Origin of the sequence: Micromonospora sp. NPDC049101 (assembly GCF_040648675.1) — a bacterium.
Classification (GTDB): Bacteria; Actinomycetota; Actinomycetes; order Mycobacteriales; family Micromonosporaceae; genus Micromonospora.
Window position 1 is genome coordinate 1 of sequence record NZ_JBEZED010000003.1, and the last position, 57,671, is coordinate 57,671.

At 70.3% G+C, this 57,671-nt stretch carries 47 protein-coding genes and 1 riboswitch (1 of these 48 running past the window's edge); of the genes, 13 read left to right on the forward strand and 34 right to left on the reverse strand.

Annotated elements, in window-relative coordinates; genetic code table 11:
• A partial coding sequence (locus AB0B57_RS04185; protein WP_357064985.1) for an SDR family NAD(P)-dependent oxidoreductase occupies positions 1 to 218 on the reverse strand: 218 nt, incomplete at its 3' end.
• Positions 219 to 295: 77 nt separating this feature from the next.
• On the opposite strand from AB0B57_RS04185, the gene AB0B57_RS04190 reads away from it, so the two are divergent.
• Positions 296 to 700, forward strand: a complete 405-nt coding sequence (locus AB0B57_RS04190) for a helix-turn-helix domain-containing protein (protein WP_357064987.1) — start codon at positions 296 to 298, stop codon at positions 698 to 700.
• 1,047 nt (positions 701 to 1,747) lie between these two features.
• On the forward strand, positions 1,748 to 1,951 hold the full coding sequence (locus AB0B57_RS04195) for a cold-shock protein (RefSeq protein WP_043326981.1): 204 nt from the start codon (positions 1,748 to 1,750) through the stop codon (positions 1,949 to 1,951).
• Positions 1,952 to 2,136: 185 nt separating this feature from the next.
• On the opposite strand, the gene AB0B57_RS04200 is transcribed toward AB0B57_RS04195, so the two are convergent.
• The 3 genes from AB0B57_RS04200 to AB0B57_RS04210 all read right to left on the reverse strand — a co-directional run bounded on the left by AB0B57_RS04200 (position 2,137) and on the right by AB0B57_RS04210 (position 5,324).
• Positions 2,137 to 2,781 (reverse strand): response regulator transcription factor, encoded by a 645-nt coding sequence (locus AB0B57_RS04200; protein ID WP_357064989.1) that lies wholly within the window; start codon positions 2,779 to 2,781, stop codon positions 2,137 to 2,139.
• On the reverse strand, positions 2,769 to 4,124 hold the full coding sequence (locus AB0B57_RS04205) for a sensor histidine kinase (RefSeq protein WP_357064991.1): 1,356 nt from the start codon (positions 4,122 to 4,124) through the stop codon (positions 2,769 to 2,771). Before AB0B57_RS04205 ends, AB0B57_RS04200 begins: the two co-directional genes overlap by 13 nt.
• A 252-nt stretch (positions 4,125 to 4,376) precedes the next feature.
• On the reverse strand, positions 4,377 to 5,324 hold the full coding sequence (locus AB0B57_RS04210; protein WP_357064992.1) for an alpha/beta hydrolase: 948 nt from the start codon (positions 5,322 to 5,324) through the stop codon (positions 4,377 to 4,379).
• A gap of 369 nt (positions 5,325 to 5,693) precedes the next feature.
• Between AB0B57_RS04210 and AB0B57_RS04215 the strand changes: the two genes are divergently transcribed.
• A complete protein-coding gene (locus tag AB0B57_RS04215; RefSeq protein ID WP_357064993.1) occupies positions 5,694 to 6,893 on the forward strand; it encodes a low temperature requirement protein A in 1,200 nt (399 codons plus the stop codon).
• A 153-nt stretch (positions 6,894 to 7,046) separates the two neighbouring features.
• Here the strand turns inward: AB0B57_RS04215 and AB0B57_RS04220 are convergent, their stop codons facing one another.
• A complete protein-coding gene (locus tag AB0B57_RS04220) occupies positions 7,047 to 7,451 on the reverse strand; it encodes an SDR family NAD(P)-dependent oxidoreductase (protein ID WP_357065566.1) in 405 nt (134 codons plus the stop codon).
• Between AB0B57_RS04220 and AB0B57_RS04225 the strand changes: the two genes are divergently transcribed.
• Positions 7,437 to 7,673, forward strand: a complete 237-nt coding sequence (locus tag AB0B57_RS04225) for a hypothetical protein (protein ID WP_357065569.1) — start codon at positions 7,437 to 7,439, stop codon at positions 7,671 to 7,673. The two genes, AB0B57_RS04220 and AB0B57_RS04225, sit on opposite strands and share 15 nt — an antisense overlap.
• Before the next feature lie 81 nt (positions 7,674 to 7,754).
• On the opposite strand, the gene AB0B57_RS04230 is transcribed toward AB0B57_RS04225, so the two are convergent.
• From AB0B57_RS04230 to bluB, 9 genes are all read right to left on the reverse strand, one after another.
• Positions 7,755 to 9,308 (reverse strand): amino acid adenylation domain-containing protein, encoded by a 1,554-nt coding sequence (locus AB0B57_RS04230; RefSeq protein WP_357064994.1) that lies wholly within the window; start codon positions 9,306 to 9,308, stop codon positions 7,755 to 7,757.
• A complete protein-coding gene (locus tag AB0B57_RS04235) occupies positions 9,301 to 12,168 on the reverse strand; it encodes a beta-ketoacyl synthase N-terminal-like domain-containing protein (RefSeq protein WP_357064996.1) in 2,868 nt (955 codons plus the stop codon). Before AB0B57_RS04235 ends, AB0B57_RS04230 begins: the two co-directional genes overlap by 8 nt.
• Positions 12,165 to 15,551: an amino acid adenylation domain-containing protein gene (locus AB0B57_RS04240; RefSeq protein WP_357064998.1), complete on the reverse strand. Its 3,387-nt coding sequence runs from the start codon at positions 15,549 to 15,551 to the stop codon at positions 12,165 to 12,167. Before AB0B57_RS04240 ends, AB0B57_RS04235 begins: the two co-directional genes overlap by 4 nt.
• On the reverse strand, positions 15,548 to 15,826 hold the full coding sequence (locus AB0B57_RS04245) for a phosphopantetheine-binding protein (RefSeq protein WP_357064999.1): 279 nt from the start codon (positions 15,824 to 15,826) through the stop codon (positions 15,548 to 15,550). Before AB0B57_RS04245 ends, AB0B57_RS04240 begins: the two co-directional genes overlap by 4 nt.
• Positions 15,826 to 18,120, reverse strand: coding sequence for a type I polyketide synthase (locus tag AB0B57_RS04250; protein ID WP_357065001.1), 2,295 nt, complete (start codon positions 18,118 to 18,120; stop codon positions 15,826 to 15,828). Before AB0B57_RS04250 ends, AB0B57_RS04245 begins: the two co-directional genes overlap by 1 nt.
• Positions 18,113 to 21,310, reverse strand: a complete 3,198-nt coding sequence (locus tag AB0B57_RS04255; protein ID WP_357065003.1) for an amino acid adenylation domain-containing protein — start codon at positions 21,308 to 21,310, stop codon at positions 18,113 to 18,115. Before AB0B57_RS04255 ends, AB0B57_RS04250 begins: the two co-directional genes overlap by 8 nt.
• Positions 21,307 to 22,479: an MFS transporter gene (locus AB0B57_RS04260; RefSeq protein WP_357065004.1), complete on the reverse strand. Its 1,173-nt coding sequence runs from the start codon at positions 22,477 to 22,479 to the stop codon at positions 21,307 to 21,309. The genes AB0B57_RS04255 and AB0B57_RS04260 overlap by 4 nt, the downstream gene beginning before the upstream one ends.
• A 98-nt stretch (positions 22,480 to 22,577) precedes the next feature.
• On the reverse strand, positions 22,578 to 23,453 hold the full coding sequence (locus AB0B57_RS04265) for an aminoglycoside phosphotransferase family protein (RefSeq protein ID WP_357065005.1): 876 nt from the start codon (positions 23,451 to 23,453) through the stop codon (positions 22,578 to 22,580).
• Between the two features lie 766 nt (positions 23,454 to 24,219).
• Positions 24,220 to 24,849 (reverse strand): 5,6-dimethylbenzimidazole synthase, encoded by a 630-nt coding sequence (gene bluB, locus AB0B57_RS04270; RefSeq protein WP_357065007.1) that lies wholly within the window; start codon positions 24,847 to 24,849, stop codon positions 24,220 to 24,222.
• A gap of 29 nt (positions 24,850 to 24,878) precedes the next feature.
• A riboswitch (cobalamin riboswitch) is annotated at positions 24,879 to 25,079 on the reverse strand.
• Positions 25,080 to 25,210: 131 nt separating this feature from the next.
• Between bluB and AB0B57_RS04275 the strand changes: the two genes are divergently transcribed.
• Entirely contained in the window at positions 25,211 to 26,248 is a 1,038-nt protein-coding gene (locus tag AB0B57_RS04275) for an SdrD B-like domain-containing protein (protein WP_357065009.1), read from the forward strand.
• A gap of 382 nt (positions 26,249 to 26,630) precedes the next feature.
• Here the strand turns inward: AB0B57_RS04275 and asnB are convergent, their stop codons facing one another.
• From asnB to AB0B57_RS04355, 16 genes are all read right to left on the reverse strand, one after another.
• Positions 26,631 to 28,481, reverse strand: coding sequence for an asparagine synthase (glutamine-hydrolyzing) (asnB, locus tag AB0B57_RS04280; RefSeq protein WP_357065011.1), 1,851 nt, complete (start codon positions 28,479 to 28,481; stop codon positions 26,631 to 26,633).
• A gap of 53 nt (positions 28,482 to 28,534) precedes the next feature.
• Positions 28,535 to 29,350, reverse strand: a complete 816-nt coding sequence (locus AB0B57_RS04285) for a maleylpyruvate isomerase N-terminal domain-containing protein (protein WP_357065012.1) — start codon at positions 29,348 to 29,350, stop codon at positions 28,535 to 28,537.
• 42 nt (positions 29,351 to 29,392) lie between these two features.
• A complete protein-coding gene (locus AB0B57_RS04290; RefSeq protein WP_357065014.1) occupies positions 29,393 to 30,496 on the reverse strand; it encodes an alpha-hydroxy acid oxidase in 1,104 nt (367 codons plus the stop codon).
• The gene (locus tag AB0B57_RS04295) at positions 30,493 to 31,800 is read right to left on the reverse strand and encodes a PLP-dependent aminotransferase family protein (RefSeq protein ID WP_357065015.1); all 1,308 of its coding nucleotides are present in this window, start codon (positions 31,798 to 31,800) and stop codon (positions 30,493 to 30,495) included. Before AB0B57_RS04295 ends, AB0B57_RS04290 begins: the two co-directional genes overlap by 4 nt.
• 72 nt (positions 31,801 to 31,872) lie before the next feature.
• Complete coding sequence (locus tag AB0B57_RS04300; protein WP_357065017.1) at positions 31,873 to 32,937, reverse strand: methyltransferase; 1,065 nt, start codon at positions 32,935 to 32,937, stop codon at positions 31,873 to 31,875.
• 43 nt (positions 32,938 to 32,980) lie between these two features.
• Positions 32,981 to 34,642, reverse strand: a complete 1,662-nt coding sequence (gene menD, locus AB0B57_RS04305; RefSeq protein WP_357065019.1) for a 2-succinyl-5-enolpyruvyl-6-hydroxy-3-cyclohexene-1-carboxylic-acid synthase — start codon at positions 34,640 to 34,642, stop codon at positions 32,981 to 32,983.
• A 20-nt stretch (positions 34,643 to 34,662) separates the two neighbouring features.
• Entirely contained in the window at positions 34,663 to 35,556 is an 894-nt protein-coding gene (locus AB0B57_RS04310) for an alpha/beta hydrolase (protein ID WP_357065021.1), read from the reverse strand.
• Positions 35,557 to 35,565: 9 nt separating this feature from the next.
• Entirely contained in the window at positions 35,566 to 36,477 is a 912-nt protein-coding gene (locus AB0B57_RS04315) for a phytanoyl-CoA dioxygenase family protein (RefSeq protein WP_357065022.1), read from the reverse strand.
• Positions 36,478 to 36,523: 46 nt separating this feature from the next.
• Complete coding sequence (hppD, locus tag AB0B57_RS04320; RefSeq protein WP_357065024.1) at positions 36,524 to 37,591, reverse strand: 4-hydroxyphenylpyruvate dioxygenase; 1,068 nt, start codon at positions 37,589 to 37,591, stop codon at positions 36,524 to 36,526.
• Positions 37,592 to 37,628: 37 nt separating this feature from the next.
• Positions 37,629 to 38,900, reverse strand: coding sequence for a beta-ketoacyl-[acyl-carrier-protein] synthase family protein (locus tag AB0B57_RS04325; protein WP_357065026.1), 1,272 nt, complete (start codon positions 38,898 to 38,900; stop codon positions 37,629 to 37,631).
• On the reverse strand, positions 38,897 to 40,540 hold the full coding sequence (locus AB0B57_RS04330) for a class I adenylate-forming enzyme family protein (RefSeq protein WP_357065028.1): 1,644 nt from the start codon (positions 40,538 to 40,540) through the stop codon (positions 38,897 to 38,899). Before AB0B57_RS04330 ends, AB0B57_RS04325 begins: the two co-directional genes overlap by 4 nt.
• On the reverse strand, positions 40,530 to 41,147 hold the full coding sequence (locus tag AB0B57_RS04335; protein ID WP_357065029.1) for a beta-ketoacyl synthase chain length factor: 618 nt from the start codon (positions 41,145 to 41,147) through the stop codon (positions 40,530 to 40,532). The genes AB0B57_RS04330 and AB0B57_RS04335 overlap by 11 nt, the downstream gene beginning before the upstream one ends.
• The gene (locus tag AB0B57_RS04340; RefSeq protein ID WP_357065031.1) at positions 41,144 to 42,304 is read right to left on the reverse strand and encodes a beta-ketoacyl synthase N-terminal-like domain-containing protein; all 1,161 of its coding nucleotides are present in this window, start codon (positions 42,302 to 42,304) and stop codon (positions 41,144 to 41,146) included. The genes AB0B57_RS04335 and AB0B57_RS04340 overlap by 4 nt, the downstream gene beginning before the upstream one ends.
• Positions 42,301 to 42,546: an acyl carrier protein gene (locus AB0B57_RS04345; protein ID WP_357065033.1), complete on the reverse strand. Its 246-nt coding sequence runs from the start codon at positions 42,544 to 42,546 to the stop codon at positions 42,301 to 42,303. The genes AB0B57_RS04340 and AB0B57_RS04345 overlap by 4 nt, the downstream gene beginning before the upstream one ends.
• Positions 42,543 to 42,794 carry an acyl carrier protein gene (locus AB0B57_RS04350; protein WP_357065035.1) on the reverse strand — a complete coding sequence of 84 codons (252 nt, stop codon included), beginning with the start codon at positions 42,792 to 42,794 and terminating at the stop codon, positions 42,543 to 42,545. Before AB0B57_RS04350 ends, AB0B57_RS04345 begins: the two co-directional genes overlap by 4 nt.
• 96 nt (positions 42,795 to 42,890) lie before the next feature.
• The gene (locus AB0B57_RS04355; protein ID WP_357065037.1) at positions 42,891 to 44,312 is read right to left on the reverse strand and encodes a class I adenylate-forming enzyme family protein; all 1,422 of its coding nucleotides are present in this window, start codon (positions 44,310 to 44,312) and stop codon (positions 42,891 to 42,893) included.
• Positions 44,313 to 44,630: 318 nt separating this feature from the next.
• On the opposite strand from AB0B57_RS04355, the gene AB0B57_RS04360 reads away from it, so the two are divergent.
• From AB0B57_RS04360 to AB0B57_RS04370, 3 genes are read left to right on the forward strand one after another with little or no spacing between them, the layout of a single operon-like run.
• The gene (locus tag AB0B57_RS04360; RefSeq protein ID WP_357065039.1) at positions 44,631 to 45,596 is read left to right on the forward strand and encodes an alpha/beta hydrolase; all 966 of its coding nucleotides are present in this window, start codon (positions 44,631 to 44,633) and stop codon (positions 45,594 to 45,596) included.
• Complete coding sequence (locus AB0B57_RS04365; protein WP_357065041.1) at positions 45,593 to 47,011, forward strand: MFS transporter; 1,419 nt, start codon at positions 45,593 to 45,595, stop codon at positions 47,009 to 47,011. The genes AB0B57_RS04360 and AB0B57_RS04365 overlap by 4 nt, the downstream gene beginning before the upstream one ends.
• Positions 47,012 to 47,054: 43 nt before the next feature.
• Entirely contained in the window at positions 47,055 to 47,909 is an 855-nt protein-coding gene (locus AB0B57_RS04370) for a MaoC/PaaZ C-terminal domain-containing protein (RefSeq protein ID WP_357065043.1), read from the forward strand.
• Here the strand turns inward: AB0B57_RS04370 and AB0B57_RS04375 are convergent.
• The 4 genes from AB0B57_RS04375 to AB0B57_RS04390 all read right to left on the reverse strand — a co-directional run bounded on the left by AB0B57_RS04375 (position 47,901) and on the right by AB0B57_RS04390 (position 51,000).
• Complete coding sequence (locus AB0B57_RS04375) at positions 47,901 to 48,503, reverse strand: 4'-phosphopantetheinyl transferase superfamily protein (RefSeq protein WP_357065045.1); 603 nt, start codon at positions 48,501 to 48,503, stop codon at positions 47,901 to 47,903. The two genes, AB0B57_RS04370 and AB0B57_RS04375, sit on opposite strands and share 9 nt — an antisense overlap.
• A 4-nt stretch (positions 48,504 to 48,507) precedes the next feature.
• Positions 48,508 to 49,380 (reverse strand): prephenate dehydrogenase, encoded by an 873-nt coding sequence (locus AB0B57_RS04380; protein ID WP_357065047.1) that lies wholly within the window; start codon positions 49,378 to 49,380, stop codon positions 48,508 to 48,510.
• Positions 49,381 to 49,596: 216 nt separating this feature from the next.
• Complete coding sequence (locus AB0B57_RS04385) at positions 49,597 to 50,316, reverse strand: VOC family protein (RefSeq protein ID WP_357065049.1); 720 nt, start codon at positions 50,314 to 50,316, stop codon at positions 49,597 to 49,599.
• Positions 50,317 to 50,430: 114 nt separating this feature from the next.
• Complete coding sequence (locus AB0B57_RS04390) at positions 50,431 to 51,000, reverse strand: helix-turn-helix domain-containing protein (RefSeq protein ID WP_357065051.1); 570 nt, start codon at positions 50,998 to 51,000, stop codon at positions 50,431 to 50,433.
• Between the two features lie 93 nt (positions 51,001 to 51,093).
• On the opposite strand from AB0B57_RS04390, the gene AB0B57_RS04395 reads away from it, so the two are divergent.
• From AB0B57_RS04395 to AB0B57_RS04415, 5 genes are all read left to right on the forward strand, one after another.
• Positions 51,094 to 52,008, forward strand: a complete 915-nt coding sequence (locus tag AB0B57_RS04395) for an alpha/beta fold hydrolase (RefSeq protein WP_357065052.1) — start codon at positions 51,094 to 51,096, stop codon at positions 52,006 to 52,008.
• A gap of 62 nt (positions 52,009 to 52,070) precedes the next feature.
• Positions 52,071 to 52,922 carry a type II CAAX endopeptidase family protein gene (locus tag AB0B57_RS04400; RefSeq protein WP_357065054.1) on the forward strand — a complete coding sequence of 284 codons (852 nt, stop codon included), beginning with the start codon at positions 52,071 to 52,073 and terminating at the stop codon, positions 52,920 to 52,922.
• A 453-nt stretch (positions 52,923 to 53,375) separates the two neighbouring features.
• Positions 53,376 to 56,465 (forward strand): S8 family serine peptidase, encoded by a 3,090-nt coding sequence (locus AB0B57_RS04405; protein WP_357065056.1) that lies wholly within the window; start codon positions 53,376 to 53,378, stop codon positions 56,463 to 56,465.
• 201 nt (positions 56,466 to 56,666) lie between these two features.
• Positions 56,667 to 57,206 (forward strand): hypothetical protein, encoded by a 540-nt coding sequence (locus AB0B57_RS04410; RefSeq protein WP_357065057.1) that lies wholly within the window; start codon positions 56,667 to 56,669, stop codon positions 57,204 to 57,206.
• Between the two features lie 77 nt (positions 57,207 to 57,283).
• On the forward strand, positions 57,284 to 57,671 hold the 5' portion of the coding sequence (locus AB0B57_RS04415; RefSeq protein WP_357065058.1) for a nitroreductase family deazaflavin-dependent oxidoreductase. It continues 20 nt past the right edge of the window; the window shows 388 of its 408 coding nt (coding positions 1-388); it begins with the start codon at positions 57,284 to 57,286; its stop codon lies off the right edge, out of view.

Below are 57,671 nucleotides of genomic sequence, written 5' to 3' on the forward strand. Positions count from 1 at the left end.
ACGACGTGGTTCTCGGTAAGGATGTGCTCGATGACCTGCCGCGTCTCGGCCATGCTGGACAGGTCGACGGGAAGGAAGGCGATCGAGCCACCGGCCAGGGCCTCGCCGCGTTCGCGGCTGCGGCCGAGTACCAGGACGCGGTCGCCGCGTTCGGCCCGCCCCAGGGCCAACGCACGTCCCATCCCGTTCGTGCCGCCACTGACTACCACGACGCCCATGTCGTTCCCCATTATCGTTGCTCATTGACGTGCTCATTCTGGGCAGCCGGTCGACGGAGGCGAAAGAAGGCACTTTCATGTCCACAAGTAACACCGGTGTGAGTGCCTCACTACACGACCATCGGCTGCCGACACCCGTTCCGGTCGGCGAGTACGAGCGCTGTCCAGTCACCGACGTGCTGCGGCGGGTGAGTGACAAGTGGACGCTGTTGCTGGTCACCCTGCTCGGCCGGCATCCGTACCGGTTCAACGAGTTGCATCGGGCCGTGGAGGGCATCAGCCCGCGCATGCTCACCCGGACCCTGCGCACGCTGGAGAGCGACGGTCTGGTCGAACGGGAAGTGTTTCCGACGTTGCCGCCGAGCGTCGAGTACCGGCTGACGCCGCTCGGCGTCAGCCTTCTAGAGCCGCTCTCCGCGCTGGCCGACTGGGCAGTCGACCACCACGCCGAGATCGCTGCGGCGCGTCGGGGACCCATCTGAGACACCACGCGGTGCTCATCTGCCGCTGACAAGGCGCGGTGTTCGTGAGCGTGCTGCCCGATCGGCCGATGCGGCTGCGGAGCCAGCACTGGTGTCGACCAAAGCACTCGGCCAGCAGCGATCGATCGGTCGGCGTCGGCGGCCCGGTGCAAGCTCGGTTTGGGGGAGCAGGTTGGGAACAGCGGGGTGCCCGGAACGGCCTTGAACTGCGTCCAACGGCATCGAACGGTGCTCAACTGCACCCACTCCTACCTGCGGCTCTACGTTTCCGGTCGACGACCCTCTATGTCGCCTGCTGGGGGAAATGTGCGCAGGTCTAAGCAGTGTGGAGCCGATGGTTGGCCTGACCTTGCGACTGGGAGCAGATTGGGTGCAGGTTGGCGAAGAGGTCACCGCGCCCGAGGTGCTCACCGACGCCGGACAGAGACCAGGGGCCTTGACCTGCGGTGATGGAGATCGGGCGGTGCGGCGTGACCTCCCAGTGGATGCCGAAGTGGTCAGAGCTCGCTGCTCCCAGCATTGCTCGTGTCCCCCGGTCGCGGGTCGCTGATCGTCACAGTGACGGCCTCCTGTACGTCGATGTCCGGTCACGCGCTCCCGCCGTGGCGGATCAGTTGTCGGTCCCGATAGCTGAGACACCGATCCCACTCGTGGCGCCGTGAGCAGCGCATCCTCTGTGGTGACCTCTTCGCCGGATCTGGTGGGCCACGGGCTCAAGGACTTCGTATGGTGGTGCACGAGTTGGCCAGGGGAAGGTGAGGCGACCTGCAGCCAGCCAATCGTGAACCCGGTCAACGTGCCGTCTGACCGGGGTGGGCAAGCAGATGAGTGGCCAGGCCCCCGCACTGCCATGGGATCGGCAACGGATCATGTGCTACGGTAACCGAGTTGCAGTTTTGATTTCCGTAGACGTTATCCGGCGCCTGATGGGGTATCTGAAACCCATCTAGGCGCTTTTCGTTTTTCGTGTCGTTTCGACGCGGGTGATCAACGCGGCGGCGTAAGGGTCCGCACAGTGCGGTCTCTGACAGCCTGCGAGGAGCAGACATGACTACAGGTACCGTGAAGTGGTTCAACGCCGACAAGGGCTTCGGCTTCATCAGCCCGGACGACGGCGGCGCCGACGTCTTCGCCCACTTCTCCGCGATCTCGGCGAGCGGCTTCCGCAGCCTCGACGAGAACCAGAAGGTGGAGTTCGACGTCACCCAGGGCCAGAAGGGCCCGCAGGCGGAGAACATCCGCCCGCTCTGATCCACATTCTGTGAGCGGCGGCCCGACTGGTTCAGCGGGCCGCCGTTTGGCGTTTAGTTCGCATTGTCGCCCATGCGGGAAGCTGGGTAAGCCACTGCTCCGCCTGTTCAACGCTGTGCCTGCTGCCGATCAGCCATGCTCGGCAGTTCCTCGGTCGCACTCATGGTGGGGCAGAGGCCAAGGACTCAGCCTTCCAGGTAGGCGAGGACCGCCAGGATGCGGCGGTTGTCGTCCTCGGAGGGCTTGAGACCGAGCTTGGTGAAGATGTTGTTGCTGTGGTTGCTGACGGTTTTCTCGGTGACGAACATCCGGGCCGCGATCGCAGCGTTCGAGCGGCCCTCGGCCATCAGGGTGAGGACCTCATGCTCGCGTGGGCTCAGCTCCAGGAGCTTGGGGTCGGTGGAGCGGTGGGTGAGTAGCGCACTCACCACGTCGGGGTCCATAACGGTGCTGCCGGTAGCGACCTGCCGGACACTGGCGACGAATTGGTCGACGGCCGTAACCCGGTCCTTCAACAGGTAGCCCACCGCGCCCGCGCGATCCGACATCAGCTCCCTGGCGTAGATCTGCTCGACATACTGCGACAGCACCATGATGGGCAGCCCTGGGATCTGGCGGCGGGCCTCGATCGCGGAACGCAGCCCCTCGTCGGTGAAGGTGGGCGGCAACCGCACGTCGACGATGGCGACGTCGGGGCGGTGCGTCGTCAGCGACCGGATCAGCGCGGGGCCGTTGTCCACGGCTTCCACGACCTCGAATGAATTGGCCCGCAGGATCCTGATCAGGCCCTCGCGGAGCAGGGCGAGGTCCTCGGCTATCACGATACGCACGGCAGGGACATCCTTACCTCGGTAGGTCCGCCCGGCGGGCTGTCAACGGTCAGCGTGCCGTCTAAGGCCGCCAGGCGACGGACGATGCCACGCAGGCCCGTGCCGGAATCGATCGAAGCACCCCCACGGCCGTCGTCGGACACCAGCATCGTCAGTTTCCCGGCAGCCCCGTCCCGGTGGGGTGCGAACTCCACGGTGATCCGGATCTGTTGGGCCCGGGCGTGCTTGATGGCGTTCGACAGGGCCTCGGCGACGGCGAAGTAGGCCGCGGACTCGATCGGGGCCGGCAGCCGTCCGGGTAGGCGGGTCACCACCGTGGTCGGGATCGGATTGACCAGGGCCAAGGCCCTGAGTGCGCCGTCCAGGCCACGGTCGGCCAGTACCGGCGGATGGATACCTCGTACCAGCTCGCGCAGCTCGGTGAGGGCGCTGGAGGTCGACTCGCGGGCCTCGGCCAGCAACTGCTGGACGGCCTGCGGATCGTTGGGCAGCAACTGTTCGGCCAAGCCCAGGCTCATCCCCAGCGACACCAGCCGGGCCTGCGCGCCGTCGTGCAGGTCGCGTTCGATTCGGCGCAGTTCACCGGCCTGGGCGTCGACGGTCTCAGCTCGCGAGGTCGCCAACTGTTTGACGCGGGCCCGCAGGCGCGCCTGTTCGGTGGGGCCGAGCAGAGCGCGGATCACCCGAGCGTTGAGGTTCGCGAGGCGCACCGCGGTGACGTACCAGAGCAGAAGGAGAACCAGACCGAGCGGTACCAGCCCGAACGACTGCGCGACGCTGTGCAGCCGGAAGCCCTCTCCCAGCGGAGTGCGGAATACCTGGGAGGGCGTCAGCTGATAGATGAGCGGATAGATCAGGTATACGACTCCGAAGACGAAGAACAGCAGCGACAGTCCGCAGCTCAACCAGATGGTGATCGAGTTGACCACCAACCAGATCCAGTCCCGCCACGTCGCCGGGTCGCGCAGGATCGTCCAGAGCCGCACCGGCCACCCGGCGTCCGGCGTCGGCTGATAGGGCCGGGCGGGCACCGGTTCGCCGAGCCGGTCGGCGGCCCACTGGCGATGCAGGTCGGCAAACCAGCGCACCAGTACGGTCGCGAGCAGGGTCAGTGGGATTCCGGCGCCAAGCGCGGCGACCGATATCGAGGTGATCCAGAGTGTGGCCAGCACGGCACCCAGGACCGCGCCCGGCAGCAGCACCAGCGACCAGCCCAGCAGGCTCATCCGCTGGGCCGGCGCGGAGCGCGGAATCGGACCGCTGCGAGCGACGCGGCCCGGCCCGGAGCCCTCCCGCGAGGGCGAGGAGCCGCCGGACAGGGCGGTTCCGCTGTTATCGGTCATCTCGCTCCATCATTGCGCGTCGTGCCGAACCGCCGGGCTGGTGATTCATGTTGGCCGGCGATCCGCACTTCCCCACGCTTGGTGTCCCCCGCGTCGCGTGGGATCCAGCGACCATGGTGTCCGTCCGTGGTCCACGGAGGCTCGCATCGCCGATCGGCGGCTCGATCGATCGACACCCGCACACACGCTACCCGCGGGGCGGCGCCGGTCATCCAGGCTCGCCGGTCCTGTCAGCCGTCGGTCCGATGGCCTTTACCTGACGGTGGCGGTCATCTGTTCGATTTCCTTGAGCACCAGGGCGGGCTTGTCCTGGGGGACGTCGTGCGAGCTTCCCTCGGCGATGACGAGTGTGCGGTCGGGCCCCGCCTTGGTGAACGCCGCTGCCGCGTCGCGCCAGGCCTGAGCGTCCTGCGGAGATCCATCGAAGGGCGTCTTGTCCGACACGATATAGATGACGGGAACGCCGTCGGGCCAGGAGACCTTGTGGTACGCCTGGTGCGTGGGACCGAAGTTGTCGGCCGTGGCGATGAGCTGGCGGTTCGCCTTCGTCGACGGCGCCTTCTTGAGCTCCTCGATCTGCGGCGTGGTTAGCGCGACGAGGCGTTGGGTCTGGGTGTCGGTGAAGAATTGCGGCACGTTGGCATCGATGAGCACCGCCCCGGAGACAACGCCGGGGTTCGCGAGGACGAAGTAGTGGGCCACCTCTCCTGCCTGCGAGTGGCCCGCGAGGACCACGTTCTGGGTGACGCCGAGTTCACGCAGACCGGCCTGCAGGTCGGAGGCGGCGGCCTTGGGGTCCCATGGGCCGTTCACCTCCTCGCTGGCGCCCAGACCGGCCCGGTCGTAGGTGATGATCTGTGATCCGGTGGCCTGCGACAGTTGCGGCACCAGGGCATCCCAGTACGAGGAGTCCTCGCCACCGCCGGCGTCCAGCACGATGGTGGGAGAACTTCCGGGCGTGACGTGGAAGGCAAGCTGATGCCCGTTGTTGACGATCATGTGCAAGCCCGCTGCGGGGGCCGCACTTGCCGGGCCGGCCGCGCTTGTCGAGGTCGAGGGAACCGCGGCTACCGAACTGGCCGCGGGCGCGGCCTTCGGCGCCGCCGAGTCATCACACCCGGCGACTGCCGCTATCACGGCGACGGGAAGGACGAGGGCCAGGGCGGCCCGATGGAACCGGGAGATCTTCTGCGCGGTCATGGAAATGAGCTTTCACGGTTTCCAGATCCTGCTCGATCCTGTTATCTCCCAGTCGGGTTGGGAGTTACCCCTACCCTCGCCAGGGGCAAATCAGAACCCGCCACAGGTGGGTGCTGGTGGACCAGATTCCTGCCTGACCACCGCCAGCCGGCCGCGAACGTCTCGGCCGTGCAGCCCGAGGTTCAGGTCGGATACGCCGTGGAGCAGCGGTGCCGGGTCTTCAGCACCGGAATACCAGCGCCACTCCTACGAATACCTGGCATCTGTGCACGGCATCACGCCGGACTCCAACCGGGCGGCGCGGCGACGTGGTACGACTGCTTCAGCGACAAGCCGACGAGGCGGGCGGGCCGGGTGACGAGGAATAGAGTGGCCAATCTGCTGCGCAGGCGTGAGAGTCCGCAGCGGCCGACCTTCCTGGAACTGTTCTTCGATCTCGTGTTCGTCTTCGCGCTCACCCGGATTGTGCACGAGTTGGTGTTGGACTACACCAGGGGTCACGTCGCGGAAAGGCTGACCACCTCCCTCGCGGAGAACGGTGAGACGCTGCTGCTGCTGTTGGCGGTCTGGTGGATCTGGACCCAGACGGCATGGGTGACCAGCAGATTTGATCCGTTCCAGCCGCCGATCCAGTTCGTTGTCGTTGCGACGATGTACGGGAGCCTGCTCCTGGCAGTGGCGATTTCGGGGGCTCTCGCCGAGACTGGCCTGCTTTTCGCGAGCACCTATGTCGCGATTCAGGTGGGCCGCACCCTCTTCTTCGTAGGCATCGTGCGGGGTCACAATCTACGCCGCATCAATATGCTGGCGCTCATCTGGTTCGGCGCGTCGGCCGTACCGTGGCTCGCCGGAGCCTTCGCACCCGAGGTGACGCGCAATTCGCTGTGGACGCTGGCTCTGGCGATCGACTACCTGGGGGCCAGACTCGGCTGGCCGGTACCAGGGCTGGGTCGCTCGCGGGGGTCCCCGTGGGCCGTCGCGGGCGAGCACTTGGCCGAACGCTACTGGCAGCTTGTCATCGTCGCGCTTGGTGAGACGATCCTGACCTCCGGGTCGAGTCTTCTGCGCGGTCCGATCGTGGCGCAACGAACGATGGCCCTCACGTTGTCGTTCCTCACCACGGTGTTGCTGTGGCGGATCTACTTCTACCGAGCAGGCCAGATCCTGGGTGAGGCCATCGCGGCATCCGCCGACCCCGGCCGGCTCGGTCGGTTGGCCGAGTTCGCACACCTGCTCATGGTGTCCGGCATCCTCGCCAGCTCAGCCGGCTCCGAACTCGTCCTCCTAGATCCATCCGGAGACGCGAAACCCGCCTGGGTCGGGGCCATCCTCGGCGGGCCCGCGCTCTACCTTGCCGGGCGCTCGGTATTCGAGTACGTGGCCTTCGCCCGAGTGTCCTGGCCGCGGCCGATCGGGATCCTCGTCCTCGCGGCCTTGGCGCCGATCATGGTCGGCCTGCCGCCGCTCGAGATCGCTGCCGCAGCAGTCGCGGTCCTGCTTGGCGTTGCCGTCTCTGACACGACCCGAGCCCACGGACGTCCACTGGAGGAGGCTTCGCCGCCGCGCTGACGCGTATCCGGCACCCACCAAACGGAGTAGTTTCGCCGCTGAAATTTCAGATTGTCCTGCCGTGGGCGGCACCGCTGGACGCGAGGCGGCCATGACCGAAGTAGGACGGGAAAGCGGCCTGCCGGACCGCGGTCCGGCAGGCCGGGGCGGTGGTCAGGACCAAGCGGACTCGGAAACCTCACGCCACTGCGCGTCGGAGTCGGCCAGGGCCTTCGCGGCAGCTTCGCTGTACGGGACGGCGTCCTTGCCGAGCAGGATGCGTACCGGTGCGTCGTCGTGCGCGGAGAGGTCGGCGATGATCTCGGCGATTCGGGCCGGGTCGGCGGAGTTGGCCGCCGCGCTCTCGGGATCGGCGTCGCGGATCATGTTGACCATCGCGCCGACGGTCTGCCGGTAGGGCTCGCTGATCGGCGGGATGGTCATCGAGGAGCCGGCCCAGTCGGTGCGCATGCCACCGGGTTCCAGGACAGTGACCTTGACGCCGAACGGCGCGACCTCCTGGGCGAGGACGGTGGAGAAGCCGCCGACCGCCCACTTGGCGCTCTGGTAGGCAGCCAGGCCGGGGGCGCCGGAGCCGAGCTACTGTGCGCCCAGATCCTCATGGCTGTCGGCGCGGTCTGGACCCATTCCCGCCCCTCCGCTGGCATGCTCGCCGCCTACGAAGCCGACCCCGAACTCGCCGGACACCGCATGGCTTTCACCCCCACCCTCCGAAAGATGATCGACACGCTGGTCGCCGGGGCGCTTGCGCTCGCGTCAACCAATGACTTCGAAAACTGACGCGGTTGCCCTGACTATTTGCTTCGTCCCTGGTCCACTCGTCACGATGTTGCCCCTCCGTTCCACGTCTCGCTGCCACGGTCAGTGGCCGACGGCGCCTGAGTGCCTCCGTGGCGGCGCTGGAAGGGCAGCCCGGTCGACCTTGCCGTGCGGACTGGTCGGGATCTCCGCGAGCGCCACGATCCGCGACGGCACCATGTGCTCGGGGAGCCGCTCGGCGAGGTACGCGCGCAGGGCCGGCTCGTCGACGTCCGGCGGGGCACCGGCCTCGAGAACCACGTACGCCACCAGAGACCGGGCCTCCCGCAGCACGACGACGGTGTGGCGGACCACGGGATGTCGGCGCAGCGTCGACTCGATCTCGCCCAGCTCCACGCGCTGCCCCCGGATCTTCACCTGGGTGTCGAGCCGCCCGAGATAGTCCAGGTGGCCATCGGGTGACCAGCGCACCAGGTCACCGGTGCGGTAGACCCGCTCCCGGTGGCCCGCCACCCGGGTCTCGACGAACCGCTCGGCGGTGAGGTCGGGCCGGCCAGCGTACCCCCGGGCCAGGCAGCCTCCGCCGAGCAGTAGTTCGCCGTCGACACCGGGGGGAACGAGCGCGCCCTGCTCGTCCACCACATAGACGGTGACGTTGCGCAGGGGGCGGCCGATCGGGACCGTGTCGCCTGGCTCGGGACGCCGGCACTCCCAGGCGGTCACGTCGATCGTCGCCTCCGCCGGGCCGTACATGTTGTAGACGGCGGCGCGGGGGAGCGTCGCGGTCAGGATGTTCACCAGCTTCGGCGGCAGTGCCTCGCCACCGACGAGAATCACCCGCAGTGACTCGCACCGCCGGACGTCCGGCTCGGTCACGAACAACGCGAGCATGGACGGCACGAAGTGCACCATGGTCACGCCGTAGCCCACGATCAGATCCACCAGGGCCTGCGGGTCGCGATGCGCCTGCGGCGGCGCGACAACCAGGCTGCCGCCCGCCATGAAGGCCAGGAGCAGTTCCCAGATCGACACGTCGAAGGTGTAGGGCGTCTTCTGCAACAGCACGTCCTCGGGGCCGACCCGGTGCTCGTCGAGCATCCCGGCCAACCGATTGACGAGGCTGGCATGGGTCAGCTCCACGCCCTTGGGCGCACCCGTCGACCCCGAGGTGAAGATGACGCAGGACAGCCCGTCGACCACCTCAGGTCCGGCCCGGTACCGCCGCCACTCGACCGGGGCAGCCGCGCGGACCCGGGCGGCGCCGACCGGCTCGGCGGTCAGTGTGCGGACCAGCGTCGGATGCCCCTCCGGCAGGGGTGACTCGTCGACGTCGACCAGGAGCAGGGCGGCCCGGGCCGACTCCAGCATCGTGCGAAGCCGGTGCGGGGGGTGCCGCGGGTCGACGGGCAGGTAGGCCGCCCCCGACAACAGGACCCCCAGCACCGCGATCACCAACTGTGCGCTGCGCTCGGCGCGCAGCGCCACCACGGCCCCGGGCCCGATGCCGTCGGCCGAGAGCCCGCCGGCGACCAGCGCCGCCGCGTCCAGCAGTTCCCGATAGGTCAGCACCCCGTCGCCATGACGTACGGCGACCGCGTCGGGCGTCCGCTCCGCCTGGCGGCAGATGACCTCGTGCACCGGCGCCTGATCACTCATCGCGGGTGACCTGAGCCGCGATCGCTGCCGGGGTCGGCGCATCAGCCAGCTCGGCGATCTCCAACGAGACCCCGAACCTGCGCCGCACCTGGGCGATCATCCGGATGAACAGCAGCGACTCCCCGCCGAGCCGGAAGAAGTCGGAGCCGGCCTCGACGGTGGCCACCCCGAGCAGGGACCGCCAGATGTCGATGACCTGCTGGAGTACGGTGTCGTCTCCTCCGACGGTGGCCTCCGGGTCCGGCTCCACCTTCGGCGTCGGCTCCGCCTCTGCCGGAGTCGCCAACCAGTGTCGTGTCCCGGCGAAGGGATAGCTGGGCAGGGGCACCCGGACAGCGCCGGAGCCGGTGCGAACCGCCGGCCAGTCCACCTCCACCCCGGCCGCCCACAGTCCGCCCACCCCGCTGAGCAGGTCACCTCGTCGGGGTTGCAGCGCCACCATGGGGGCCTGTCGGGCCTGCGGGATCTGCTTGGCGCTGCCGATCAGGCCCGTGCCGGGCCCCACCTCCACGAGGACCACGCGCGACCGGCTCATCGCGGACTCCACCGCGGCCTGGAACCGGACCGGGCTGCGCAGCTGGTCCGCCCAGTAACCGGCTGGACGGCGTCCGCCCCTGCGCAGCGACTGGCCGCTGACACTGCTGATCACGTCGAGCGACGCCGGGCGGTGCGCGATGGTCGCGGCCACCGAGCCGAGCCGGGCGGCGGCCTCGGCCATCATCCACGAGTGGAAGGCGCGCTGCGCCGGCAGCACCCGATGCGGGAGACCGACGGCGTCCAGCCGCTCCCGCAGCAGGCCCACCGACTCGGTCGACCCGGACACCACGATCACCTCGGGGGCGTTCACCGAGGCGATCTCCAGGCCCGCGAGGTCGGCCAGGTGGCCGCGCACCACGGACTCCGCGGCGAGCACCACGACCATGCCACCCTCGGGGGCCTGCTGCATCAGTGCCCCACGTTCCACCACCAGTCGCAGCGTGTCGGGGAGGCTGAGTTCGTCGGCGAGGCAGGCCGCGGCGAACTCCCCGACCGAGTGGCCGATCAGGGCCGTGGGCCGGACCCCCCAGGACAGCAGCAGCCGGCCGAGGGCGTACTCGTGCAGCACCAGGGCCGGCTGGGTGAGGTCGGTCCGGTGGACGAGGCCCTGCGGATCGGCGCCGATCAGCAGCTCCCGCAGGTCAACACCGATCAGGTCCCGCAACAGGTCGCAGCCCTGGTCGATGTCGGCCGCGAACGACGGGTACCGCCGGTAGGGCCACTCGGCCATTCCCGGTGCCTCCGCACCCTGCCCGGGGAACAGGAACACCACGTTGGGCTGGCGCAGCGCCACGCGGCCGGGCGCGGACGCGAGGGCTCTCGCCGCACTCGCCGTGTCGTTCGTTGTCACGGCGAGGCGGTGCGTGAAGTGCCGGCGGTGCTCCTGCACGGTCAGCGCGACGTCGGGCAGCGACAGGTCCGGCCGGTCGCGCAGGTGCGCGGCGAGGCGGTCGGCGGCGGCCCGCAACGCCTCTTCGGTACGCGCGGAGACCACCACGACGTCCCGCCCGGTCGCCGGGACCACCCTCTCCGGCGGCGGGGCCTCGGACAGGACCACGTGGGCGTTGGTGCCACCGAGCCCGAACGAGCTGACCGAGGCCCGGCGCGGCTGCCCGGACGGCACATTCCAGTCCCGGGCGACACTGTCCACGGTGAACGCCGTCGAGGAGTCGAGCAGTTCTGGCCGCGGCTGCTTCAGGCCGGCCAGCGGTGGGATCTGTCGGGTGCGCAACGCGGACACCGCCTTGATCAGACCGGCGATGCCGGCCGCGGCCGACAGGTGCCCGATGTTGGCCTTGACGGAGCCGAGCGAGCACGGGGCCCCGCCGCCGACGAACACCTCGCGAAGCGCGGCCAGCTCGATGGCGTCACCCACCTCGGTCGCCGTCCCGTGCGCCTCCAGGTAGCCGACCGTCGCGGGGTCGACGCCGGCCGACGCGTACGCGCGGGCGAGCACGTCGATCTGGCCGGCGACGCCCGGTGCGGTGTAACCGACCTTCTGCGAGCCGTCGTTGTTGACCGCTGAACCCGAGATCAGCGCAAGGATCAGGTCCCCGTCGCGGCGGGCGTCGTCGGCGCGCTTGAGCGCGACCATCCCGACCCCGCTGCCCGGCACCGTCCCGTTGGCGCTGGTGTCGAACGGCCGACAGGTCCCGTCCGACGACATGATGCCCTTGGGCTCGTAGAGGTAGCCGGCCACCTGGGGAAACGCGACGTAGGCCCCTCCCGCCAGCGCCACGTCCGAGTCTCCGGCCCGCAGGCTCTGACAGGCCAGGTGTACGGCGACCAGCGAGGTCGAGCACGCCGTCTGGACCGTGATCGCCGGGCCGCCCAGCCCGAGCCGGTAGGCGATCCTCGTCGCGAGGTGGTCCTTCTCGTTGCCCAGCACCACGGCGAGCAGGCCGTGCTCACGGAGGATGTCCGGGGTGGCCAGCACCTGCTGCTGGAGGTAGTAGTTGAAACCGGCTCCGGCGAACACGCCGACCCGGCCGAGCGGTTTGTTCGTGATCAAGCCACCGGACTCGAGGGTCTCCCACGCGGTCTGGAGCAGCAGCCGCTGCTGTGGGTCCATGATGTCCGCCTCCCGGGGTGGAATCCCGAAGAAGGCTGAGTCGAAGAGGTCGGCCTCCGCGAGCACACCGCGGACGGGAACATAGGCCGGGTCGTCCAACTGACCGGCCGGCACGCCGGCCGCGATCAGCTCACCGCGGGACAACTGGCTGACGGTGACCCGCCCGGCGACGAGATTCGACCAGTACTCGTCGAGGTCCGCCGCCCCGGGGAACCGGCCGGCCATCCCGACAACCGCGATCTCCGTGCTCATCTCGACATCACCGCCACCGTCGTCGTCCGTAGGTGCGTGGCCAGGGCCTGCACCGTGGGAAACCGGTACAGGTCGGTCAGTGAGATCGGCTGTCCGCCCAGGTGCTCCTGCAACCGTCTCCGGACCAGGGCGACGGCCAGCGAGTCACCCCCGACGTCGAAGAACCCCTCGTCGGGAGCGAAATCGTCAGTCCCGAGCACCTCGACCCAGGTCTCGGAGATCAACCTCTCCAGGTCGACCGGGGCCGGCTCGGCGGCGGGCGGCTCACTCCGGCCGGCTGGCGGCGCGGCGAGTGAGCCCAACGTGCGCAGGTCGACCTTGCCGTTGCGGTCCAGGGGAAACTCGTTCACGGTGAACCACCGCTGTGGGCGTTCGTACGCCGCGAGCCCTGGCTCCACCGCCGCCCGAACCTCCGCCAGCACATCGTCCTCGGCCTTGACCGCGGCACACAGCCGACCCCCGGTCAGGAACACCACCGCGTCCAGTACCCCGGCCCGCTCCTTGATCCGGCGTTCGAGGTCGACCAGCTCGACGCGATGCCCGGCGATCTTCACCTGCCGGTCGGCGCGACCGAGGAACCGCAGTCGACCGTCCGCACCCCAGCGGACCAGGTCACCGGTGCGGTACTCCCGCTCACCGGCGCGCTCGGTGAACGACAGGGCGGTCCGCTCCGGATCGCCCACGTACCCGTCGGCCAGTCCCCAACCGGCGCTACGCAGCTCACCGATGGCCCCCGGTGGAACGGGTCGATCATCGTCGTCCACGATCCACACGTCGGTACCCCGTACCGGGGTGCCGATCGGGATCGGGTCCGGAACGTCGTACGCGCCGTCCATGTGGAAGGTGGCGGTGAAGGTCGTGTTCTCGGTGGGGCCGTACCCGTTGGTGACGCGCAACCCGTGGCAGCGCTGGAGGACACGCCGTACGTGCGCCGGCGACACGACGCTGCCACCGGTGAAGACCTGACGGAGCCCGCTGAACGCCTCCGGTCGGTGGTCGGCGACGAGGTGGAACAGGCCCGCGGTCAACCAGGCGTGGGTCGTACCCGAGGAACGCAGGAACTCGGCCAGACCGTTCGGGGTCGGCTCACCCGGCGGATGCACGACGACTGTCGTCCCGTTCGCCAGCGGCACCAGCAGTTCCAGTGTCGACGCGTCGAAGGCCAAGGGGGCGAGGCGCAGCATTCGCAGCCCGACCCGATCGGCGAACAGGTCCTCGTCGTCGGCCAACCGCAGCACCGCCCGGTGCGGCACGACGACGCCCTTGGGGACACCGGTGGTGCCCGACGTGAAGGAGATGTACGCGGCCGCGGCGGGATCGGCGCTGCGCCGCGCCGGCTCGACGCCGAGGTCGTGACGCTCGCGGTCCAACTCGACGAGCGGGCACCGCCGGACACCCGCGAAGGTGAGGTCGCCCACGTCCCCTCCGATGCGCGCGGCCGGCGCCACCGCCTCGGCGATCCGGGTCCGCCAACTCGCGGGGGAGGCGGGGTCCACGGCGACGTAGGTCGCCGGCACGCTCAGGATCGCCAGGACCGCGACCGCCTCCGCCGCCGAGCGGGGGATTTCGAGGATGACCCGGTCGCCCACCCCGACACCGCAACCTCGCAACAACTCGGCCTGGGCCAGGGCGTGAGCCTGCAACTCGCGGTAGGTCAACGTCGTCCCGGCCGCGGCGTCGACCACCGCGACCGCGTCCGGTTGGTGGTCGACCTGGCGCTCGAACCGGCTCCAGAGGTCGTCGGCGGTGTCGAACTCCGCGCCGTGCCCGAGGTCACGCAGCCGCCGCCGCTGGCCGCCGGAAAGTCCGGCGACCTGGCCGAGATCGGTTTCCGGATGACCCGCCAACTCCTCCAGCACGGCCTGGAACGAGTCGGCCAGCTCGCCGATGTCCGCGGCGGTCTGCGCCGAGGTCGCGTACTCGATGGCCAGCCTCGGCCGTGCCGACCACGACTGTACGAACAGCAGCGCATCGAAGACCGACCCGTGGCAGTGCCCCTCCTGGACCTGCCACGACCCGCTCGCCGAGGCGAACTGGTCGGGCACCAGTTCGTGGTGTGCGGCGAAACCGACCTGCGCCACTGGGTTACGGCTCCCGTCCACCGTCTCGGCGAGAGCCGTCACCACCCGCGCGAACGGGAGATCCGCGTCCGCGACCGCGTCGGCGAGCGCACCGGCGGTGGTGCGGACGTACTCGCCGGCTCGGAGGTCGTCCTCGATCCGGCAGCGCACCGGGATGATCCGGGTGCACAACCCGATGACGTCCTCCATCCCGGTCTCGAACCGGCCCGAGGCCGCCACGCCGAGCACGACGTCGGCCGACCCGAGCCGGCGGGCGACGGTGAGCGCCCAGGCCGACAGCAGCACCGAGGTCACAGTGGTCCGGCTGTGCCGCGCGAGCAGGTCCACCCCCTCGGCCAGGTGGGTCGGCAGCCCGAACACCACGCGTGCGCCGCGCCCGTCGGCCTCGTCGGCCCGGCGCAGGTCGGTCGGCAACGTCGCCACCAGTGGGGCACCGTCGAGTCGGTCCGCCACGCGGGCCAGCGCCGCGTCGAGCACACCCGAGGAGTCCCGCGCGGCGAGCCGGTGCCCGATCCACTCCGGTGACGGGCCCTCGGCGGCGAGACCGCCAGGCCCGTCCTCGCAGAGCCGCGCGAACTCCCGCCACAGCACGCCGATACTCCAGCCGTCCACCAGCGCGTGGTGCACCAGCACCGTGACCAGGCTCTCCTCGCCGACGCAGGTGCGGACGAACACCACGGGTGGCTGCTCGAAGGGGCGCAGCAACTCCGCGGCGCGGTGGCCGTACAACTCGTGGATGGCCGGTACCGCGTCCACGCCGGCGGGCAGGGACTGGTGCAGCAACCGCGGTGGGTGCGACGGGGGAAGCACCATTCGGCGTACCGTCTGCTGGTCCTCGCTGAACATGGTGCGCAGCGATTCGTGCCGGGCGGTGAGCGCCTGCAACGCGGCCCTCGTCTGGCCAAGACCCAGTGCGGCCGGCGGCCGCACCGTGAACATCAGGTGGTACGACTGGTCGCGGCCGGCGAGATGCGCCGCGAGCATCGCCTTCTGGCCGGGCAACAGCTCGCGGAGCAGCGGGCCCGCGGTGACGTCGACGGGCTCCAGTGCGGTGGGTACGAATTCCGGCGCGTCGGACAGGGCGTCCGCCAGGGGTGCCGCCGCGAGCAGCCGCGCGACGTCGACGTCCAGGGCCAGCTCCCGCTGACCGTACGCGGACAGCGCGATCGCCTGGAGGGACGTGCCTCCCAGCGCGGTGAACGAGTCCTGTGCCGAGCGCGCCCCGACCTCCTCGGCCGCGATACCGAGCACCTCGGCGATCAGCGGCATCCAGTCGACGAGCCGGTTGACGGGTCCGGTCACCGCTGCACACCCGCGGCAGCCTCGTCCGCCCGCTCCGGCGGGACCCGGTCCGCGAGGGCCAGCAGGTCACCGTAGCGGGGGTTGTCCAGCACGTGCTTGAGCTCGACGGCGAGGTTGAGATCCTGGCGGATCAGCGTGCTCAGCCGCAGGGCGCTGAGCGAGTGGCCGCCGAGATCGAAGAAGTCGTCGTCCTCGTGGACGGTCTCCACGCCGAGCACCTCCATCCAGAGCTGCTCGAACTCGGCGACCCGTGACTCGCCCTGGTGATTGGTCATCACAGATGCCTCTCTTTCGCTGTGGCGGGAATGTCGAGGTAGTGGCGGGTGGGGGCGAACGGGTAGCCCGGCACGGGGACCCGGCTGCGGCCGAGATCCAGCTCCTCGGCCCAGGGGCCGCCGATGCCCATCTCCCAGAGCAGACCGACGGTGCCGAGCATCTTGTCGAGTCCGTTGGACATCGGTGGTGGCTCGACATCCGGATGCGCAAGCACCTGGGTGCCGATCTCGAGCCAGGCGGCGGGATCCGGGCCGGTCGTCGGTGGCGCGAACTCTCGGTCGTGCGGCTCGTCGAACCTCGCCACCCAGTAGTCGATGTCGGTGGCCTGCTCGGCGGTGATCGGCGTCCCGTCTCGGGTGTAGAGGGGAGTCCCGGGAGCGGCCAGCGTGGCACCGGTCCGGGGCCGCCGTACCGCGAGGTCGATCCCGTCGCCGAAGGACAGCACGCCCGCCGCGCAGGCCGACGCGACGGCGCCGACACCCTGGCCAACCATCGCCGCCGCGCGGACCCCTCGGCGCTGCAGGGTGTCGACCCAGGCCAGCGCCAGGGCGAACCGGCCGGCTCGCTCCCGGGTCTCGAGATCGGGCTCGCTGTCGCGGGAACGCAGCTCGGCGTAGCCGCGGTCGACGATCGTGCGGAAGTGCGGATCGACGTTGTAGGTGTGCGGGCTCCCCGGCAGCCGCCCTCCACCGCTGAAGAAGAACGCGACCCCGCGCTCGGCGGCCTGCGAGCTCGCCCGGCGTACGGGCCGCAGTGGCTTCAGGTCCTCGTCCGGCGTCCGGATGATGAACCCTCGCCACGGGAACTCGACCCGGCCGGTCCGTAGGGTGAAGGCGACGTCGGCGAGGTCCTCCGGCTTCGTCCCGGCGATGAAGTCGTTCACGCGGGTCAGGCTCTCGGTGGCCGCCTGTTCGGTCTTGGCCGAGACGAGGATCAGCTCGCTCACCGGTCGGCGTCGTCGGTCGGTGCGCACCTTCGGTGGAGCTTCCTCCAGGACGACGTGTGTGTTCGTGCCGCCGATCCCGAACGAGCTCACCCCGGCGCGACGCACCCCGTCGATGGTTGGCCACTCGGTCGCGGTCGTCGGCACGTAGAGCACCGACTTCTCCAGCTCCAGGGCGGGGTTCGCCTCGGTGAACCGCGCGACGGGCGGAATGGTCCGGTGCTTCAGGGCCAGCACGGTCTTGATCACACCGACCACGCCGGCCGCTGTGTCGAGGTGACCCATGATTGACTTCAGGGCGCCCAACGCGCACGGCGGGTTGTCGCCCCGGTCGGTGCCGAACACCGCCCGCAGGGCGGAGACCTCGATCGGATCCCCCAGGATGGTGCCGGTGCCGTGTGCCTCGATCAGCCCGATGGTGTCCGGGTCGACCCCGGCGACCGCGAGCGCGGACCTGATGGCCGTCGCCTGCCCCTCCGGGCCCGGCGCGGTGAAACCGGCTTTGCGGGCTCCGTCGTTGACGGCCGCGGTCCCGGCGATCACCGCGTGGATGGTGTCGTTGTCCCGCACCGCGTCCTCGAGACGTTTCAGCACGAGGATGCCCGCCCCGTCGGCGTCCACCGTCCCCTGCGCCGCGTTGTCGAAGGTCCGGCACCGGCCGTCCGGCGAGAAGATGCCGCCCGGCTCGTAGAGGTGCCCGCGCCTGGTCGGCGGCGCGACCGTGGCCGCCCCGGCCAGTGCGATGTCGGCCTCGTAGGTCAACAGGCTCTGCACCGCGAGGTGCACCGCGACGAGCGAGGTGGAGCACGCCGTCTGCACCGTGAATGCCGTGCCCTGGAGGTTCAACTTGTACGCGATGCGGGTGGCGGCGAAGTCCTTGTCACTGGAGATGAGGATCTGCAGACCTCCGGCGGACTTGACCGCGCGGGCGTTCGGCCACAGGACGTCGAGCAGGTACACGTTCAACCCCGTACCGACGTGCACGGCTATCCGGTTGCCGTCCGGCGCGATCGGGGCGTACCCGGCGTGCTCCAGCGCGCCCCACGCGCATTCGAGCAGCACCCGCTGTTGCGGGTCCATGAGGACCGAGTCCTGCGGCGAGTAGCTGAACAGGCGCCCGTCGAAGCGGTCGTAGTCGTCCAGGACCGAGCGGGCCGGGACGAAGTCCGGGTGGTCGATCACCTCCTCCGGAACGCCCCAGCTGAGCAACTGGTCACGCTCGAAGAAGGTCATCGCCTCGATGCCGTTCTCGATGTTGTGCCAGAAGCGGTCCAGGTCCCGCCCCGCGCCCGGAAGCCTGATCCCCATTCCGATGATGGCGATCCGGTCCTGCCCCTGTTCGTCAGGCATGTTCTCCCCCTCTGCTGATTCGCCGACGTCGGGTGAACTCGTCCCGCGCCCGCCTGCGTTGCGCGACCCGGTCGTCGGTGAGCGGGGCCTCCGCTCGGCGGAAGTACGCGGCACAGTCCGCCACCGTGCCGAAGCGGAAGAGATCGGTCACGGAGATCTCCAGCCCGATCTCGGCCATGCGTTGCTGGACGGTGATCAGGGCGAAGCTGTGCCCGCCCACGTCGAAGAAGTTGTCGGTCGGTTCGATGTCGGGCCGGCCCAACACGTCGGCCCAGATGCGGCGGATCCGCGCCGAGAGTGAGTCCCGGACAGCGGTGTCGACCGGCCGTGGAGCGGGCGCGGTCAACCTGCTCTCGGCGACCAGCCGGCGGGTGTCGACCTTCCCGTTGGCGTTCAGCGGGATCTCCGGAACAACATGGATGCGGGACGGCACCATGTAGCCGGGCAGCTCGTCCCGGACCGCGGCCCGCAGTTCCCGCTCGGTCCCCACTCCGGGGCCGCAGCGCAGGAACACGACCAGCTCGTCGGCCTCCGCCACGGCAACACACGCCAGGACAGCGGTCTGTCGAAGGAACGCCGCCTCGATCTCCGCGAGCTCGACCCGGTAGCCGCGAACCTTCACCTGCGCGTCCTCCCGGCCCAGGTAGATCAACTTTCCGTCCGGGCCCCATCTGACGATGTCGCCCGTCCGGTAGAGGACGCCGGGGGCGTACGGGTCCGGACCGAAACGTGCCGAGGTCAGCTCGGGTGCGCCGACGTACCCCGCCGCGACCAGCTCGCCGCCGACGTAGAGCTCGCCCGGCACGTTCACGCCGGTGGGTTGCCGCTGCTCGTCGAGCACGTAACAGCGGGCGGAGGGCAGCGGCACCCCGATGTCGCCCTCCCGTACGCCGTGCAGCTCGGCGGCCGGCACCGCAACGATCGTGACGTGGATGGTCCCCTCGGTGATCCCGTACATGTTGACGAACACCGCGGGCAGCCGCTTCGGGTCGACCAGCGCGGCCACCCGGGACCAGCTCAGCGCCTCCCCGGCCAGCACCACGTACCGCACGGAGGACCGCTCACGGTCGAGCGAGTCGAAGAGTGGCGGCAGCACCCGGTACAGGGCACCGGGAGTCAGGCTCAGGACCGTCACCTCCTCGGCGTGGACCAGCCGTGCGAGGCGCTGCGGGTCGACCAGGTCGGCCTGGTCGGCGATGATGAGCCGGCCGCCCGAGCTGAGGGCCCCCCACATCTCCCACACCGAGACGTCGAAGGAGAAGGAGTGGGCGCCCAGCCACCGGTCGGTCTCGTCGACGTCCAGGCCGGCGGGGCTCGGATCGCACAGGGCGTTGAGGCCCCGGTGCCGGACCATCACGCCTTTCGGCACCCCGGTCGAGCCGGAGGTGTAGATGAGGTAGGCGAGGTCGTCCGGGTCGGGGAACGTCGTGGGCACCGTGGCGTCGCCATTGGCCGTGTGCGCGTCGAGCAGGGCGATGCCGTGCGGTGCGGCCAACTGCCGTGCCAGGTCGATGGTGTCGGGCTCCACGAGCATCGTGCTCGGCCGTGCGCTGTCCACGATCAGGTCCAGGCGGTGCCTCGGATATTCGGGGTCGAGCGGCACGTAGACCCCGCCGAGCTTCCACACCCCGAGGATCGAGGCCAGCACGGCCGGGGAGCGCCCCAACAACAGCCCGACCCGGCTGCCGCCAGCCACACCGAGATCGGCCAGCCCGGCGGCGATCCGACTCGACCACTGGTCGAGCTGTCGGTAGGTGAGCTGGCGTCCTCGATGGCGGACCGCCACCGCGTCCGGCGACCGGGTGGCGTGCGCGACGAACGACCGTAGGACGGACGGATGGTCGACCGGCTCCTCCGGGATCGGAGGATTCCACCCCGTGGTGAGCAGGGTGCGCTCCTCGTGGTCGACCATGCTCGGCTCGCCGTCCGCCTCGGCCACGACGGATTCGAGCAGCGCGTGGTAGTGCTCCAGCATGCCCTCGACCGTCGTCTTCTCGAAGAGTTCGGTGCTGAACTCCGCCCGCAGGAACGGCGATCGCGTCGAGACGTCGAGGGTCATCGCGACGTCGAACTTCGCGGCGTCGATCTCGATGTCCACCTCGTGCACCTTCAACCCGCCGAAGTCCGGAACGGTGAAGGTGAAGTTCTGGACCGTGAGCATGGTTTGGAACAGCGGGGCGTGACTGAGCTGCCGCTGCTCGCCCAGGGCCTGCACGATCTGCTCGAACGGCACGTCCTGATGACCGAGCGCGGTCAGCGCGGTCCGCCATGTCCTGCTGACCAGATCGGTGAACGTCGGCTGCCCGGAGAGGTCGACGCGAACCGGCAGCGTGTTGACCAGGCAGCCGACCAGGCTCTCCTCGGCCTCGTCCAGCCGGTTGGCCGCCGGGACCCCGATCACCACCTCGGGTTGCCGCGCGTGCCGCGACAACACCCAGGCGTACCCGGCGAGCGCGACCGCGAACAGGGTCACCCCCCGGGCCTTCGCCCACTCGGTGAGCCGGTGAATCAGTTCGGGGTCCACCGGCCGGCGCAGCACCGAGCCCTGGAAGCTCAACACGGTCGGCCGAGGGTGATCGGTGTGCAGGGACAACTGCGGCGCGCCGGTCAGCAACTGACGCCAGTGGTCGAGTCGCCTCGTGTTCTTCGACCACATGACCCGCTGCGCCTCGGCGTAGTCCACATAGGACGGACCGGGCGCGCCGCTGGCCCCCGTGTTGTACGTGTCGGCGAGATCGTTCAGCAGCAGGCCGACCGCCCAGCCGTCACAGGCGATGTGATGCATCAGCACCACCAGCGCGTGCTGATCGGCGTCCCAGGACGTGATCCAGGCCCGCAGCACCGGGCCGGAGCCCAGGTTGAACGGCCGGCGCGCCTCGTCGGCCACCAGCTCCCGCAGTTGGCGGTCCTGGAGGCTCTGCTCGACCGGCGCGCTGTCGCGGATCGTGATCTCCGGCTCGGCCGCGTCCGAAACCTGTTGCGTCAACTCGCCGTCGACCACCGCGAAGGAGGTGCGCAGGGCGTCGTGCTTGCCGACCACCCGACGCAACGCCTGAGCCAGCGCCTCCCGATCGAGAGAGCCCTCCATCCGCAGGGCGAACGCCACGACGTACGCGGGGTTGCCCGGCTGGAGTTCGTTGAGGAAGTAGAAGCGCTCCTGGGTGAAGGAGGCCCTGCCGGTTCGAGTCATGCCGCCCCCCGTACTTCCGCGACGTCTTCGGGTTGGGTGGGTGCCCTGAGGGCCTCGGCGCTGCGCCGAGCGGCCGGGACGATCAGCCAGGCCGCGGCGAGCATCACCGCGGCGATCACCGCCCAGCCCCAGAACCCCAGCGAGATGACCAGGCCGGACAGGAACACCGGCCCGACGACGTTCTGCGATGCCACATGCAGGTCGAAGGCACCGAGGTACTCGCCCTCCGCATGCTTGGGAGCCAGCCCGAAGGCCATTCCCCACGCCGAGGCCGCCTGCAGCACCTCGGCTATCGACACGACCAACACCGTCACGACGATCGCCACCACGGCCAGGGCCGCGTTGTCCACGAAGGCGGTGACGGACACCGCCGCGCAGCCGGCCGCGATCCACAGCCCCGCACGCCGGCCCGTCAGCGCAGCGCCGGACACCGTCTCCGCGCCCCTGCTCGCGCGGACCTGGAACAGGATCACGAACGCCGTGTTGATCACCAACATCAGCGGGACGAGGAAGGGTGGGACCGAGGTCCGATTGAGCGTCCACAGGGGCAGCACCACCATGAGGACCGTGATGTGCGAGGCGAGGACCGCCGACAACCCCACCACGGCGAGGAACCGCAGGTCCCGCACCGCGCCGAAGGGGCGTGGCCGGGTGGCCGCCTTCCGGGGAGCGCCGACCGGCAACCGGGTCACCAGTGCCGCGGCGAGACCCAGCAGCACGGCCGCTCCCACCGGGATCAGCACCAGCAGGCGCTCGCTGAGTGCGGCGACCGCGGCGATCCCGATGCCCACACTGAAACCGATGTTGAAGACCGTCCGCATCATGGCGTTCAGGCGGACCCGCTCCCCGTCGGGGATGAGCGTCGCCACCATCGCATTCTCGGTCGGGCCTATCCCGTAGTCGAGGAACGCGATGAGCATCACCAGTACGTAGAACTCGACCGCGCTCTCCACGACGGAATACAAGCCGAAACCGACGGCGACCGCCGCGAACAGCGCGAACAACAACGTCCGCTTCCGCATCCGGTCCGCGATGATTCCGAACAACACCGAGGAGACCAGTCCGGCGAAACCCGCCGCGGACAGGCCAATCCCCACCTCAGCGGCCGACAGCCCGACGTGCAGGGTGAAGTAGACGACGCTGCCGCTGAGGAACACCCCTTTTCCCATTGCCCCGGCGAGTCGGATCGCCAGTAGCCTCCGGCGCAGGGAGTCAGCAGGGATCAACCGCGTGAGAAAGCCCGACACGCTGGATCCGGACCTGGCCATCAATACTCACCTCGCCCGAATGCAAGCAGTTCCGCGATGCGTTCCGGGGTATTGGAGCGCGACGCCCCGAGTGGAGCGAGCGCCCGACACCAGGCGTCCAGCCGGTCGGGATCGAGATCGGCAGCCCGCGCCAACTCGTCACGCCGAAACACCATTGCGGACCGATCCCAACCCTCAAGCACATAATCGGCGGCGTCAAAGCAGCGTTCGCCGACACAGGCAATCGGACTACGAGCCACCAGACCCCTGGTGTCGGACGCGAGAACATTGCCGAGGTGCAGATCGCCGTGCAACAGCACCCGTTCCGCTGGTGCGGAAAAGAGCTCCGCCGTGATCCGGCGCGATTCCGTCACGTCCAGGCCGCCCCGCTCGGTCCAGCCGTACATCAGCTCAAGCCAGTCGGCGGCCTTCCGGGGCGCGCTCTCCGGATCGCCGGCCGAGTGCAGCTCGTTGAGGAACAACGCGTAGTCGGTGGGGGACGGTGCCTCCGGAAGCTGTTCCACCGGAATGCCCGGTTTGATGGCCTCCAACAGCACCGCTCCCTTGGCAGCGGCGAGGACTGCCGGAACCCGTCCGCTCGGGGCGAACTGCCGCAGCATCGCCACCTCCTCGGCGAGGGCGTACGAGTCCGGCGCGAGCTTCAACACCGCGTCGCCCAAGGGGCCGGTGCAGGCCAGCACCACCGAGGAGACGCCCGAGGAGAAGTCGGCGCCGATTTCGGAACCGAGCTCGGCGCCGATTTCGAGGTCCCACTCGCGGGCCAGGGTCGCCAACTGCTCCGGCAGCGAACTCAACCAGCGATGGTTCACCTTTCCCGAGCGCGCGTAGTCGGCGATCGACTGGAACCGCGCAGTTATCTCTTCCAGATCCAGCAAGGGTGGTCACCTTCCGTGAGTCGCTTTCCGTTGTCGCGCCATTCAGGTGCACCTCGGTACCGTCAGTCCGACGGAGAATGCCGAGGATTGTGGACATGCGAAACTCTCGCCCCAGGGCTCACGAGAGTGAGTCAGCGCAGGGTGTACCGTCCGTGCCGGCAATTAGACCGCAAGCCGGCATGGCGGCGCGATAAAGACACGAAGAGTTGTTGCTGGACCGGTTCCTCCTGCGACCGTCTCTTGATTAAGTGAGGTGGAGACGGGTGGGAGCGGCTTCGTCACAAATGGTTACCAATTCGGCGATCTCCCGAACTCCCCCCGCATTGCAACAGCCTCTCATGATGATCTATAGATGTCTAGCCTCGTTGTATTGATCTGATTACCCGCTGCTATGTACTTCGTCGTCATTGCGGCATTTTCGCGGCGATCGTGCTGATCGCAGTGGGTAAGGGGTGCCGTAGGGATCGATGGCGGCGAAGGTCCGGATAAGACGGCAGTCGACCCTGATTTCATCTCCGTCAGTGCAAAGTGAGGCATTCGGATCCGCCGGCACTGCGGCGGCCGGTTCTTCCGTCAGACCCACAGTTGAAGCGCGCCGCCGTCGCCGTGCTGGCCCTGGCCGTAGCAGTGCTGGCATTTCCTGACCCGCCGCCCCGCGGACGGGCTCACCGACCAGGCCGTCGACCGTTGCTCGCTCCGGAGGCTTCCTGGGCACGAACGGCTGTTCGGCCAGCGGGGGCCCTGGATCGGCGTCGGCAGAACTCGGTCACTCCATCGTCCAACGATTGTGGTGGATCACCGACGACACCGGGGTTCGCTGGCGCCAGCCGTGCCGCTCCAGGTCCGGCGTCTGCTCCAGATGGGTGACCGGGCCGAGGCAGAGCCACGCCACCGGGCGCACGGTGGCCGGGATGCCGAGCAGGTCGCGCAGGAACGGCTCCCGGTAGAACGAGACCCAACCAACCCCGAGTTGCTCTGCGGTCGCGGCCAGCCACAGGTTCTGGATTGCCAGACAGACCGAGTAGAGGCCGGCGTCGGCGATCGCGTGACGGCCGAGCACCGCCGGTCCACCCCGCTGCGGGTCGTATGTGACCACGACCGACAACGTCGCCTCGCGTACGCCATCGATCTTGATCCGGGTGAAGCGTTCCTTCGCCGCACCGTCGAGAGTGGCCGCGAAGGTGTCCCGTTCCCGCTGTACGTGCTGGTGGAACTCCTGCCGCAGCTCGGGATCGCGGACCAGGATGAAGTCCCAGGGCTGGGAGAGGCCGACGCTCGGTGCGGCGTGCGCCGCCGTGAGGATCCGGTTCAACGTCTCGTCCGGGATCGGCGCCCCGGTGAACTGGGCACGTACGTCCCGGCGGCGGTGGATGGTCTCGTAGAGTCCGGTGTTCATGGCAGGCTCCCGCTGCGCTCGTGCCCCTGACGGGGTCGATGACGCGAGGCCGGTCTTCGGACTCCCGGATCTACGCTGGTCACCCGCCTTCCCAACCCCGCAGGGTCAGTGGCTGCGTCTGGTACGCGTGGGTGGCAGCTCCCCGGTCACCGCGGCGGGCCCGTGCCGGACTCACACCGGCTTCCCGATTCTCCCCACTGGCGCGGGGCACCTCGCAACGTTTGTGCCACCGTGCACCATAGCGGCCCCGACGAGCCCGGGGCCTGTCTCGCCAAAGGTGTTCCGGCGGTCCTGGGACAGCGGAGCGACTCGCCCAGCCGTTAGCATCGCGCTGATTCCCGCCCCCATTACGGAGACCTCCATGCGCAAACTTGCCGCCGCCGCCCTCGTGGGCGTGCTCGTGGCCGTTCTTCCGGCAGCGGCCGCCCTGGCCGCCGAGCCCAAGCCGGATATCGCGGTGACCTCCGCCGCCGACAAGGCCAACTACGCCGAGGGCGAGACCTTCACCATCACGGTCACGGTGAAGAACAAGAGCTCTGTCGACGCCAGGCACGTGCACTACACCGGCGGCGACAGCGAGGGCGTCGACGGTGTCGCCTACGGTGAGCTGTCGACCGGCTTCGACCTCGCCGCCGGCGCCACCAAGACCGTTCAGATCACCGGCAAGACCAACCACGTGGCGTGGCAGTCCGGCTACGGGTTCGTTGCCTTCTCGCTTGCCGCCGACAACGGCGAGGCCAACGACGCCGACAACATCACCAGCGTGCGGCTGCTGGTGGCGGGCGTCTTCGACGATCTCGGCGGCTACGTCTTCCAGGGTGAGTCCTATGACGCCGAGTGGACGCCCCGGACGCCTGGCGTCCCGGGTGTCAAGGTCGTCGCCACCAGTGCCGACGGCAAGACGACGTACGCCGAGGCCAGCACGGACGCCAAGGGCCTGTTCCGTTTCGCCCGCCTCCCCGCCGGCGACGTCCTGCTGACCTTCACCGCCCCGGCGGGCTGGAAGATCCTGGCCGGCGAGAACGGCGCGGACGACCACACTCTGGCGCAGGTCAGGGCCGACGACAGCGACGAGCCGCGCGTCTTCGTGGCGGCGAAGAAGGTCGCCGTGAGCTCGCCGAGCGCGACGCCGACGCCGACTTCGACGCCGACGCCGACGCCGACGCCCACTTCGACGGCGACGCCGACCTCGACGATGACGCCGACCTCGACGCCGACTTCGACGACGACGCCGACTTCGATGACGCCGTCACCGTCGGCGTCGTCGAGCACCGGCCCGGGCCTGCCGGTCACCGGCGACAACACCATGCTGTTCGTCGGCGCTGCTGCGGTCGCCGTCGCGGTCGGCATCGCGCTGGTGCTTGTCGCACGACGCCGCCGAGTACGCCTGCAGGCCTGATCGACCGAGATCGCCCCAGCGGCCGAACACGGCCGCTGTAGCGTCCCCCGCTACGTCGAGCAAGGCGAAGGACGCCGAGGCTCCAGCACCTCGCTGGAGCCTCGGCACCGCGACTCCGGCCGTACTCACGGCGCGATCCGCGCGACTGCCGCTGAACTGTTGGACCCTGGTTGAGCTCATGGTGTGTCGCGATCACGCCGCAGGGCCTCGCCCACGAGCTTTCCCCCAGCACCGATATATCCGTCTGGGTCAAGCCAGTTCTTCCCCGTCGGTCAGTTTGAGGGCCGGTCTCCGGCAACCGGGTCGCAGGCGCGTCCAGCTGCGGATCACCACCACCCGCATGATCATCTCCATTCGGGCTAGCAGAGTGGGGGAGCGCCGGTCAGTTCAGCTCCAGACGTACCGGATAGCGACTCAACCACTCGTTGAGCCCCAGCAGCATCTCCACACTGCGCCGGGCCGCCGCCAGGGCGCCGCCCTCGAGCTTGGCACCGGCGAGTGCGCGGGCGCGGTTGTCGTCGAGCAGTGCCCGCACCGGCGCGCCGGGGTCGGTCAGCACAGCCCTGGTCCGGTCGGCCAGCATGCGCTCGTAGGCCGGGTCCTGAGTGCTCGGGTAGGGGCTCTTGCGCCGGGCCACCACCGAGGCGGGCAGCACGTCGGCGGTGGCGGCGCGGAGCAGGCTCTTCTCCCGCCCGTCGAAGGACTTGAGGCTCCACGGGACGTTGTAGACGTACTCGACGAGCCGGTGGTCGCAGAACGGCACCCGCACCTCGAGGCCGTGGGCCATGCTCATCCGGTCCTTGCGGTCGAGAAGTACCTGCAGGAAGCGGGTGAGGTTGAGGTAGAACATCTCGCGCATCCGGTACTCCTCCGGCGACTCGCCGGGCAGGTGGTCGACCTCGGTCAGCGCCTGCCGGTACGCCGCGTCCTGGTAGCCCGGCAGGTCGAGCTTCAGATCGGGCGCGAACAGGCTCGGCGGTTGGGGGTCACCCGGGGCGCCACGGATCGCGGCCATCCAGGGGAACGTGTCCGCACGGATCACGGCCGGATCGTGGAACCAGGCGTAACCGCCGAAGACCTCGTCCGCGGACTCGCCGGACAACGCCACTGTCGACCGCTCCCGGACGGCGCGGAAGAGCAGGTAGAGCGAGGTGTACATGTCGCCGAGCGCGGGGGGCACGTCGGCCGCGGTGAGCACTCCGGCGCGGTAGAGAGGGTCCATGAGGGCGGGCGAGTCCAGCACGATGTCGGTGTGGTCGGAGCCGACGTGCTGCGCGACCTCGTGCACGAACGGCGCGTCGGGCGTCAGATGCATCCCGGTTTGCTGGAAGTGCTCGGTCTGCCCGGCGAAGTCGACCGCGAACGAGCGCACCGGCCCGGCACCCTGCGCCGCGAGGGCGCGGGCGGCCAGTGCGGTGATCACCGACGAGTCGAGGCCACCGGAGAGCAGTACGCCCAGCGGCACGTCGGCGATGAGCTGCCGCTGAACGATGTCGTCGAGCAGCTCGCGCACGGTCCGTACGGTGGTGTCCCGATCGTCGGTGTGCTCCCGGGGGGTGAGGGACCAGTAGCGGCGGGCGCGCAGCCCGGACCGGTCCACCCGGACGATCTCGCCGGGGCGCACTTCGCGCAGGTCCCGGTAGATGCCGTGTCCGGGCGTCTTGGTGAAGGCGAGCAACTCGCGCAGCCCGTCGGTGTCGACGACGGCCGGCACCTGCGGGTGGGCGAGCACACCCTTGGGCTCGGAGGCGAAGACCACGCCGTCCGGCATCGGCCGGTAATAGAGCGGCTTGATGCCCATGCGGTCACGGACCAGCAGCAGCGCCTGCTCGCGCGGGTCCCAGAGGCCGAAGGCGTACATGCCGTTGAGGTGCCCGGCGAAATTTTCGCCCCACTCCAGGTAGGCGTGCAGGACCACTTCGGTGTCGCTCTCGGTGCGGAACTCGTGGCCCAGCCCGCGCAACTGGGTGCGCAACTCGCGATAGTTGTAGACCTCACCGCTGTAGGTGATCACGGCGATGGCGGCGCCGTCGTGCTCGACGGTCATCGGCTGCGCCCCGGTCGACAGGTCGATGACGGCGAGCCGGCGGTGCCCGAGGCCGACATGCTCGTCGAGCCACACGCCCTCGGCGTCCGGCCCGCGCAGGCTCATCGTCGCCGTCATCGCCCGCAGCACCGCGCCCTCGCGGCGCAGGTCACGGGCAAAGTCCACCCATCCGACAATTCCACACACAGTATGCCTCCCGTTGATTGATCAATCGTGGTGATGGTTACCGGTGCGAGCGCTCATGGCCTGGTGACCACAGTGCCGAAGGTGGTGGCGAGCCAGGGCTTGCGACCGCCGGCCAGCAGCTTGCCGCGGGCGATCTGGCCCCACTGGCCGGTGCGACCGAAGCCGACCTTGAGGAACGCGACGGGGTCTGCGGAGACCCAGCAGTCCGGCCTGGTCTGCGCGGCCGACCTGCCGCTCACCGCGGTCCCGTGGTCGATCTCCACCAGATAGCGCGGGCCGCCACGCAACCTGATCTCGATGCTCGCGCGGACGTTCGCGGCGCGTTTCCGGTTCAGGTATCGCGGCATCATCGTCAGTACGCCGTCGAGCACCAGCAACGCCTCCGACCGGTCGATGCGCCACGGCTGTCCGCTCGCCCGCGCGATGTCCAGCCCGTGCACGACCAGTTCGCCGAGCAGCGCCGAACTCATCGTCGACCAGCCCAGCGCGAGGCCGTTGCTGACGATCAGCGGTTGCGCCGGCGGCTGCACGGCCAGGAATCCCGTCACCGCCGGCAGCAGCCGATCCGCCAGCGAGGCGAGGTCACGATCGGGATCGGTACGCAACTGCGCCGCGTTCGCCTCGGCGTTGCGCCGCGACGGGTGGTCGCCCGCGGCGGGGTTGTTCCGCCCCTGCGCGTACGCGGTGTAGTCGACGAACTCGTTCACCAGGTGCGCCGCGGTCTCGCCGGCGGTCCAGCTCAGCCCGGGAACCATGGCGTCCGGAGACTTGGCGGCCCGGATCACCGCTGCCGCGCGAACGGCGGCACTGCGGATCGCGTCGGACAGTGCCGCTCGTCCGACCTCGGGCAGAGCGTTGATCTCCGGCATGAGTCATCCCATCGTTTCGTCGAGCGGACACCGATCGTCTGATCATCTGAGGGCCGCGCTCAGTTCCCGGACCGCGGCGACGTCCGCGCAACCCGCGAGCCGCATCGCGGCGTGCAGCTCGGCCGCCAGCAGCCCCAGCAGCCCGGTCACGCCCGCCTGGCCACCGGCCGCCAGTGCCCAGATCACCGGCCGGCCGATCAGCACACCGTCCGCGCCGAGCGCCAGCGCCCGCAGGATGTCGGTTCCGCCACGGATACCGCTGTCCAGGTAGACCTGACAGCCCGCCGGAACCGCCTCGACGGCGGCCGGAAGCATGGTGACGCTGGCCGGCGCCCCGTCCAGTTGCCGGCCACCGTGGTTGGAGATCACCACCCCGGTGGCGCCCGCCTCGGCCGCCCGGCGGGCGTCGTCCGGGTCGAGGATTCCCTTGACCACGATCGGCAGCGAGGTCCGCGACCGCAGCAGATCGAGGTGTTCCCAGCCCAGACCCGGGTGGAACTCGGCGGCCGTGTGGGTGGCCAGCGCGGAGCCGGCGCCGTTGCCCCGGTGGGCCACGCTCTGCGCGCCGGACCGGACGTTCGCCGACCGCACACCAGCGGGCAGCGTGAACAGGTTGCGCACGTCACGCAGCCGGCGCCCCATGATCGGTACGTCGACGGTGACCACCAGCACCCGGCAGCCGGCCGCCTCGGCCCGCTCCACCAGCCCGAACGTCTCCCGGTCGTCCTTGAGCCAGTAGAGCTGGAACCAGTGCTCACCGCCGGCCCCGGCCACCTCCTCGACGCTCACGCTGCTCAGCGTGCTGCTGATGAAGGGCACCCCGGCTGACGCGGCGGCCCGGGCGGTCGCCACCTCACCGTCGGGGTGGTAGAGCTGCTGGTAGGCCATCGGTGCCACAGCCAGCGGCACGGCGGCAGGCGTCCCGGCGAGCGTGGTGGACGGATCGGCCCGCTGCGCGCCGCGCAGCACCCGGGGCAGCACGGTGACGCGGTCCAGGGCCTGCCGATTGGCCGCCAGGGTGGTCTCCGACCCGCTGCCGCCCGCCACGAAGTCGCGTACCGCGTCCGGGAGCATCGCCTCGGCAAGCGCCCGGTAGTCGTCGACGGTGTCCAGGCGCAGCGGCTCCGGCGCGGCCGGGTGGGTCATCGGTCGGCCTCCCGGCGTGCGCGCCCGGCCTCGGCGACGACGAAGTCGGCCAGCCGGCGTACGCCCTCGACGACCTCTTCCTCGGACAGATAGCTGATCGAGAGCCGCAGCGTGTCCGCACCCCCGCCGTCGAGGTAGAAGTACCGCAACGGCGTCCAGACGACGCCGAACTCGTCGGCCGAGCGGGCCAGCGCGGCCTCGTCGGCCGCGAACGGCACCCGCATGGTCAGGAAGAAGCCGCCGGCCGGGCTGTTCCAGCTGACACCCAGCGCGGCCCGCCGCTCAGCCGGCAGCCGCCGGTCCAACTCGCGCAGGGTGGCGTCCATCGCGGCGGCGTAGTGGTCGGCCGCCTTGGCGTTGCGTTCGGACAACCGGCCGTCCGCCGCCAGCAGCGCACCGGCCACCACGGCCTGACTCAACGGCGACGTGTTGACCGTCGTCATGCTCTTGAGCTTGACGAGCTGGTCGGCGAGCAGGCCGCCCGCACCGCTGTCGACCGGCTGGTCGGCGATCACGTAGCCGACCCGGGCGCCGGGGAACACCGTCTTGGCGTAGGAACCCAGGTGCACCACCACCCCGGCGCGGTCCATGGCCTTCAGCGTGGGAACCCGGTCGCCGGGGCTGACCATCCGGTACGGGCTGTCTTCGAGAATCAGCACCCCGTGTCGCTCGGCCACGGCCAGCAGCTCGGCCCGCTCCCGCTCGCCGACCGTACGCCCGGAGGGGTTGGAGTGGTCGGGCACCAGGTAGAACGCCGTCGGCCGGCGTCCGGCGGCCTGTTCCCGGCGGATCGCCTCCGCGACCACCGCGGCGGAGAAGCCGCTCGCCGGCTCCTCGACCTCGACGACCGGGATGTCCAGCAGGCTCGCCGCCCCGGTGATTCCCATGTAGCAGGGGCTGGAGACCAGCAGCACGTCCCGCGGCCCGGCGAACAACGCCCGCAGCACCAGGAGCATCCCCTCCTGTGCGCCCACCGTGATCACGATCGACCGGGCCGGGACGTCGATCCCCTCGTCGGTGCGCAGTGCGGCGGCGACGATGTCGCGGATCTGCCCGGCGGTGTTGCCGTACTGGCACATCGTGGTGCGGATCTGCTCGGGCGAACAGCCGTCCTGCTCCAGGTGAGCCAGGTAGCGACGCAGGTAGGTGAAGATGTCCTCGGTGTCGAAGAAGTCCTCGTACGGCCTGCCGGGGGCGAAGGAGATCGCTTCGGGATAGCGCATGGTGATCTCGTTCAGGAACGTCATCGTGTCGAGCACCGGGTCGGCGAGACTCCGGTGCAAGTCGGCCTTCCGTAGGGACATGCGGTCTCCTCTCGACCGTGCCGGCGTCGGCGCGCCGGCACCGCGCGTTCAGGACGGCGACTGCTGCGGGTCTCACACCGCGACGGCCTCGATCGCGCTCTCGGCCCGCGGATCGTGCCGGGACGCCGGGTGTACGGCCACCACATCGAAGCCGCCGCGGCCGATCAGCTCCCGGTACTCGCCGTCGGTCCGGTTGCGCCCCTCCACCATGGCCAGCATGAGCAGATCGAAGATCTTGGCCTGGCTCGGTCCGGGGCCGTCCGGGACCACCTTCTCCAGCACCACCAGGCGCGCTCCGGGTCGCATCGCCGCGCGTACGGTCCGCAGGATGGCGAGGGCCTTGTCGTCGCTCCAGTTGTGCAGGCAGCGCGCCAGCAGGTAGAGATCGCCATCGCCGGGCACCCGGTCGAAGAAGCTGCCTTCCACAAGTGTCACCCGGTCCGCGACACCGGCCTCGGCGAAGCGGGTGCTCGCCTGCCGGATCGCCTCCGGCAGCTCGAGCAGGATGCCGCGGGTCTCCGGCCGGCCGGTGAGGAGGGCGGCGAGCAGCGCGCCGTCGCCGCCACCGACATCGACCATGGTGCGGGCCCCGCCGACGTCACACCGCGACAGGGCGGCGGGTACCGTCCGATGGCTGCCCAGGGCGGCGTGGAACGTACGCGCGACCTCGGGATGAGTGGCGAGGTAGGAGTACATGGGCTGCCCGTACGCCTGGTCGAAGGCCGGGGTGCCGGTCCGGACCGCGTGCGGCAGCTCGGCGAAGGAGCGGAACACCTCCTCGCCCAGCATGATGGCGCTGGCCCGGGCCGATTCGGGCACGTCGCTCCGTAGCAGCGAGCCAGCGCCGGTGAGCTCGAACGTTTCGCGTCCCCGCTGGGTGAAGAGGCCGACGGAAGCCAGTGCCCGCAGCAGGCGCAGTAGCGCGTCCGGATCGGCGCCGCACCGCGCGGCCAGGTTCGGCGCGGTCTCCGGACCGTCCGCCAGCAGGTCGGCGATGCCGAGCTTCGCGACCGTGTAGCAGGCCTGGCCCAGCCACGCCCCGGAGAGCAGGCGCTGTACCAGCGCGGCGTCACTCAGTCGTACCCGTGGCGGGGCCGCGGCCACGGTGTGGTCCGGTTGAGCGTGGAAAGTCGACATCATTTCCCCCAGCGGGCAGACGTGGAGTGAGTGGGAGCTCCGCTCACAGGGCCGCTCCGACGGCGGACGTGACGGCCACCGTGAGGCGCCGGTGCAGCGAGGCGTTGTCCCGGCGATCGGTGACCACCTCGATCAGGCGGGGACCGGGCTGGTCGAGCACCGCGAGCAGATCGGCCGTGTCGGCGGCCCGCGTGTACGGCCAGCCAGACGCGGCCGCCACCTGTTCGAAGGAGACGCCGTGCGGCGTACCGAAGAGCACCTCGAAGTCGTCGATCGGCCGCCGCATCGGGAGCAGCGAGAAGATGCCGCCGCCGTTGTTGTTGACCACGACGATGGTGAGGTCCGGCCGCGGTGAGCCGAGGCCGGTGACCAGTCCGTTCTGGTCGTGCAGCAGCGACAGGTCGCCGAGCAGCGCGTAGGCCCGGCCGCCGCCCTGCGCCTGGTGCGCCAGCGCGGCACCGATCGCACTGGACACCGCTCCGTCGATGCCGCTGAGTCCCCGGTTGGCGAGGATCCGGACGGCCTGACGCGGTCGCATGGTCTGTTCCAGATCGCGAATCGGCATGCTGGAGCCGGCGAAGAGCAGCGACCCGTCCGGGATCGCCGCCACCAGGTCGCGGGCGATGCGCGGCTCGCTGAGATCGGTACGGTCCAGCATCACGTCGAGCGCGGCACCGGCGGCCTTGTCGGCGTCCTGCCACCGGCGCAACCAATCCGGATCCTGGTCGCGCAGCCTCGGCGTACCGAGCCGGGACAGCACCTCGGTGGCGCCGCGGGTGGGGTCGGCCCAGTCAGCGGACGGATCGACGACGAGATGGTCGCGGGCCTGACCGAGGTAGTCGAGAACCGCGAGGTGGACGCCGGGCCGCCCCATGGTGATCACCACCTCCGGTTCGGCCCCCTCCCGGAACTTCCGATGGCTGAGCAGGTCGCCGTACGTCCGGATGGCGTTGGCACCGTAGCGCGCACCGCTCTGCGGCTCGGCGAGCAACGGCCACCCGGCCTGCTCGGCGAAGGTGACAGCGGCGTGCGGATCGCTCGCGCCGTCGCCGACGACGATCACCCCGCGGGCGGGCACGTCCAGCGTGCGCGGTGGCTCCGGAGCATGCCGGACCCGGGTCCAGGGTTCCCCCGGTGGGCGCGCCGACGCCAGGAGGGCCGCCTCGTCCGGCAGCGGGGCCGGTGCGTCGTACGGCTCGTGCAGGCCGATGTTGAGATGCACCGGCCCGGAGACGCAGTTGCCGAGGGCCCGGGACACCGCGGATCGCCAGTACCGCACCGTGGCCGTGGTGGGTGGCTCGGTGTGCAGTTCGGTGTAGTGGGGCGTCGCCGTCCCGTACAGCCGCACCTGGTCGGTCGCCTGGTTGGCTCCCGTGCCGCGCAGCGCGGGCAGCCGATCGGTGGTGATGACGACCAGCGGCACGCGACTGTGCCGGGCCTCCAGCACGGCGGGATGCAGGTTGGCTGCCGCCGTCCCCGACGTGCACACCACGGCGGCGGGGCGGCCGCTCGCCCGGGCGAGCCCCAGCGCGAGGAAGGCCGCGGACCGTTCGTCGATGCGTACGTGCAGCCGCACGCCCGGGCACTGGTGGACGGCGTGCGCGAGCACTCCGGAGTGCAGGCCGGGCGAGGCGACCACGTCGGTGACCCCGCACCGCGCCAGTTCGTCGGCGACGGTGCTGGCCAGGGGATCCGAGAAGTGCACGATGTCCTTTCCGGAGACGATCAGTCGTCGGCTTCGGGAGCCAGAGCCAGCGACGCGGCGCTCGGCGCCTCGTCCACGAACTCGACCACCGCCTGCACCACCTCACGGGCGATGAGAATGCGCTGGTGGCCCAGCCGGTCGGTGACGAGCAGCCGGGCCGGGCCGGCGTAGTCGGCGATGAGCCGGTTCGCGTGATCCATGCCGACCGTGGTGTCGGAACCGTCGTGGATCACGAGCATCGGGACGGCGGCCTCGGCGCGCGCGCCGGGCGACTGCTGCCCGCCGCCCTGCCCGGCCGAGAAGACCTCCTGCTGGACGCGCCGGTGCAGGCGGCGCACGACCCGTTCGTTCACCCCCAGCCGCCGGTGGAACTCGTCGACCAGGAACCCGAGGTCCGCGACACCGCTGATGGCCACGAGTCTCCGGGTCCGCACGCCGTTGCGTACGGCGAGCAGGGCGCACGGCACGCCGTACGAATGGGCGACGATCGCCTCGAAGGTGCCGAAGCACCGCTGCACCTCGTCGATGACGCGGCCGTACTCCGCCACGGTGGTGGCCTCGCCGCCCGAGTGGCCGTGGCCGGGGGCGTCGAAACTCACTGGGCTGTACCCGTGGGCGAGCAGCCGGGGAACGAAGGAAGCGAACCGTGACGCCCGCGAGCGCCACCCGTGCAGCAGCAGCACCGGCTTCCCGCCGTCACCCCAGCGGTACGTGACGACCCGCTTCCCCCTGACCACCACGACGTCCCGGATGGCCGACGCGTGCACCTCCTTTTCGGTGACCCGCAGGTTCGCCCGCTTCCAGGTCTTGCAGAAGGTGACGTACGCGCCGTGGCCGGCGAGCGCCGGCGCTATCCAGGACGCGATGTTGAGGCCCGTCCGGACGGACGAGGCGGTCAGTAGTCTCCTGGCCATCGTGGACGGCTATCCGCGCCAGATCGTCGGGCAGTACTCCGGATCGGAGTAGTCGGGAGTGCCGTCCGTCTGGCGACGTACCAGCACGTCGTGGTTGTAGCTGACCTGGGACCCGTCCGACAGCTTGAACTTCCGGTACGCGTTGTCCCCGTCCTGCAGGTGCAGGGAGATAGCCCGGCGCGGACGGTCGCTGACGTTGGCCCCGCTGCCGTGGTAGGTGCGGCAGTGGTGGAAGCTGACATGCCCCTTCGGGATGATCATCGGGACCTTGCGGACCTCGGTGCCGTTCGCCTCGGCGTTCTCCCGCAGCATCTCCTCGAGCTGCGTCCGGTCGCGGTCGGCGAAGTGCCGGGACGTCTCGTCGTTCCCACCGATCTCCTGCCACCGGTGGCTGCCGTCCACCATGGTGATGGTGCCCATCTCCTCGTCACAGTCGTGGAAGGGGAGGAACGCGGTGAGCATGCGCTCGGACGTGGACGTCGCCCAGTAGTGCCTGTCGAAGTGCCACGGAACGATGTTCGTCTCCTCCGCGGGCCGGGCCGGCTTGTAGATCAGGGTGGACTGGAAGATGCGAATCGCGTCGGCCTGTGCCAGTCGCGCCGCGATGGCACCGATGAGCGGCTTGCGCAGGATCTCGCCGATGGCGGCCGACTCGTAGTGGATGTAGTCGTTGTGGCGCTGGACGGCGCCGGCGGATGGTTCCCAGTAGGCCAGCCTCGCCGGGCGTACCGGCAGGACCCGGTCGCGGTGACCGGCGTAGAACTGTTCGCTGGCCGTCACCAGGAGGTCGACCTCGGCGTCGCTGAAGATCCGAGGGGAGAGGAACCAGCCGTGCTCGAGGTAGAACTGCACGTCGGAGTCGGACGGCAGCAGTTCGCGCTCCTCGTCGGTCAGCGCGAACGAGTCAACTTGCGAGGTCATCGGGATCCCTTTCTGCGAAAGCGCCGGGTCGTGTCGTCGCCGGGGGTCACGCGCTCACCTCGGTGTCCTGGGCGACGGCCTCGTACAGCGCCTTGATGTTGTTGCTGCCGAACGAGCGGGCGCCGTGCCGGTCGACGAGCTCGGTGAAGTAGGTGCCACGGACGTGCACGGGCTTGGTGAAGATCTGGAACAGCTCGCCCCAGTGGTCCCGGTCGACCAGGACGTTGGTGGCCCGCAGCCGCTCGACGGGGACGTCGGTCCGGCCGAGGCGCTCCTCGATGGAGTGGTAGTAGCTGGCCGGCGTGCTCAGGAACTGGACGCCGCGGACGTCCAGGTCGCTCACCGCGGCCACGATGTCGCCGGTCAGCAACGCCAGATGCTGCACGCCCGCGCCCTGGTGCTGCTCCAGGAACCGGTCGATCTGGCCCGCCCGGTAGCCGGGCGCCGGCTCGATCAGGGTGAACGTCACGGTCCCCGCGTCGTTCTGTACGACTTTGGAGTCCATGGCCTGGGCGCCGACCTCGATGAACTCCTCGAAGATCTGGCGGAAGCCGAACACGTCACGGTAGTACTGGACGGTCCGCCCGAGGTCTCCGGTGGGAAGGCACACCGCCGCGTGGTCGACCAGGGAGAAATGCTGCTCACGGGGCTCCGGCTCGGACGTGAGGATGTCCATGACCCCCGGAAGGAAGGCGTGTTCCGAGCCGTGCCGCTCGACGAGGCGGTGCTGGACGTCGCCGAAGCCGCCGACGGTCGCGGTCACCACCCGTGCCTCGTCGTCGACGGCCGTGGACAACGGCTCGACGGCTCTCGCCCCGCGGGCGACGGCCTCCTCGAATGCTTCGCCGGCATCCGGCGTCGCGAAGGCGATGTTCGCCACGCCGTCGCCGTGCTTGGCGACGTAGCGAGCCGCCGGGTGGGCGGGCGTCAGGCCCGAGGTGAGCAGGAACCGCGCGTCGCCCTGCCGCAGCAGCAGCGATCGCTGGTCCGCGAGGCCGGTCTCCGGCCCGGCCTGGCCGCACAGTTGGAATCCGAAGGCGGTGCACCAGTAGAAGGCCGATTGCTGGGCATCACCGACATAGAACTCGATGTGGTCGATGTCGTTGATCTGCATTGCTGGCTCCTCTTCAGGATGTCGGGTTTGGCGCGGGTCAGCCGCCGATCACCGCAGTACGGTGACGGCGCGTGCTGGCCTCACCCATGAGCAGGCTCACGTTGTGGCCGCCGAAGGCGAAGGAGTTCGATATCGCGTTGCGCACCCGGCCGGTGCGCGGCTGCTTCCGTACGTGGTCCGCCTCGCACTCGGGGTCGACCTCGTCCAGGTTGTACGTCGGCGGCAGCACCCCCCGGGACACCGCCAGCGCCGTGATCGCGGCCTCCACCGCACCTGATCCGCCGAGCAGGTGACCGGTCACCGACTTGGTGCTGCTGAGCGCCGGCGGTACCGCGCCGAAGACCGTGCGCAGCGCCTTCACCTCGGCCACGTCACCCAGCTTGGTGCTGGTTCCGTGCGCGTTGACGTAGTCGACCTCGCCGGGTGGGAGGTCGGCGCGACGCAGGGCCGCCGCCATCGCCTTGGCCGCGTAGGTGCCGTCCGGAAGGGGCGTCGTCGGCCGGTGCGCGTCGGTCGTGACACCCCAGCCCAGCAGGTCGGCGTACCCGGCCCCGCCCCGGGCATCCACGTCGCTGGCTCGCTCGACCACCAGGATGCCCGCACCCTCGGCGAGCACGAAACCATTGCGGCGTACGTCGAAGGGACGGCTCGCGGCGGTGGGATCCGTCCACCGCGTCGCCAGCGCGCGGGCGTGCCGGAAGCTCAGCGAGCCGGTCGGGTTCAGTGGCGCCTCGGACGCTCCGCAGATCACCATGTCGGCGTCTCCGTGTGCGATCAGGCGGAACGCCTCCACTATCGCGTGGGCGCCGGCCGAGCACGCCGTCGACATGGCGGAGCTGAAGCCGTGCGCTCCGTACCGGATGGCGATGCGGGCCGCCGCCATGTTCCCCAGGAAGCCCGGCAGCATGTACGGGCTCACCGCGGTACGGCCGCGGGCGGCGTACGCGTGGCTCTGCTCCTCGAAGATGTCCAGGCCGCCCGCACCGCTGCTGACGACCACGGCCACCCGGTCGGGATCCACGTCGGTGCCGACGGTCAGCCCGGCGTCGGCCATCGCGTCCGCGGCGGCGGCGAGAGCCATCAGCACGAACCGGTCGACGAGCCGGCCCTCGGCGGGGGGTAGCACCTCGGACGCGTTGATCTCCGGCGCGAAGCCGGCGTAGTCGATGGCCGGGGCGAGCCGATGGTCGGCGGGCACCTGCCGGATGCCGGACTTGCCGGCGCAGACGGCATCCCACACCGTGTCGACGGCACGCCCCACCGGGGTGAACAGACCGATGCCGGTGATGACGGGACGGGCGCTCGTCACCGCACCACCGCCGCGGCCGCGCCGAGCAGTTCCCCGCTCACGAGCCGGTCGCGCAGCAACGCCTTGCGCACCTTGCCGGTGGCCCCGAACGGCAGCACGCCGTCGTCGGCCGTCAGTACGCCGGCCACGGTCGCCGCCACCGCGGGTTCGAGCGCCGCGGTCACCTTGGCCACCAGGTCGGGATCCGGCGCGCCGCCGTCACGCAGCGTCAGCAGAATCACCGTTCGGACCTCGCCGGGCTCGCCCACGGCCACCACCGTGCACTCGAGCACCTCCGGGCAGGAGGCCAGGATGCGCTCCTCGGCGAGGGCGGTGTACACCCAGTTCCCGTCGCCGATGTCGGCCGCGTCGACAAGCCGGTCGACGTGGAAGAAGTAGCCCTCCTCGTTCCGGAAGACCAGGTCACCGGTGAGGAAGTAGCCGTTGCGACGGGTCCGGTAGGTCAGCTCCGAGTCGTTCCAGTAGCCGAGCGAGAGGGTGGGCGCCTTGATGCCGAGCTGACCGACCTGCCCGACCGGTAGCTCGCGGGCGTCGTCGTCGTACACCACGGCGTCCGTGTAGACGTGCGGCCGGCCGATGCAACGCCGGTACTTGTCGGTGTCCGGGGTGTGCGTGATGAAGAACTGCGAATGACCCATCTCCGAGGAGCCGAGCCCGTCGATGAAGACCGAACCAGGCTTCTGGGTCACGCCCTCGCTCGTCATCACGTAGCGTCGGCCGGCGCCGACGAGGTGACGGATGTGCGGCTCGTGCGCGCAGTCCCCGGTGTTCCACCAGGCCTGCACCGAGCTGAGGTCCCGGGTGGCGAGGTCGACGCCGGCCAGATCCGACCACGTCGTCGAGAAGCCGAGCACGCTGATCGGGCGCCACTTCTCGATCACGTCGAGGACGTACGCGCCGTTCTGCCGGGAACACAACGCCAGCTCCACGTGATTGCACAGCGCCACGCTGAGCGCGATCACCATGGCCGCGTGCCCGGGCGGCAGGATCACCAGCATCCGGTCCAGCGCCGCCGCCTTCGGCAGGGTCAGGCGGTGCCGGACGGCCGCGAAGAGGCTGTGGTGCGAGTGGGCCACCGCCTTGGGCAGACCGGTGGTCCCGGACGAGTGGGTGATGACGACCGGATCGTCGGGGTGGTGCTGGAACGGCGGTGGCGCCAGCCGCGGGTCACCGGCGCCGAGCGTCGCGACATCGACCATCGACTGGTTGGCGATCCCCTCGTCGCGCAGTGCTTGCCGGTGCCCCGCGTCGGTGATGACCACGGGGGAGGCCAGCCGCTTCCGGATGTACTCGGCGGCGAGACCACTGCCGAGGTTGCCGTTGATCAGGGCCGGAACGGCGCCGATCCGGGCCAGCGCGAGGAAGGTCAGCGCCTGGTCGGCCGCGGCGCGGACGTAGACCGCCACCGGATCCCGCGGCCGGATGCCCAGCCGGTGCAGCTCGGCGGCTCGGGCGGTGACCCGATGCTCCAGCTCGTTCAGCGACATCGGCTGCCAGGACGGGTGGTCGTCCACCGGGGTGTCGAAGGTCAGCGCCGGGTCGTCCAGCCCTTCACCACGCGCGATCAGCGTGGTCAGCAGGTTTCCGGTGCCCAGCGCCGGATCCGCGGCGAGCTCGGCCCGCATTCTCTTAACGTCCATGTCTCGGCTCCCTGGAAGATGTCGTGGGGGCGTTCGTCAGCACGGCCGGACGCCTCGCGAGCAGCACGCCGGCACCCTGGTCGGACTCGTGTTCCGGGCCGGCCTGGTCCACGAGGAGTAACAGGACCCGGTCCGCCTCGCCATCGTCGAGCAGCAGCTCCGCCGTCCTGACCGCATCGGCCACCGGGTCCGCGGCCGGGCTGGTGCAGACGACCGGCCCGTCCAGCCCCCAGTGGGCCGCGACCCAGCCGGCCACCGAGTTCGGCACCGACTGGAAGAAGAGCAGCGGAGACACCCGCCCGCCGGTGTCGACGGCCCGCGCGACGGCGGCGGCCGTCGCGACGTCGCCCCGGGGACTCACCAACATCACCGCCGTCCGCGGGGTCTCCGCCGGCGGCAGTGGCTTCTCGGTGTGGTGCCCCGCGAGGCAGCGCCGGGCGAGCTCCGCCACCAGCCCGATGAAGGAGGATCCGATGAAGCCGGGCGGCGGGGTGGGCGACCCGTGATCCCGTTCGGCCGGCCAGTGCCCGGAGCCGAGCACCGCCAGCGTGGTCATGGCCGGGATGTCGCGAGCCGCGTGCGCCGCGGTCCAGGTCTGCCGGCTCATGCCGCCTCGACCAGGAGCGCGGTGTTCGCGCCACCGAACGCGAAGTTGACTGTCAACGCCGAGGTGACCTCGCGGGAGCGGGGCTGGTCCACCAGACCGCCCGGGCACCCGTCCGCCGGCGTCAGCAGGCCGGCGTTGACGGGCAGCCGGCCCTGCCGGATCGTCTCGGTCGTCACGACCAGTTCGACCAGGGCACTGGCTTCCAGCGTGTGGCCGTGGACGGACTTGGAGGAGCTGACCGGCACCACGTCCGCGTGGACACCCAGCGCCCGGCGCAGGCCGACGCTCTCGGCACGGTCGCTGGCCGGCGTACCGGTGCCGTGGGCGTTGACGTAGCCGAGGTCCGCCGGGGTCCGGCCGGCCCGCTGCAGCGCCGTGGTGATGGCCCGGGCCTGTCCGGCGCCGTCGGGGCGGGGCTGGGTCACGTGGTACGCGTCGCCGGACCTGCCCCAGCCGGTGAGCCGGGCCAGCACCTGCGCGCCGCGCCGGGCGGCGGCCGCCTCCGACTCGAGCAGGACGGCCACCGCCGCGTCGCCGAGGAGCATCCCGCCGCGCCCGGCGTCGAACGGCCGCTGCCGGCCGTCCAGCGCGAGGGCCCGGCCCGCGTCGAAGAGCGCGAAGCGGTTCGGGTCGACGAGGTACCCCGCCGCGACAAGCACCCGCTCGGCGCGTCCCGTGCCGATCATGACGGCGGCGTCGATCACCGCCGTACTCGCCGCGACGCAGGCGGTGGTGTACGCGCGTGTCGCCTCGGCCAGCCCGCAGCGGCGCGCCAGCTCGGCGGCGGTCGCCCCGGCGCCACGCGCCGCCCGGGCCGTCCCCGGCGGCCAGGCGACCGCCGGATCGGTGCTCATCGCCAGCAACAACGGGACCTCCGCGCGTGCGTCGGCCGCCAGCCCGGCGGCCTCGCACGCGTTCTGCGTCACGGTGGCCAGTTCGTCGAAGAGGGAGCCGGCGTCCTTCCGCTCGGCGGCGTGCCCGGCGCGGCGGCCGTCCGTGGCGAACCGGCTCACCGACGAGAACGCCGGCTCCCCGGCGAAGGCAGCCGACGCCAGCGGTGGGACGCCCCGGCCGCAGGCGGTCATGACGTCCAGACCGGTGATCGACACCGGACGGCACCGGGGCGGCGCGACCGCTTCCGCCTTCCCTGAGGTCATCTCGATGATCCGTCCAGCGACTGTCGGAGGAGACGGGCAGCGTCGTCCACAGTGGACATTTGGAGCAACGTTTCGTCGGGCAGATCGAGCTCGACCCCGTACCGTTGCTCGACCTGATGGATCAGCCAGGCCAACTCGAGCGAGTCGATGGCGTCGGCGTCCTCCTCGTCGGCCGTGCGCTGGTGATATTCGGCGAGGATCTCAATGACGCCTTGCCGGTCCAGAGACGCGGCAGCGGTCATTTCTGCCCCATGCGCGCGGTGATCTCATCCGCTAGGTCACCCACGGTCATCATGGCCAGTCGCTCGGCCTCGTCCTCGTCGAACCGCACGCCGTAGGCGTCCTCCACCTGAATGGAGATCTCGGCGACCGCCAGGGATTCCAATTCCAGACCGTTGGCACCCAACGCCGTTTCCCGGGTCACCGATGAGATGTCATAGTTCATGTTCTTGAGCGCGTCGACAAGAAACGCGAATACGTCGGCAGACATACGGATTCCCTTCGATTGGCATGGCGCGACCGCTTGATTCGGCGTGCCATTCTGGTGAACTTTCGGCTACCTCGGAACGTGCGCTGCCCAAGCTCGTCAGCGGACCGCGGCGTCCCGTGCCACGCTGCGTAATGCGGCTGGATCCCGGACAATTTTGCCGGTGGCGGTGCGGGGAAGATCGCCCAGAACACGCAGCGAACGTGGCCGCTTGTAAGCGGCCAGACGCTCGCCGAGGTCCGCCTGGATCTCCTCGGCCGTCCGGCCGCCGGCGACTGTCACGTAGGCCATGATGATCTTGTCGTACAGCACGATCGCGCTGGTGACCCCGGGCAGGCCGGCCAGCACGGCCTCCACCTCGGCCAGATCGACCTTCAGGCCACCGATGGAGACCTGCGAGTCCAGTCGGCCGTTGATGGTGAGCAGGCCGGTCGCCGCGTCGAACGTGCCAGCGTCCCGAGTGCGCAGCCAGCCGTCCACCCACCGGGACGGGTCGACCGGGCCGACGTACGGCGACGTCTCGGTGCGCACCAGCACCTGCCCCGCCACGACACTCACCTCCATGCCGGGCGCCGGCGAAACGGCGGGGGTGTGCCGTCCGGACAGATCGGTGGCGATCACCCCGACCTCTGTCATCCCGTACATGTTGCCGAGAAGCGTTGCCGGGTAGCGCTCCCGGAACGCGTCCCGGAGGCCGCCGCGGACCAGCTCACCAGCGGTGATCATCCGGTGGAACCGGGGCGTCGCGCCGGGGTTCTGGACGCTGGCCAGCATCTCGGCGTGGAACGGGACGCCGATCACCGTGGTCGGCAGGTCCTCGGCGGTGATCGCGGCCAGCACGGCATCGGCCTTGACCCGCGCCGGGATCACCAGACGGACCCGGGCGGCGAGCGCGTACAGCAGCCCACCGACCAGGCCCAGGACATGGACGATGGAACCGAGCAGCACGACCCGCTCCCCGGGGCGGGGGAAGTCGTCGAGCCGCGCGTATCGCCGCACCTCGGCGACGAGGCTCGCCGCCGTCCGCCCGATGATCTTCGATGGCCCGGTCGAGCCGGAGCTGAGCTGGTAGAGCACGTGCGGCGTGGCAGCCGGCAGCCCGCCGGGCTGCGCGACGACGTCGGACTCCACCTCGTAGAAACCGCGGAACACCCCGGCCACCGGCGTCGTCGGCCGCACGAGGAACTGTGGGGTGAGCCGGGACAGCGCCTGGGAGATCTCGGCAGCGGCCAGGCGGTGATCGAGGAGCGTGACCTGGGCACCGGCTCGCCAGGCAGCCAGCATCGTCGTGATACCGGTTAGCGAAGGTGGCAGGCAGAGCGCCACCGTCCCGCCGGCGCGAAGCCCGGCGGCGTGCAGGTGGGTCTGGCGTTCCGTCACCAGGTTGCGCAGGGTTGCCCGGGTGATCGGCTGGTCGAGGACCAGGCAGCACTCGTCGTCGGGTCCGGCCAGGAGGACGTTGTCCACCCATGGGCCGTCCGGCGGGACCGGCCCGTCGGCTAAGAGTGAAACGCTATTCATATATTCCCCGTAATGTGATGACCTGCATAGATGCAACGGGCTTCGCCGCCTCGCACTCGATCGCAGCAGCATCGAGCGGCGCACCCACATTCGGCCGCACAAGATCACATAGGTCAATCTGAATCGACTGTAGCAGCGGCCGTCTGCGGGAGTCAACGGTGGACACCCACTTGTCAAGTTCTGGACGGGCGATCCATCAATTAGGAGAGTCGCGTTATAAGCGGGCCTTCGGGAAGCGGGGCACCCGTGTAGCATCCGGGACCACCCCCAGCGAAATGCAAATCGCCCATCCGAATGTTCCGATATCGGGAGTGTTTGATGCCAATGGACCCGCAGGTGGAGGCGCTGCGGCGACAACGCCTTACCGATCGGCGCCCACCGCTCTACGAGATGAGCCTGCAGGAGGCGCGGATCGCCGACCTGGCCGACATCCGCGCCGGCGCCGGCACGCCGGAGCCGGTGGCGGGCGTCCTCGACCGCGAGATCCCCGGCCCCGGCGGCCCGCTTCCGATCCGGATCTACCGACCGTCCGGAGCAGGCCCCTTCCCCGTGCTCGCGTACTTCTACGGCGGCGGCTGGACCCTGGGAAACCTGGACACCTCGGACGCGATCTGCCGTTCGCTCACCAACGGTGTGGGCTGTGTCACTGTGTCCGTCGGCTACCGACTGGCCCCGGAGCACCGATACCCGGCCGCGGTCCACGACTGCCACGCGGCAGTCCGGTGGATCGCCGCCCACGCCGCCGAACTGGAGGCCGACCCGGGCAAGATCGCGGTCGGCGGCGACAGCGCGGGCGGCAACCTGGCCGCCGCGGTCACCCTCCTCGCGCGCGACGACGGCGGTCCGTCCATCGCCGCCCAGTTGCTGGTCTATCCAAACACCGACTACCGGTCGGACACACCGTCGATGCGGCAGAACGACGACGACGCGTTCTTCAACCGGCGATCCGTGGACTGGTACTGGTCCCACTACCTCGCCGATCCGGCCGGCGGCGACGACCCGCTCGTCTCGCCGCTGCGCGCCCAGGACCTGTCCGGCCTGCCGGCCGCCCTGGTCATCACCGCCGAGTACGACCCCCTCCGGGACCAGGGCGAGCAGTACGCGGACCGGCTGCGCGACAGTGGCGTCCCGGTCGAGCTGACCCGTTACCCCGGCATGGTGCACGGCTTCTTCGCCATGGGCGGTGTCGTCGACGCCGGCGCCCGGGCAGTGCGGCAGGCGGTCGACTGGCTGGCCGGTCGGCTCCACGGCACACCCGGGCATCGGGGTGCGGAGCCGTCATGAGCCGGCCGGAAGCCGCCTCGGCGCTCGCCGCCGGCCCGTCCGCATCGGGAGACACCGGCGCCGCCCCCCGCGTCGGCCTGGTGTTGCTGCTGTCGTCCGCGGCGACCTTCCTCGCCGTGCTCGACACGACCGTGGTCAACATCGCCTTCCCTGACCTGCACCGCAGCTTCACCCATGCCTCGGTGGCACTGCTGACCTGGGTGGTGACCGCCTACGCCGTGCCGTTCGCCGCCCTGCTCGCCCCGGCCGGGCGGGTCGCCGACGTGGTCGGGCGGCGGTTGCTGTTCCTGGGCTCGGTGGGCTTGTTCGCCGTCGCGTCGGCGCTCTGCGCCACCGTCGCCAACCTCCCGACGCTCATCGGGGCCCGGGCCCTGCAGGGTGCGGCCGCGGCGGGGATGATGCCGGCCGCGCTGAGCCTGGTGCTCGCGCTCGTGCCGCCCGCACAGCGGATGACCTCCATCGGTCTGGTGGGGGCTGCCGGCAGCGTGGCCGCGGCGGTGGGCCCCACCCTCGGCGGTCTCCTGGTCGACGCCTGGGGGTGGCGGAGCATCTTCCTCATCAACCTGCCGCTCGGCCTGTTGATCCTCCTGGGCGCGTTGCTCGGTCTGCCCCGCGACGTGCGGTCCGGCGAGTCGTTGCCCGATCCGATCGGCGTGCTCGGCATCACCTGCGGAGCCGGGTGTGTGGTGCTCGGCGTGACCCAGGGAAGCGACTGGGGATGGCGAAGCGCCAGCGTCCTGGGGCTCATCGGGATCGCCCTGCCGCTCACCGTCGTCAGCCTGGCCCGGGCGAGACGTCACCCCGCGCCGGCGCTCGACGTCGCCCTCTGGCGCAGTCGCACGTTCACGGCGACCAACGTGACGGCCTTCTTCTTCGGCGCCGCCATGTACGCGTACCTGCTGGGTGCGATCCTGTATCTCACGGTGGTCTGGCAGTACTCGGAGATCAAGGCCGGTCTGGCGGTGACTCCGGGAGCCTTCACCGCTGCGGTTGCGGCGCTGGCCGTCGGCCGGCTGGTGCCCAGCGGCCGGCAGTGGATCGCCCCCGTTCTCGGCGCGCTGGTCTTCGCCGCCTCGGTGGCCGGCATGTACCTGCTGCTCGGCGACTCACCGGCCTTCCTGGCGGTGTGGTTGCCCGCCGGCCTCATCGGCGGCGTCGGCATCGGCGCCACACTGACGGGGTTGTCGGTCGTCGCCTCGGTCTCGCTGCCACCGCACCGCTTCGCTGCCGGTTCCGGTCTGCTGATGGCCGCCCGGCAGGTCGGCGGCGCCGTCGGCATCGCCGGGCTGGGGGCCATCCTCGCCGCGGGACACGGGATGACGGCGGGCGGCTTTCTGAACGTCTTCCTCGCCTGCGCCATCTGTGCGGCGGTGGCCGCGCTCTCGGCGCTGTTCCTGCGGCCGCGCCGACCGTGAGGACACCGGTCGTGCCGGCGGTGAGAACGACCGGGAGGTCGCGATGACGATCGAAACGGACCTGGCCCTGTCCGGTGACGCGCGCGACGCCACGCTCAGCTGGAGTGCTCGCGACGTGCAGCTCTACCACCTGGCCATCGGCGCCGGCGAGCAGGCCGCCGACGAGAGCGAGCTGCGCTATGTGCTCGAGGACCGCTTGCAGGTGTTGCCGAGCTTCGGCACCGCGGTGGTCGGCAGCCCGTTCGAGGCGGGCAGGTTGTCCCTGCCGGGCATCGACGTCGATCAGGGGGCGGTGCTGCACGGCGCGCAGCGGCTGGTGGTGCATCGGCCGCTGCCCCGGTCCGGCTCGGCACGCCGGCGCACCCGGGTGACCGGCGTCTGGGACGCGGGACGGACGACGGTTCTCGCACTGCGCTCGGACGTCGACGACGATGCCGGCCCCCTGTGGAGCAGCGAGTCAGAGCTGATCGTGCGTGGCGAGCGGGCACCCGGCGCCGTCCGCCGCCCGTTCCGCCGGGTGCCCCCGCCGGGCCGAGAGCCGGACCTGGTGGTGGAGTGCCCGACCAGAACGAGCCAGGCTCTGCTCTACCGGTTGTGCGGCGATCTGAATCCTCTGCACGCCGACCCGGCGACCGCGGCGGCCGCCGGATTCAGCCGACCGGTCCTGCATGGACTGTGCTCCTACGGCATCGCTCTCAAAGCGGCTGCCGACACGCTGCTCGACGGGGAGGTGACGCGGATAGTCGGTTACACGGCGCGGTTCGCCGGCGTGTTCTATCCGGGCGAGACCCTCCGGGTACGCCTGTGGGCGGAGCCAGCCGGCATCCGCCTCACCGCCACCGCCGCGCAACGCGAGGACGCACCGGTGCTGGCCGACGCCGAGGTGACCCTACGCTGAGGATTCGTACGCCGCCTCGTGCCGGACGGTGACCTCGGCCGGCGCCTGGTCGCCGCCGTGGCAGGCGACCGCAAGGACGAGACCGTCGCCGATGCCCGGCGTAGCCACCACGGTCCCGGGGAAGTCCGGCACGGGGCGAAGAGCCGTGTCGCCCTCCGGCAGTTGTACGGGCCGGCGCAGCAGCGATCCACCGCCGAGCCCTCGCCCGTGCGCCTTGCCGATCGCCTCCTTGACGGTCCAGAGCCGCAAGAAGGCGGCCACCCGGCGGTCCTCCGGCTGAGCCGTCAACCATTCGGCCTCGACGGGCGGCAGCCAGCGGCGGGCCAGGGCGACGACGGGCAGCGGGCGGATCGGCTCGACGTCGACACCGACCGCCGCCCGGGTGCTGAGGGCGACGGCCACCGCGCCGCGGGTGTGACTGACGCTCACGTGCAGGTCGATGCCGGTCAGGTACGGCCGCCCACCCGGCTCGTGGGCGACCTCGATGGTGCGGATCGGGCGGCCGGTGCGGTCCGACACCGTACGCAGCAGCAGCGCCCGTGCTGCCTCGCGCGGCGCCCGGTCCGTCCGCTGGATCACCACGGTCACGGACATCTGGTCAGGCGACCTGCCCGGCCACCAGGCGCCGGTGCCCGTCGTTGCCTCGGCGCAACAACGCTGCCAAGGCCGCCACGCGGTCGGCCGGTGCCTCGACGGGATTGGCCGCGTGCGCCCGCAGCTCGGTCGCCGCCGATTGCAGATCCTCGATGACGGCCTCGATCCGCTCCGCCACCCGGTCGGCGTTCTGGCAGAGGATGTCCACCCAGAGCGGGACGTCACCGGCCGCGACCCGGGTTACGTCGCGCACGCCGGCGCCGGTCAACCGCAGCGCCGCCGGGTCGGCCGCGGTGAGCTGTGCCGCGAGGGCACTGGAAACCAGGTGGGGCAGGTGTGACACCAGGGCGGTGGCCCGGTCGTGCTCCTCGGCGCCGATCTCGTACGGCACCGCCCCGGTGAGCTCGGCGGCCCGGCGCACCACCGCGATGGCCCGTGGACGGACCGCGGCGGTGGGGCAGATGGCCCAGGTGCGACCGTCGAACAGATCCGCGCGCGCCGCTGCGGGCCCGGTCTTCTCCCCACCGGCCATCGGGTGGCCCGGAACATACGTCGCCAGGTCACAGCCGCGTGCCGCGGCCGCGGCGTACACCGATGACTTGACGCTCGCGACATCGGTGTAGAACTCGGCGATCCGGTCTCGCTGGGATTCGTGGAGCGTCGCCGCGACGGCCGCCGGCGGCACGGCCAGGACGGCGAGGTCCACCGGCGCGCCCGGGTCGGACGCCAGACCGGCGCCGAGCCGGACGGCCTGCTCCAGGGCGGCCGGATCGCGGTCCCGCAGCCACACCCCGATCCCGGCTCTGCGCAGGGCCAGCGCCACGGAGGTCCCCATCAGTCCGGTGCCGATGACGACGACTTGACGGATTTCTCCCATCCGATTCTCCTCCGCGGTACGGCCGGGCTGATGTTCCGGATCGTGGGCTGACGGAATGAGCACCCTGGGCTCGGTGGCAGGTCCATCGTCGGACGCCTATCGATACGGACCCTACGCGGGCCGCGCGCCCGGCGGGGGGCACCGTCCGGTCCGCCGCCCTGACGACTCTGGCCGCGACAGGCGGCTGGAACGTCCTGGACTCCGCCGACCGGCGAGTCATCGCAGTGCTGCTGCGAGGTCGGCAGCGTTGTCGAACGCGGGTGCCGCCCTGTCGGATTCGTCTTCCGTGAGCGTGACGGACTGGGCGCGGGCCAGCATCTCGGACGCGGTCTCTGGATCGTGCAGCACCATCGCGAGTTCGGCGCGGTAGACCAGGACCTCTACCTGCTCGACCGGGTCGTCGTCGGCTTGCGGCCGGGCCAATGCGCTGTCGAGGATCCGAACGGCCTGTCCGACGCTTCCCCTGGAATCGGCCTGCACGACAGCGTTCGCCAGGGCCTTGGCCAGTCGCCCGGCAGGCGTGGCGGCCGGCATGGGTGCGTTGGCAGCGTCCCGAAAGACGCGTATCCAGTTGCCGCCCGGGTCGATGACGCTGAATCCGCCCACCCCGTCGGCGTTCTTCCGTGCCCGGGGCCGGGTCATCCGCGGCGTTCCGGAGACCAGTACCTTGCCGTACGCGGCCCGCATGCCGGCTGCGAAGGCCCGATGTAGTCCCTCGATGTCCGCGGTGAGTACGAGGCAGGAGCCATAGGACTCCTCCGGGTCGAATCCGGCGATCTCGAAGAACTGCAGATGCAGGTCTTCCCGCTGCACCCCCACACACGCGTTGGGCTTGCGTTGCTTGTACGTGGTGCGGAAACCGAGAACTCCGTAGAAGGTTTCGATGTCGTCGATGGATGCGCACGGCAGCAGGGGAACGGTCCGCTCGTTGGTCACGCCTCCTTCCTAGGCGTCGCAGGGTGCCCGTCGCACATGGAAATAGCCGATCATCGTCTTAGACCATCCGATCGGCTGATGACCCAGGGCGCAGCGCTGCGCTCTCCTGCTGCGTTACTCGGTCGGGGGCCGAGTGGCTGTGGCCGATCCAGATGGCGTCGATGGCGTGTCCGGTACGACGACGAGGCTGACGACGCGGCGGGTCCGGCCGTCGCGGGTGTTGCCGGTCCGACTGACGACGGCGTGTTCGATCTCGGCGACCATCGTGGCGAACTCTTCGTCGGTGAGCCAGACGGCGGCCTGCCGGTAGACCACGCCGTCGCGGTGGGGGTCGGCGTGTTCGTGGGCGAGGTAGCGGTCGAAGTCGCCAAGCAGTGACGCCGCGAACGTGGTGTAGGCGCGTCGGTGGTCGTCGCGGGTCATCGCGGCCCGGGCGGCGGGGCTGATCGTGCCCTGCTCCTGGCGTACCCGGTAGCTGCGCTCCACCGTGCCGCGTACTCGCCGCTCGTCAACCACCTCCAGCACGCCCGCCTCGGCCAACACGGCGATGTGCCGGTACATCGTCGCTGGGGCGATGTCGGGCAGGCGGTCGCGCAGCTGTGTGGTGGTCAGTGGGTCGGTGTCGAACAGCGTTTGCAGGATGCGCATCCGGACGGGGTGCAGGAGAAGGTCAGCGGTTGCCATGGACCTATCTTCCCACATGCGATAATGTTCCCAGAGTTGATAATGTTAGCGAGCACTGAGAATGATCGGAGGTGGCGCATGCGGATTGTCGACATGACGGCTGTCGCAGACGACGGACTTCCCCTGGTCGGCACGCTGACCCTGCCCGTCGGCCCGGGACCGCACCCGGCGGTTCTGCTCCTGCACGGCTCCGGGCGACTGGATCGCGATTCCAACACCGCGCGCCTCCGGATGGAGCTTGGACCACCACTGGCCAAGAGCCTGGCGAACGCCGGGATCGCCACGTTGCGTTACGACCGGCGCGGTGTCGGCGCCACCGGCGGCGACTGGCACGCGACCGGATTCGCCGCCGGTCGGCACGACGCCGCCGCCGCGCTCCGTGCCCTCGCAGTGCGACCCGACATCCGGGCGGACGCCGTTGGCGTGCTCGGGCACAGCGAGGGTGCCATTCACGCCATGTCTCTCGGGGCACGGCCGGAGGTGGCGGCGGTGGTGTTGCTGGCCGGGTTCGCCCGCCCGGGGGAGGACGCCCTGCGCTGGCAGGCCGCAATGATCGCCCGCGACCTCCCCGCTGTCGTACGACCGCTGCTACCGATCCTGCGATCCCTGGCCAACCGGCAACTCACCCGAATCAAGACCACCAGCACGGACGTGGTGCGCATCCTCGGGAGGCCAACCAACGCCCGGTGGCTGCGGGAGCTGCTCGACCACGACCCGCGCTCCGACCTGGCGAACATCAAGGCTCCCGTCCTGGCCATCACTGGCGACAAGGACATCCAGGTCGACCCGGCGGACCTGGACGAGATCCGCCGGCTGGTGCCCGGCGACGTCACGGTCCACCGGATCCCCGACCTCACCCATGTGCTGCGTCGCGACCTCGGCCGTCCGTCGGTGCGCTCCTACCGGCGGCTGCTCCGCCAGCCGGTCGACCCCGACCTGCTCGCGCAGGTGGCCGGCTGGCTCGCCCACCGACTACCCGAGACGCCCGACACGGTTCGTGCCGGTTAACCGATGGCTCACCCCCACACAGAGCCCTCAGCCCCTGTTCCTAACCCCCGAAGGGAAACGGCGTGACCCCCGCAACCTCTGCTCGCCAAAACGACGGCCTCACCACCTTCTGGATCGTCACGTTCGCGTGGACCTTCGCCTTCTGGCTCTTCGCGAGCACACTCGATGGACCGGCGATGACGTCCCCCACCCTCGTTCCGTACCTTCTCGGTGGATTCGGCCCGGCGATCGGCGCGATCGCTGTCCGGATACGGCGCCATCGCCGTCGTCAACCGATCCCCGCCCATACGGTGCGACTTCGGCTGCGGCCACGGCTGTTCTGGGCGCTGCCCATGCTGGCCCTGGCATCGGGGACCGTGCTGGCAGCCGCACTGCTCGCGGAGTTCCTGGGCGGCCCCGCGATGAGCCTGACCGAAGGGCGCGAGTTGATCGCGACGGCGGGCGGAACCGTACCGTTCCTGATCAGCATGCTCATCGGCGGTCCGTTGGCCGAGGAGCCCGGTTGGCGTGGCACCGCCTACCCACGCCTGCGCGCGTCGATGAGCCGCCTGAGCGCCGGTCTGCTGCTGGGCGCCGCCTGGGCGGTGTGGCACCTGCCGCTGTTCTTCATCAACGGGACACTTCAGTCCGAATTCGGCCTAGTCAGCTGGAGCGGCCTGTTGTTCACGCTCAGCGTCTTCCCGATGGCACTGCTCACCGGCTACGCCTACGAACTCGCCGGGGTCGCGGCATCGGTCGCGGTCCACTTCGGCGTGAACACCACCATCGCGCTGCTCACCGTCAAGGCACCCGCCGCCCAGGCGCTCGTCCTGGCAGTGCAGATCATCGTGGCGGCCGCGCTGCTCGCCTCATCGCGCGATCGTGGGCAGGACCGACCGGCGCTGGACCACCGCGACATGGCCGACCTGCGGTGAACGGGTGGCCGATCGCGGATGACGCCCAGCGGTGAGACGAAAACCCTGCTCGATGCCGTCCTCGCGCGCCCGCTGCGCCTTCCCAGCCGGGTCGGTCACGGTGTCCACTGTGCCCGTCCGCATCGTCTCCTTCACGTGATCGATTTCACTCCGAATCCAGGCAGCGTGCCGTCCGTCCGACCTCGACTTATCGGCGGACGGACACCTCACGGAGGGCGCTGGGTGACGATGGGGAAACGAGTACGAGGAATAGGGGCGGCGGCGCTCAGTGTGGCGCTGGCCGTCGCGGGTGTGGGGCAGGCGGGGGCCGCCGAGTCCACCGGTACGGCGGCCCCCGGGAACACCAGAGTCGACGCGGCGGATCCGCTGCGTACGGTGACTCTGGTTTCCGGCGACCGGGTTCGAGCTCGGTCCGGCACCTACGAGGTGCAGCCTGGTCCCGGTCGCGAGCGGATGGTTTTCGCACAGCGCCGGATTGGCGGCCACGACTACGTCATTCCGGCCGATGCGCTGTCCATGATCGGTGCGCGTCGAGTTGACCGCCGACTGTTCGACATCACCGAGTTGCTGGCGTCGAGGTACGACGACGCCACGCAGAAGGAGCTGCCACTGCTGGTACGCGCGACGGACCAGACCGCGGCCCGGCAGCGCGCTTCCGGGTACGCGGTGGTGCGTGACCTTCCGGGGCTGGGTGCTCAGGCGGTCCGGGTCCCCAAGCAGCGGGCCGGAGAGTTCTGGAGATCGCTTGACGCGCCGGTTGCCGGCAAGGCCGCGAGCGCCGGCGTGGAACGGGTGTGGTTGGACGGGCAGCGTCAGGTCAGCCTGGACCGCAGTGTCCCGCAGATCGGTGCACCAGCGGTGTGGCAGTCGGGCCGAACCGGCCGGGGCGTCACCGTCGCGGTGCTCGACACGGGCATCGACGCCACGCACCCGGACTTCGCCGGCCGACTGGCGCAGGTACGCAACTTCACCGACGACCCGGACGCCGATGATCATTTGGGCCACGGCACCCATGTCGCCTCGACCATCGCCGGTTCGGGTGCCGCCTCCGGTGGCCGGTACCGAGGCGTGGCGCCTGACGCGACGTTGCTGGTCGGCAAGGTCTGCACCGATGGTGGGTGCCCCGACTCCGCGATCCTCGCCGGAATGGAATGGGCCGCCGCCAATCGTGCGGCGGTGGTGAACCTCAGCCTCGGCGGCCCCGACACCACCGAGTTGGACCCGCTGAAGGAGGCGGTGGAGACGCTGACCGCCCGTGCGGGCACGCTCTTCGTCGTGGCCGCCGGCAACAGCGGCCCCCAAGCCCGAAGTATCAGTTCTCCGGCCAGCGCCGACTCCGCGTTGGCCGTGGGCGCGGTGGATGGTGCCGACAAACTCGCCGAATTCTCCAGCCGTGGCCCGCGACTGACCGGTGGTGCGATCAAGCCGGAGATCACCGCACCGGGCGTGGACATCGTCGCCGCCCGGGCGCGCAACTTCGAGGCGGGCGACCCGGTTGGCGAGTCGTACACGCGGATGTCGGGAACCTCGATGGCGACGCCACACGTCGCCGGATCCGCCGCGTTGCTCGCCCAACAGCACCCGACCTTTCGGGCGGCGGATCTGAAGGCCACCCTGCTGGGCACGGCCAGGCCCGATGCGACGTTGCGGCTGACCGAGCAGGGCGCGGGACGCGTCGATGTGGCGGCGGCGTCGGGCTCGACGTTGCGGGCCGAACCACCAGCTGTCGATCTCGGCATCGCGAAGTGGCCCCACCAGGACGACCAGGCGGCCAGCCGTACCGTCGTCTTCCGCAATGACGGCGCCACGGCGGCAACGCTGTCGCTGACGCTCTCCGTGACCGGACCGGACGGCGCCCGCGCGCCGGCGGGCATGTCCCGCATCGAACCGGCGCAGCTCACTGTCGCGGCCGGTGGTTCGGCGTCGGCGACCATCACCGCCAGGACCTCCATCGCGGGCCCGGACGGGGTGTACGAGGGGCGGGTGGTCGCCAGTGGCCCCGCTGGCGCGGTGCGGGTTCCGGTGACCATCGACCGGGAACCGGAGAGCTATGACCTGACGCTCACGCACCTGGACCGGACGGGCAGCCTGACCGGCACCTACGGCACCTTTCTGGATGGTGTCTCCGCCTCCGGCACCGTCGATCCCTACGAGCCGGACGGGACAGCCAGCATCCGGTTGCGGGCCGGCAACTACCACCTCACCAGCATCATCTCGGAGGAGCACGGCGATGATCGCCTCGTGTCCCTGCTCACCCAGCCGCAGCTCGAACTGACGGCGGACACCACAGTCGTGCTGGACGCCCGGCTCGCCAAGTCGAACACGGTAACCGTGCCCCGGCCGGCGGCAACGCCCTTCGGAGCGGTTGTCGGGTACTACCGCCACCTTCCGGACGGCGGTCTGACCGGCGCGTCGGTGTTCTCGCTCGACGGCATGGCACCGCTGTTCGCCGCACAGCTCGGTCCCGCGCTCGCCGGGAACGTGATGCGGGGACGTCTGCAGGCGCTCTTCACCGAGCCAGGTCCGGACGGGGAGTTCGGGTCCGGGTCGCACCGCTACCACCTGGCCTGGTTCCCGTCCGGGCGGGTGCCGTCCGGGATCCGCAAGGAGGTGCGGCCCGCGGACCTGGCGGAGGTGACCGCGACGTATCCGGCGAGCACGTCGGACACGATCGGTGAGAAGGTGGCCACCGCCTCGCGTCCGGACTACACCGAGACACTGTCCTTCGGCGGCCTTGTTTCCCTGCCGGGCACGCACACCGAGTACTACTCCCGAGCGGACGACACCCGATGGTCGGCCGATGTCAGGATGGGGGAGGTCAGACAGTTGTCGGCACCCACCGCCTATCCGGCCGGCCGGCAGACCGAATCATGGCAGGCGGGCCCGCTGGGCCCGGGCTTCCCGGCCCTCCCGTCCTACTTCGCGGTCGATCCCGACGGTTACTGGATCACCCGACAGGGGAATCGGATCTTCGCCGTCGTTCCGCTCTTCTCCGACCGGGATGTCCGGCACGCCGGCTTCGCCGACACCACGTCCTACACGCAACAACTGTTCCGCGACGGGCAGCTGGTGCCCTCGATCGACGGTTTCGACTACGAGGTGCCCGCAGCGGCGGCGAACTACCGATACAACGTCACGGCAACCCGAGACGCTGAACTCTCCACCCGCGTGCAGGCCGAGTGGACGTTCCGCTCCCAGAAGTCGCAGCAGCTCACCCGCCTGCCGGTCATGGCGGTGCGCTTCGCACCCGCGCTCGACGGCGACAACGCGGCACCGGCCGGCAGAGGGCTTCGCATCCCGGTCACCGTGCAGCGGCAGGCCGGTGCGACGCCAGCACGGGTACGGTCGCTGACCGTCGAGGTGTCCTACGACGACGGCCGGACCTGGAAGCCCGCACCGGTCCGCGAGACCGGTGCCGGCTGGCTCGCCGACGTGCACCACCCAGCCGGCGCTGGTTACGCCACGCTACGCGCGTACGCGGTGGACCAGAGCGGCAACACGGTGCGTCAGACCATCGTCCGCGCGTACCGAATCAAGGGTTGACCCCGACGGATGCCCGCACCTGCGAGTTGACCGACGGCCTGCTGGCCCCGACTCCACGTCGGGGCCAGCAGGGCGAGCGGCGTCGCCGCCAGCCCGAAGCGCGGAGACGTGGCCGCTCGCCTCGGCCTACTACCCTCGGGGCTTGTGATATCTGACCTGGCGGATGTCGTCGCGGCGGGTGGCTCGGCGATCGCGGTTGTCGTGACTGTCGTTTTCGCCCTACGCCAGCTGCGCTCGGCGCAGACCGCCAACCAGACTCTCGTCGCGATCGAACTGCTGACCCGAGACCGATCCAGCGTCGAGTTCCTGCACGCTGAGGACTTCGTCCTCAGCGAGCTGACCCTCCGCCACCCGCCACCCGGTGTCAGCGTCAGTGACCTGCCGGCCGAGGCCCGCCACCAGGTGGTCCGGCTGTCCCTGTACTACAACGGTCTGGGCCAGATGCTCGCATTCGCGGCGGTCGACCCGCGGCTCCTCATGGGTACGGTCAGCTACCGCTCCCGGCAGGCCTGGCGGGTCCTGGAGCCCTACATCCTCGCCGAGCGTGCCCAGCGCGGCGAGACGTACCTGTCCCACTTCGAGCACCTGGTCCACCTGGCCACGCACAACCCGTGGGCCACGGCGGTACGCAAGTTCAACCTCAGGAGCTTCGGCAGCTATCCCGCCGAGCTCGGCCTGAACGACAGTCCGGCGAAAGCCTTGTCGCGCCAGCACGAAGTTGAGCCTGCGGAGGGGTACTGAGGACTCTACTGTCCCGCCCCGGTTGAGCCTGTCAGAATTGCGTCGACGGAGCCGGAGTGCGGAGGCAAGGAGAAGGTGTGAGCGACTGGAACGACAAGATCATTGCTGAGTTTCGCGCTAACGGTGGGCAGGTCGGCGGTCAGTTCGCTGGTGCGCCGCTGCTGCTGTTGCACACTGTCGGCGCCAAGAGCGGCCAGCCCCGCGTGCACCCGATGATGTACCAGAGGGTGGACGGCGGCTACGCCGTGTTCGCGTCCAAGGGCGGTGCGCCCACCAATCCTGACTGGTACCACAACCTGCTCGCGCACCCGCAGGCCCAGGCGGAGATCGGTACGGGCAAGGTCGAGTTGGTCGCCAGGGTTGCCACCGGCAACGAGCGGGAACGGATCTGGAGCGCGCAGAAGGCCGCGTATCCAGGCTTCGCCGACTACGAGCGGAAGACCACTCGCCAGATCCCGGTCGTCG

Coding starts and splice junctions, on each gene's coding strand:
- AB0B57_RS04190 (WP_357064987.1), top strand. CDS start 296: ATGTCCACAAGTAACACCGGTGTGAGTGCCTCACTACACGACCATCGG.
- AB0B57_RS04195 (WP_043326981.1), top strand. CDS start 1,748: ATGACTACAGGTACCGTGAAGTGGTTCAACGCCGACAAGGGCTTCGGC.
- AB0B57_RS04205 (WP_357064991.1), bottom strand. CDS start 4,124: ATGACCGATAACAGCGGAACCGCCCTGTCCGGCGGCTCCTCGCCCTCG.
- AB0B57_RS04210 (WP_357064992.1), bottom strand. CDS start 5,324: ATGACCGCGCAGAAGATCTCCCGGTTCCATCGGGCCGCCCTGGCCCTC.
- AB0B57_RS04230 (WP_357064994.1), bottom strand. CDS start 9,308: ATGAGTGATCAGGCGCCGGTGCACGAGGTCATCTGCCGCCAGGCGGAG.
- AB0B57_RS04235 (WP_357064996.1), bottom strand. CDS start 12,168: ATGAGCACGGAGATCGCGGTTGTCGGGATGGCCGGCCGGTTCCCCGGG.
- AB0B57_RS04245 (WP_357064999.1), bottom strand. CDS start 15,826: ATGACCAATCACCAGGGCGAGTCACGGGTCGCCGAGTTCGAGCAGCTC.
- AB0B57_RS04250 (WP_357065001.1), bottom strand. CDS start 18,120: ATGCCTGACGAACAGGGGCAGGACCGGATCGCCATCATCGGAATGGGG.
- AB0B57_RS04255 (WP_357065003.1), bottom strand. CDS start 21,310: ATGACTCGAACCGGCAGGGCCTCCTTCACCCAGGAGCGCTTCTACTTC.
- AB0B57_RS04260 (WP_357065004.1), bottom strand. CDS start 22,479: ATGGGAAAAGGGGTGTTCCTCAGCGGCAGCGTCGTCTACTTCACCCTG.
- bluB (WP_357065007.1), bottom strand. CDS start 24,849: ATGAACACCGGACTCTACGAGACCATCCACCGCCGCCGGGACGTACGT.
- AB0B57_RS04275 (WP_357065009.1), top strand. CDS start 25,211: ATGCGCAAACTTGCCGCCGCCGCCCTCGTGGGCGTGCTCGTGGCCGTT.
- AB0B57_RS04285 (WP_357065012.1), bottom strand. CDS start 29,350: ATGCCGGAGATCAACGCTCTGCCCGAGGTCGGACGAGCGGCACTGTCC.
- AB0B57_RS04290 (WP_357065014.1), bottom strand. CDS start 30,496: ATGACCCACCCGGCCGCGCCGGAGCCGCTGCGCCTGGACACCGTCGAC.
- AB0B57_RS04295 (WP_357065015.1), bottom strand. CDS start 31,800: ATGTCCCTACGGAAGGCCGACTTGCACCGGAGTCTCGCCGACCCGGTG.
- AB0B57_RS04300 (WP_357065017.1), bottom strand. CDS start 32,937: ATGTCGACTTTCCACGCTCAACCGGACCACACCGTGGCCGCGGCCCCG.
- AB0B57_RS04310 (WP_357065021.1), bottom strand. CDS start 35,556: ATGGCCAGGAGACTACTGACCGCCTCGTCCGTCCGGACGGGCCTCAAC.
- AB0B57_RS04315 (WP_357065022.1), bottom strand. CDS start 36,477: ATGACCTCGCAAGTTGACTCGTTCGCGCTGACCGACGAGGAGCGCGAA.
- hppD (WP_357065024.1), bottom strand. CDS start 37,591: ATGCAGATCAACGACATCGACCACATCGAGTTCTATGTCGGTGATGCC.
- AB0B57_RS04330 (WP_357065028.1), bottom strand. CDS start 40,540: ATGGACGTTAAGAGAATGCGGGCCGAGCTCGCCGCGGATCCGGCGCTG.
- AB0B57_RS04335 (WP_357065029.1), bottom strand. CDS start 41,147: ATGAGCCGGCAGACCTGGACCGCGGCGCACGCGGCTCGCGACATCCCG.
- AB0B57_RS04340 (WP_357065031.1), bottom strand. CDS start 42,304: ATGACCTCAGGGAAGGCGGAAGCGGTCGCGCCGCCCCGGTGCCGTCCG.
- AB0B57_RS04345 (WP_357065033.1), bottom strand. CDS start 42,546: ATGACCGCTGCCGCGTCTCTGGACCGGCAAGGCGTCATTGAGATCCTC.
- AB0B57_RS04350 (WP_357065035.1), bottom strand. CDS start 42,794: ATGTCTGCCGACGTATTCGCGTTTCTTGTCGACGCGCTCAAGAACATG.
- AB0B57_RS04355 (WP_357065037.1), bottom strand. CDS start 44,312: ATGAATAGCGTTTCACTCTTAGCCGACGGGCCGGTCCCGCCGGACGGC.
- AB0B57_RS04360 (WP_357065039.1), top strand. CDS start 44,631: ATGCCAATGGACCCGCAGGTGGAGGCGCTGCGGCGACAACGCCTTACC.
- AB0B57_RS04365 (WP_357065041.1), top strand. CDS start 45,593: ATGAGCCGGCCGGAAGCCGCCTCGGCGCTCGCCGCCGGCCCGTCCGCA.
- AB0B57_RS04370 (WP_357065043.1), top strand. CDS start 47,055: ATGACGATCGAAACGGACCTGGCCCTGTCCGGTGACGCGCGCGACGCC.
- AB0B57_RS04375 (WP_357065045.1), bottom strand. CDS start 48,503: ATGTCCGTGACCGTGGTGATCCAGCGGACGGACCGGGCGCCGCGCGAG.
- AB0B57_RS04380 (WP_357065047.1), bottom strand. CDS start 49,380: ATGGGAGAAATCCGTCAAGTCGTCGTCATCGGCACCGGACTGATGGGG.
- AB0B57_RS04390 (WP_357065051.1), bottom strand. CDS start 51,000: ATGGCAACCGCTGACCTTCTCCTGCACCCCGTCCGGATGCGCATCCTG.
- AB0B57_RS04395 (WP_357065052.1), top strand. CDS start 51,094: ATGACGGCTGTCGCAGACGACGGACTTCCCCTGGTCGGCACGCTGACC.
- AB0B57_RS04405 (WP_357065056.1), top strand. CDS start 53,376: ATGGTTTTCGCACAGCGCCGGATTGGCGGCCACGACTACGTCATTCCG.